The sequence below is a fragment of the Streptomyces sp. NPDC058741 genome (genome assembly GCF_042746715.1).
Lineage (GTDB): Bacteria > Actinomycetota > Actinomycetes > Streptomycetales > Streptomycetaceae > Streptomyces.
In genome coordinates, this window is sequence record NZ_JBHYQH010000038.1 from 1 (window position 1) to 54,641 (window position 54,641).

The 54,641-nt window shown below is 73.9% G+C and carries 52 protein-coding genes and 8 pseudogenes (1 of these 60 running past the window's edge); 28 read left to right on the top strand and 32 right to left on the bottom strand.

Going from position 1 to position 54,641, the window contains the following annotated elements; all coding sequences use genetic code 11:
* Positions 1–82: 82 nt before the first annotated feature.
* From hypF to paaI, 6 genes are all read right to left on the bottom strand, one after another.
* On the bottom strand, positions 83–2,401 hold the full coding sequence (hypF, locus tag ACFW6P_RS25100; protein ID WP_386353539.1) for a carbamoyltransferase HypF: 2,319 nt from the start codon (positions 2,399–2,401) through the stop codon (positions 83–85).
* Positions 2,398–3,135: a hydrogenase nickel incorporation protein HypB gene (hypB, locus tag ACFW6P_RS25105; RefSeq protein ID WP_386353538.1), complete on the bottom strand. Its 738-nt coding sequence runs from the start codon at positions 3,133–3,135 to the stop codon at positions 2,398–2,400. Before hypB ends, hypF begins: the two co-directional genes overlap by 4 nt.
* A gap of 38 nt (positions 3,136–3,173) precedes the next feature.
* Positions 3,174–3,761: a hydrogenase maturation protease gene (locus ACFW6P_RS25110; protein ID WP_386424867.1), complete on the bottom strand. Its 588-nt coding sequence runs from the start codon at positions 3,759–3,761 to the stop codon at positions 3,174–3,176.
* On the bottom strand, positions 3,758–5,503 hold the full coding sequence (locus ACFW6P_RS25115; protein ID WP_386353535.1) for a hydrogenase maturation protein: 1,746 nt from the start codon (positions 5,501–5,503) through the stop codon (positions 3,758–3,760). The genes ACFW6P_RS25110 and ACFW6P_RS25115 overlap by 4 nt, the downstream gene beginning before the upstream one ends.
* 123 nt (positions 5,504–5,626) lie before the next feature.
* The gene (gene paaK / locus ACFW6P_RS25120; RefSeq protein ID WP_386353533.1) at positions 5,627–6,982 is read right to left on the bottom strand and encodes a phenylacetate--CoA ligase PaaK; all 1,356 of its coding nucleotides are present in this window, start codon (positions 6,980–6,982) and stop codon (positions 5,627–5,629) included.
* On the bottom strand, positions 6,979–7,362 hold the full coding sequence (gene paaI / locus ACFW6P_RS25125; RefSeq protein ID WP_386353548.1) for a hydroxyphenylacetyl-CoA thioesterase PaaI: 384 nt from the start codon (positions 7,360–7,362) through the stop codon (positions 6,979–6,981). Before paaI ends, paaK begins: the two co-directional genes overlap by 4 nt.
* Before the next feature lie 211 nt (positions 7,363–7,573).
* Here paaI and paaA point away from each other — a divergent pair, with 211 nt between their 5' ends.
* From paaA to paaE, 5 genes are read left to right on the top strand one after another with little or no spacing between them, the layout of a single operon-like run.
* The gene (gene paaA / locus ACFW6P_RS25130; RefSeq protein ID WP_386353531.1) at positions 7,574–8,560 is read left to right on the top strand and encodes a 1,2-phenylacetyl-CoA epoxidase subunit PaaA; all 987 of its coding nucleotides are present in this window, start codon (positions 7,574–7,576) and stop codon (positions 8,558–8,560) included.
* Positions 8,557–8,850, top strand: coding sequence for a 1,2-phenylacetyl-CoA epoxidase subunit PaaB (paaB, locus tag ACFW6P_RS25135; RefSeq protein WP_386353529.1), 294 nt, complete (start codon positions 8,557–8,559; stop codon positions 8,848–8,850). Before paaA ends, paaB begins: the two co-directional genes overlap by 4 nt.
* 10 nt (positions 8,851–8,860) lie before the next feature.
* The gene (gene paaC / locus ACFW6P_RS25140; protein WP_386353527.1) at positions 8,861–9,688 is read left to right on the top strand and encodes a 1,2-phenylacetyl-CoA epoxidase subunit PaaC; all 828 of its coding nucleotides are present in this window, start codon (positions 8,861–8,863) and stop codon (positions 9,686–9,688) included.
* Positions 9,682–10,197, top strand: a complete 516-nt coding sequence (gene paaD, locus ACFW6P_RS25145) for a 1,2-phenylacetyl-CoA epoxidase subunit PaaD (protein ID WP_386353525.1) — start codon at positions 9,682–9,684, stop codon at positions 10,195–10,197. The genes paaC and paaD overlap by 7 nt, the downstream gene beginning before the upstream one ends.
* The gene (gene paaE, locus ACFW6P_RS25150) at positions 10,197–11,312 is read left to right on the top strand and encodes a 1,2-phenylacetyl-CoA epoxidase subunit PaaE (RefSeq protein ID WP_386353523.1); all 1,116 of its coding nucleotides are present in this window, start codon (positions 10,197–10,199) and stop codon (positions 11,310–11,312) included. Before paaD ends, paaE begins: the two co-directional genes overlap by 1 nt.
* 37 nt (positions 11,313–11,349) lie before the next feature.
* Here the strand turns inward: paaE and ACFW6P_RS25155 are convergent.
* A pseudogene (locus ACFW6P_RS25155) lies at positions 11,350–12,068 on the bottom strand (PucR family transcriptional regulator ligand-binding domain-containing protein); the annotation flags it as partial.
* A 77-nt stretch (positions 12,069–12,145) separates the two neighbouring features.
* Between ACFW6P_RS25155 and ACFW6P_RS25160 the strand changes: the two are divergent.
* The 3 genes and pseudogenes from ACFW6P_RS25160 to ACFW6P_RS25170 all read left to right on the top strand — a co-directional run.
* Positions 12,146–12,430 (top strand): annotated as a pseudogene (locus ACFW6P_RS25160) (aminotransferase class III-fold pyridoxal phosphate-dependent enzyme); the annotation flags it as partial.
* 145 nt (positions 12,431–12,575) lie between these two features.
* Entirely contained in the window at positions 12,576–14,540 is a 1,965-nt protein-coding gene (locus tag ACFW6P_RS25165; RefSeq protein WP_386353521.1) for a heavy metal translocating P-type ATPase, read from the top strand.
* A gap of 584 nt (positions 14,541–15,124) precedes the next feature.
* Complete coding sequence (locus ACFW6P_RS25170; protein ID WP_386353519.1) at positions 15,125–15,526, top strand: SseB family protein; 402 nt, start codon at positions 15,125–15,127, stop codon at positions 15,524–15,526.
* A 31-nt stretch (positions 15,527–15,557) separates the two neighbouring features.
* On the opposite strand, the gene ACFW6P_RS25175 is transcribed toward ACFW6P_RS25170, so the two are convergent.
* Positions 15,558–15,947 (bottom strand): MarR family winged helix-turn-helix transcriptional regulator, encoded by a 390-nt coding sequence (locus tag ACFW6P_RS25175; protein ID WP_386353517.1) that lies wholly within the window; start codon positions 15,945–15,947, stop codon positions 15,558–15,560.
* Between the two features lie 365 nt (positions 15,948–16,312).
* On the opposite strand from ACFW6P_RS25175, the pseudogene ACFW6P_RS25180 reads away from it, so the two are divergent.
* A pseudogene (locus tag ACFW6P_RS25180) lies at positions 16,313–16,873 on the top strand (tryptophan 7-halogenase); the annotation flags it as partial.
* Positions 16,874–16,933: 60 nt separating this feature from the next.
* Here the strand turns inward: ACFW6P_RS25180 and ACFW6P_RS25185 are convergent.
* From ACFW6P_RS25185 to ACFW6P_RS25195, 3 genes and pseudogenes are all read right to left on the bottom strand, one after another.
* On the bottom strand, positions 16,934–17,161 hold the full coding sequence (locus tag ACFW6P_RS25185) for an alanine racemase (protein WP_386353546.1): 228 nt from the start codon (positions 17,159–17,161) through the stop codon (positions 16,934–16,936).
* Positions 17,162–17,263: 102 nt separating this feature from the next.
* Positions 17,264–17,790: pseudogene (locus ACFW6P_RS25190) on the bottom strand (alanine racemase); the annotation flags it as partial.
* A 351-nt stretch (positions 17,791–18,141) separates the two neighbouring features.
* The gene (locus ACFW6P_RS25195) at positions 18,142–19,488 is read right to left on the bottom strand and encodes a cation:proton antiporter (protein ID WP_386353515.1); all 1,347 of its coding nucleotides are present in this window, start codon (positions 19,486–19,488) and stop codon (positions 18,142–18,144) included.
* A 951-nt stretch (positions 19,489–20,439) separates the two neighbouring features.
* Between ACFW6P_RS25195 and crcB (ACFW6P_RS25200) the strand changes: the two genes are divergently transcribed.
* The 8 genes and pseudogenes from crcB (ACFW6P_RS25200) (at position 20,440) to ACFW6P_RS25235 (ending at position 25,748) form a co-directional block, all read left to right on the top strand.
* A complete protein-coding gene (gene crcB, locus ACFW6P_RS25200) occupies positions 20,440–20,898 on the top strand; it encodes a fluoride efflux transporter CrcB (RefSeq protein ID WP_386353513.1) in 459 nt (152 codons plus the stop codon).
* A 31-nt stretch (positions 20,899–20,929) separates the two neighbouring features.
* The gene (locus tag ACFW6P_RS25205; RefSeq protein WP_386353512.1) at positions 20,930–21,310 is read left to right on the top strand and encodes a DUF190 domain-containing protein; all 381 of its coding nucleotides are present in this window, start codon (positions 20,930–20,932) and stop codon (positions 21,308–21,310) included.
* A complete protein-coding gene (gene crcB / locus ACFW6P_RS25210; protein WP_386353510.1) occupies positions 21,307–21,654 on the top strand; it encodes a fluoride efflux transporter CrcB in 348 nt (115 codons plus the stop codon). Before ACFW6P_RS25205 ends, crcB (ACFW6P_RS25210) begins: the two co-directional genes overlap by 4 nt.
* Before the next feature lie 317 nt (positions 21,655–21,971).
* The gene (locus ACFW6P_RS25215) at positions 21,972–22,661 is read left to right on the top strand and encodes a FadR/GntR family transcriptional regulator (protein ID WP_386424904.1); all 690 of its coding nucleotides are present in this window, start codon (positions 21,972–21,974) and stop codon (positions 22,659–22,661) included.
* Entirely contained in the window at positions 22,658–22,849 is a 192-nt protein-coding gene (locus tag ACFW6P_RS25220; RefSeq protein ID WP_386424875.1) for a hypothetical protein, read from the top strand. Before ACFW6P_RS25215 ends, ACFW6P_RS25220 begins: the two co-directional genes overlap by 4 nt.
* A 32-nt stretch (positions 22,850–22,881) precedes the next feature.
* A complete protein-coding gene (locus tag ACFW6P_RS25225; protein WP_386353544.1) occupies positions 22,882–23,898 on the top strand; it encodes an asparaginase in 1,017 nt (338 codons plus the stop codon).
* Positions 23,899–24,025: 127 nt separating this feature from the next.
* Positions 24,026–24,778: pseudogene (locus tag ACFW6P_RS25230) on the top strand (lyase family protein); the annotation flags it as partial.
* 46 nt (positions 24,779–24,824) lie between these two features.
* Complete coding sequence (locus ACFW6P_RS25235) at positions 24,825–25,748, top strand: glutaminase (RefSeq protein WP_386353506.1); 924 nt, start codon at positions 24,825–24,827, stop codon at positions 25,746–25,748.
* Positions 25,749–25,863: 115 nt separating this feature from the next.
* Here ACFW6P_RS25235 and ACFW6P_RS25240 read toward each other — a convergent pair whose 3' ends face one another.
* The 3 genes and pseudogenes from ACFW6P_RS25240 to ACFW6P_RS25250 form a co-directional block, all read right to left on the bottom strand.
* Positions 25,864–27,039: a D-alanyl-D-alanine carboxypeptidase family protein gene (locus tag ACFW6P_RS25240; RefSeq protein ID WP_386353504.1), complete on the bottom strand. Its 1,176-nt coding sequence runs from the start codon at positions 27,037–27,039 to the stop codon at positions 25,864–25,866.
* Between the two features lie 147 nt (positions 27,040–27,186).
* A pseudogene (locus ACFW6P_RS25245) lies at positions 27,187–27,408 on the bottom strand (transcription termination factor Rho); the annotation flags it as partial.
* Positions 27,409–27,606: 198 nt separating this feature from the next.
* Positions 27,607–28,005, bottom strand: coding sequence for a nuclear transport factor 2 family protein (locus ACFW6P_RS25250; protein WP_386353502.1), 399 nt, complete (start codon positions 28,003–28,005; stop codon positions 27,607–27,609).
* A gap of 76 nt (positions 28,006–28,081) precedes the next feature.
* Here ACFW6P_RS25250 and ACFW6P_RS25255 point away from each other — a divergent pair, with 76 nt between their 5' ends.
* Positions 28,082–28,645 (top strand): PadR family transcriptional regulator, encoded by a 564-nt coding sequence (locus tag ACFW6P_RS25255; protein ID WP_386424878.1) that lies wholly within the window; start codon positions 28,082–28,084, stop codon positions 28,643–28,645.
* Between the two features lie 4 nt (positions 28,646–28,649).
* Positions 28,650–29,375 carry a class I SAM-dependent methyltransferase gene (locus ACFW6P_RS25260; RefSeq protein ID WP_386353498.1) on the top strand — a complete coding sequence of 242 codons (726 nt, stop codon included), beginning with the start codon at positions 28,650–28,652 and terminating at the stop codon, positions 29,373–29,375.
* Between the two features lie 73 nt (positions 29,376–29,448).
* Here the strand turns inward: ACFW6P_RS25260 and ACFW6P_RS25265 are convergent, their stop codons facing one another.
* The 4 genes from ACFW6P_RS25265 to ACFW6P_RS25280 all read right to left on the bottom strand — a co-directional run bounded on the left by ACFW6P_RS25265 (position 29,449) and on the right by ACFW6P_RS25280 (position 32,389).
* A complete protein-coding gene (locus tag ACFW6P_RS25265; protein ID WP_386424880.1) occupies positions 29,449–30,270 on the bottom strand; it encodes an alpha/beta fold hydrolase in 822 nt (273 codons plus the stop codon).
* A 273-nt stretch (positions 30,271–30,543) separates the two neighbouring features.
* Positions 30,544–31,299, bottom strand: coding sequence for a ferredoxin reductase (locus tag ACFW6P_RS25270; RefSeq protein ID WP_386424883.1), 756 nt, complete (start codon positions 31,297–31,299; stop codon positions 30,544–30,546).
* A complete protein-coding gene (locus tag ACFW6P_RS25275; protein ID WP_386353492.1) occupies positions 31,292–31,897 on the bottom strand; it encodes a sulfite oxidase-like oxidoreductase in 606 nt (201 codons plus the stop codon). The genes ACFW6P_RS25270 and ACFW6P_RS25275 overlap by 8 nt, the downstream gene beginning before the upstream one ends.
* 66 nt (positions 31,898–31,963) lie before the next feature.
* Positions 31,964–32,389: a MarR family winged helix-turn-helix transcriptional regulator gene (locus ACFW6P_RS25280; protein ID WP_386353543.1), complete on the bottom strand. Its 426-nt coding sequence runs from the start codon at positions 32,387–32,389 to the stop codon at positions 31,964–31,966.
* 306 nt (positions 32,390–32,695) lie between these two features.
* Between ACFW6P_RS25280 and ACFW6P_RS25285 the strand changes: the two genes are divergently transcribed.
* Positions 32,696–33,490: a putative protein N(5)-glutamine methyltransferase gene (locus tag ACFW6P_RS25285; RefSeq protein ID WP_386353490.1), complete on the top strand. Its 795-nt coding sequence runs from the start codon at positions 32,696–32,698 to the stop codon at positions 33,488–33,490.
* A 36-nt stretch (positions 33,491–33,526) separates the two neighbouring features.
* Here the strand turns inward: ACFW6P_RS25285 and ACFW6P_RS25290 are convergent, their stop codons facing one another.
* Positions 33,527–35,605, bottom strand: coding sequence for a SpoIIE family protein phosphatase (locus tag ACFW6P_RS25290; protein ID WP_386353488.1), 2,079 nt, complete (start codon positions 35,603–35,605; stop codon positions 33,527–33,529).
* A gap of 250 nt (positions 35,606–35,855) precedes the next feature.
* Between ACFW6P_RS25290 and ACFW6P_RS25295 the strand changes: the two genes are divergently transcribed.
* From ACFW6P_RS25295 to ACFW6P_RS25305, 3 genes are all read left to right on the top strand, one after another.
* Complete coding sequence (locus ACFW6P_RS25295; protein WP_386353486.1) at positions 35,856–36,227, top strand: hypothetical protein; 372 nt, start codon at positions 35,856–35,858, stop codon at positions 36,225–36,227.
* Between the two features lie 290 nt (positions 36,228–36,517).
* The gene (locus tag ACFW6P_RS25300) at positions 36,518–38,533 is read left to right on the top strand and encodes an FAD-dependent oxidoreductase (protein WP_386424885.1); all 2,016 of its coding nucleotides are present in this window, start codon (positions 36,518–36,520) and stop codon (positions 38,531–38,533) included.
* 67 nt (positions 38,534–38,600) lie between these two features.
* The gene (locus ACFW6P_RS25305; protein WP_386353482.1) at positions 38,601–39,161 is read left to right on the top strand and encodes a PadR family transcriptional regulator; all 561 of its coding nucleotides are present in this window, start codon (positions 38,601–38,603) and stop codon (positions 39,159–39,161) included.
* 78 nt (positions 39,162–39,239) lie between these two features.
* Here the strand turns inward: ACFW6P_RS25305 and ACFW6P_RS25310 are convergent, their stop codons facing one another.
* A complete protein-coding gene (locus tag ACFW6P_RS25310) occupies positions 39,240–39,785 on the bottom strand; it encodes a hypothetical protein (protein WP_386353480.1) in 546 nt (181 codons plus the stop codon).
* Between the two features lie 171 nt (positions 39,786–39,956).
* Positions 39,957–40,199, bottom strand: a pseudogene (locus ACFW6P_RS25315) (hydrolase); the annotation flags it as partial.
* Between the two features lie 546 nt (positions 40,200–40,745).
* On the opposite strand from ACFW6P_RS25315, the gene ACFW6P_RS25320 reads away from it, so the two are divergent.
* On the top strand, positions 40,746–41,537 hold the full coding sequence (locus ACFW6P_RS25320; protein ID WP_386424888.1) for a glycoside hydrolase family 75 protein: 792 nt from the start codon (positions 40,746–40,748) through the stop codon (positions 41,535–41,537).
* A 101-nt stretch (positions 41,538–41,638) separates the two neighbouring features.
* On the opposite strand, the gene ACFW6P_RS25325 is transcribed toward ACFW6P_RS25320, so the two are convergent.
* From ACFW6P_RS25325 to ctaD, 10 genes are all read right to left on the bottom strand, one after another.
* On the bottom strand, positions 41,639–42,049 hold the full coding sequence (locus ACFW6P_RS25325; protein WP_386353478.1) for a PTS fructose transporter subunit IIA: 411 nt from the start codon (positions 42,047–42,049) through the stop codon (positions 41,639–41,641).
* The gene (gene dhaL, locus ACFW6P_RS25330; RefSeq protein ID WP_386353476.1) at positions 42,042–42,641 is read right to left on the bottom strand and encodes a dihydroxyacetone kinase subunit DhaL; all 600 of its coding nucleotides are present in this window, start codon (positions 42,639–42,641) and stop codon (positions 42,042–42,044) included. The genes ACFW6P_RS25325 and dhaL overlap by 8 nt, the downstream gene beginning before the upstream one ends.
* 52 nt (positions 42,642–42,693) lie before the next feature.
* The gene (gene dhaK, locus ACFW6P_RS25335; RefSeq protein WP_386353474.1) at positions 42,694–43,686 is read right to left on the bottom strand and encodes a dihydroxyacetone kinase subunit DhaK; all 993 of its coding nucleotides are present in this window, start codon (positions 43,684–43,686) and stop codon (positions 42,694–42,696) included.
* A 279-nt stretch (positions 43,687–43,965) separates the two neighbouring features.
* The gene (locus tag ACFW6P_RS25340) at positions 43,966–45,048 is read right to left on the bottom strand and encodes an ABC transporter ATP-binding protein (RefSeq protein ID WP_386353472.1); all 1,083 of its coding nucleotides are present in this window, start codon (positions 45,046–45,048) and stop codon (positions 43,966–43,968) included.
* A 70-nt stretch (positions 45,049–45,118) separates the two neighbouring features.
* Entirely contained in the window at positions 45,119–45,973 is an 855-nt protein-coding gene (gene modB / locus ACFW6P_RS25345) for a molybdate ABC transporter permease subunit (protein ID WP_386424890.1), read from the bottom strand.
* A complete protein-coding gene (modA, locus tag ACFW6P_RS25350; RefSeq protein ID WP_386353468.1) occupies positions 45,970–46,776 on the bottom strand; it encodes a molybdate ABC transporter substrate-binding protein in 807 nt (268 codons plus the stop codon). The genes modB and modA overlap by 4 nt, the downstream gene beginning before the upstream one ends.
* 207 nt (positions 46,777–46,983) lie before the next feature.
* Positions 46,984–47,379 (bottom strand): molybdopterin-binding protein, encoded by a 396-nt coding sequence (locus tag ACFW6P_RS25355; protein ID WP_386353466.1) that lies wholly within the window; start codon positions 47,377–47,379, stop codon positions 46,984–46,986.
* Between the two features lie 39 nt (positions 47,380–47,418).
* Complete coding sequence (locus ACFW6P_RS25360; protein WP_386353464.1) at positions 47,419–48,144, bottom strand: SDR family NAD(P)-dependent oxidoreductase; 726 nt, start codon at positions 48,142–48,144, stop codon at positions 47,419–47,421.
* A 108-nt stretch (positions 48,145–48,252) separates the two neighbouring features.
* Complete coding sequence (locus tag ACFW6P_RS25365) at positions 48,253–48,627, bottom strand: hypothetical protein (RefSeq protein ID WP_386353462.1); 375 nt, start codon at positions 48,625–48,627, stop codon at positions 48,253–48,255.
* Positions 48,624–50,336 (bottom strand): cytochrome c oxidase subunit I, encoded by a 1,713-nt coding sequence (gene ctaD, locus ACFW6P_RS25370; protein ID WP_386353460.1) that lies wholly within the window; start codon positions 50,334–50,336, stop codon positions 48,624–48,626. The genes ACFW6P_RS25365 and ctaD overlap by 4 nt, the downstream gene beginning before the upstream one ends.
* Before the next feature lie 251 nt (positions 50,337–50,587).
* On the opposite strand from ctaD, the gene ACFW6P_RS25375 reads away from it, so the two are divergent.
* The gene (locus tag ACFW6P_RS25375; protein WP_386353458.1) at positions 50,588–51,682 is read left to right on the top strand and encodes a glutamate--cysteine ligase; all 1,095 of its coding nucleotides are present in this window, start codon (positions 50,588–50,590) and stop codon (positions 51,680–51,682) included.
* A gap of 17 nt (positions 51,683–51,699) precedes the next feature.
* On the opposite strand, the gene ACFW6P_RS25380 is transcribed toward ACFW6P_RS25375, so the two are convergent.
* Positions 51,700–52,050 carry a hypothetical protein gene (locus tag ACFW6P_RS25380; protein ID WP_386353541.1) on the bottom strand — a complete coding sequence of 117 codons (351 nt, stop codon included), beginning with the start codon at positions 52,048–52,050 and terminating at the stop codon, positions 51,700–51,702.
* 205 nt (positions 52,051–52,255) lie between these two features.
* Here ACFW6P_RS25380 and ACFW6P_RS25385 point away from each other — a divergent pair, with 205 nt between their 5' ends.
* The 3 genes and pseudogenes from ACFW6P_RS25385 to ACFW6P_RS25395 form a co-directional block, all read left to right on the top strand.
* Complete coding sequence (locus tag ACFW6P_RS25385) at positions 52,256–53,506, top strand: PP2C family protein-serine/threonine phosphatase (protein WP_386353540.1); 1,251 nt, start codon at positions 52,256–52,258, stop codon at positions 53,504–53,506.
* A gap of 233 nt (positions 53,507–53,739) precedes the next feature.
* Positions 53,740–54,066 (top strand): annotated as a pseudogene (locus ACFW6P_RS25390) (DNA glycosylase AlkZ-like family protein); the annotation flags it as partial.
* A gap of 113 nt (positions 54,067–54,179) precedes the next feature.
* Positions 54,180–54,641, top strand: partial view of a hypothetical protein gene (locus ACFW6P_RS25395; protein ID WP_386424893.1) — the 5' portion only. It continues 117 nt past the right edge of the window; only the first 462 of its 579 coding nucleotides appear in the window; its start codon is at positions 54,180–54,182; its stop codon lies off the right edge, out of view.

A 54,641-nucleotide genomic window follows, 5' to 3' on the forward strand; every position in this document is an offset into this window, starting at 1 on the left:
GGGCGAGCGTTCTGTGGGCCCTCTTGCGCGACAACAGGGTGTTCACCCCCGAGCTGCCGGTCGCGCAGGCGGCTTGACTTCGTCATTGAGACTCCTCCTGTCGTAGGTGCGCCGCGACCACCAGCTGGCCGAGGGCCAGCCCGCCGTCGTTGGGCGGGACTTCGCCGTGGCGCAGCACCGCGAAGCCGTCCTCGGTCAGCAGCCGCGCGCACTCCTCCTCCAGCAGGGCGTTGGCGAACACCCCGCCGCTGAGCGCGACGGTGGCCAGTCCGGTCTCCTGACGTGCCCGCCGGCAGACCGAGGCGACGGCCCGCGCGACGCCGCGGTGGAAGCGGGCGGCCAGCACGGGTGCCGGGACGCCCCGTCGCAGATCGGCCACCAGCGCGCGCAGCACGGGTGCCGGGTCGAGGCCGGCGGCGAAGGCGTAGGCCGAGGGGTCGGCGTCCCAGGAGGCCGCGGCCGCGGCCTCCAGTTCCAGCGCGGCCTGGGCCTCGTATCCCGCCCGGTGGCAGACGCCCACGAGGGACGACACGGCGTCGAAGAGCCGCCCCATGCTGGAGGTCGCCACACAGGCCAGACCGCTCGACAGCTGCCGCCCCAGAACGGCCCGTTCGTCGGGCGCGCAGGCGCTCACGCAGGGCAGGTCCGGATCCCACGGCAGGCCCGCGGCCCACAGCCGGGCCAGGGCCAGCCGGCACGGGTTGGCCACGCCGGCGTCCCCGCCGGGCAGCGGGGCGGGGGAGAGGCGGGCGCAGCGCCGGAAGCCGGTGTAGTCGGTGAGGAGGATCTCGCCGCCCCAGACGGTGCCGTCGTCGCCGTAGCCCGTGCCGTCGAAGGCGACACCGATCACCGGCGTCCGGCCGTCGAGGCCGTGCTCGGCCATCGCGGAGGCGATGTGCGCGTGATGGTGCTGGACCCGCACCGGGGCGTGCCCGGCCAGCCGGGCGGCCCACCGCGCCGAGTGGTATCCGGGGTGCCGGTCGGCGGCCACGAGCCGGGGGCTCACGCCGGTCAGGCACCGCAGGTGCGCCTCCGCGCGGCGGGCCGACTCCAGGGTGGCCAGATCGCCCATGTCGCCGATGTGCGGGCCGAACCAGGCCTGGTCGCCCTCGCCGAGGCACAGGGCGTTCTTCAGGTCGCCGCCCACCGCCAGCGCGGGCCGCACCGGCACCGGCAGGCGCAGCGGCCGCGGCACGTACCCCCGGGAGCGGCGCAGCACCTGCTCGGTGCCGTCGGGCCGGACCCGCAGCAGGGAGTCGTCGCAGGGCGAGGCGATGGGTCGGTCGTGGGCGAGCCAGGCGTCGGCGAGTCCGGCCAGCCGGGTCAGTGCCTCGTCGTCGTCGGTGACGATGGGCTCGCCGGAGCGGTTGCCGCTGGTCATGACGAGCAGGCGGGGGCCGGGCGGGTCGCCGGGCAGGCCGAACAGCAGGGCGTGCACGGGCGTGTAGGGGAGCATGACGCCGAGGTGCGGGCTGCCGGGGCAGACGCCGGGCGCCAGGTGCGTCGCCCGCGTGCGGCGGCGCAGCAGGACGATGGGGCGCCGGGGGCCGGTGAGGGCGGCCTCCTCGGCGGCGGACGGCTCGGCGATCCGCCGTACGGCGTCGAGGTCCGCGGCCATCACCGCGAACGGTTTGCCGCCGCGGGCCTTGCGCCCGCGCAGGGTGTCGACGGCCCGCGCGTCGGTGGCGTCGCACGCCAGGTGGTAGCCGCCCAGGCCCTTGACGGCCACGATCCGCCCGCCGGCCAGCAGCTCCCGGGCCGCCGCCAGGGCCGCCTCGTCCCGCGCGGGCCGCACACCGCTGCCGGAGGCGGGCACCAGGCGCAGCCGGGGTCCGCAGCCGGGACAGGCGACGGGCTGGGCGTGGAAACGCCGGTCGAGGGGGTCGCCGTACTCCCCGGCGCAGTCGGCGCACATCGGGAAGCCGCTCATGGTCGTGACGGCCCGGTCGTAGGGCATGCCGGTGGCGATGGTGAAGCGGGGGCCGCAGTGCGTGCAGGTGACGAAGGGGTGCCGGTGCCGGCGGTCGGCCGGATCCGCGAGCTCCCGCAGGCAGTCGGCGCAGGTCGCCGTGTCGGGCGGGAGGTGGGTGCGGCCCGGGGAGCGGTCGGTGGAGCGGATCGCGAAGGCGCCGCCCGTACCGGTGGCGGGCAGGTCCTCGAAGCCGACGCCGGTGACGGCGGCCAGTGGCGGGGCCTGGGAGCTCACCTGGTCACAGAAGTCGGCGACGGCTTCCGGCGGTCCCTCGACCTCGATGAGGACACCGCTCGCCGTGTTGCTCACGAAGCCCGTGAGGGCGAGGCCGGTGGCCAGGCGGTGCACGAAGGGCCGGAAGCCCACGCCCTGCACGGTGCCGCGCACCAGGACGCGGCGGCGTACCGCCCGGGTGGCGGGCGCGGTCACGGGACGAGGCCGGCTGCGGCGCCCTCGTGGGTGTGCGTGTGCGGCCGGGGCGTCAGCGGCGGCCGGTGCGCCGGGGCCCCGTCCCGTACGGCGAGGACGCGCTCCAGCAGCGCGTCGACCCCGGCTCCGGTGCGGGCGCAGGACCGCACCACCTCCACCCCGGGGTTGACCCGCTGGACATGGGCCGTGAACGCGGTCTCGTCGAAGCCGGCCGGTCCGGCCAGGTCCGTCTTGGTGAGCACCACCAGATGGGCGGAGCCGAAGGCCGTGGGGTACTTCAGCGGCTTGTCCTCGCCCTCCGTCACCGCCATCAGCACGATCCGCAGGCTCTCGCCGAGGTCGTAGGACGCGGGGCAGACGAGGTTGCCGACGTTCTCCACGAACAACAGCGAGGTCCCGTCGGGCAGCCAGCTCTCCAGATGGCCGCGCAGCTGCCGGGCTTCCAGGTGGCACAGCCCGTCGGTCAGCAGCTGCTTCACCGGGGCCCCGGAACGGGCCAGCCGGTCGGCGTCGTTCTCGGTGGCCAGGTCGGCGGTGAGCGCGGCCACCGGAAGGCCCCGCTGCACCGCCCTGGCCAGCACCCGCCCGAGCAGTTCCGTCTTGCCGCTGCCGGGGCTGGACAGCAGGTTGATCACGCTCATCGAGCGACGGGCCAGCTCCTCGCGCAGGCCCGCGGCCAGATGGTCGTTCCTGGCCAGGACGGCCTGAGTGACCTCTTCCACGGAATCGCACATGGGCGCCGCTCCTCGCGGTGGGTGGGGAAACCGGTCCGTCAGCCATCCTCAGCGCCGCCGCCCGGCGTCCCCGGCAGCCCGGCCGGGGACAGGGCGGCGGATTCGTCCGGGCGGCTCAACGGGGGCGTGGCCGCGGGGTCGTCGAGCAGCACCGGCACGAGGGTGTGCAGCGCGGTGACCGCCCGCCCGACCGCCTCCCGTACGGTCGCGCTGACGCCCGGGGCGATGTCCTCGCCGGCGGGTGCCCGCAGCTCGGGCTCGCAGGCGAGGACCAGGACGCGGGGGAGCGGCTCGTCGCCCAGGTGGGCGGCCAGCGCGAGGACCTTGGCCGGGTCCATGCCGTGCGCCTCGGGGGGCGCGGCCGCGCCGGTGCCGCCGGGCAGTTCGGGCTCGATCAGCGACAGGGTGCCCGGCTCGTGCCCGCGTACGGCCGCGTCGACCAGGACGGCCGTGTCGTAGCCGTCCAGCAGCGCGTACGCCAGGTCCATGCCGCGGATGCCGAAGTCCCGTACGCGCACCCCGGGCGGCAGGGGGCGCCGCTCCAGGGCGCGGATCACCTCGGGGCCGAAGGCGTCGTCCGCGAGGAAGATGTTGCCGACGCCCGCCACCAGCAGCCGCGCGCTCACCGCGCGTCTCCGGTGGTCAGCGGCCGGGCGGAGCCGTGCGGGAGCTTGCGGACGAAGGCCGACCGCAGGGCGTGGTACGACGCCTGGGGGTCGAAGAACACCGCGCGCATCCGGGCGAGTTCCTCCCGCCGGTACTCGGCGAGGGGCCGCCGCTCCTCGTCCGAGCGCCGCGCCCCGGCCTTGGTGTTGATCCGGCGGGGCAGGTCCGGGTCGCCGGCGAGCGCGGCGGCCAGTTCCTCCGTCTCGGCGGTGAACCGCCCGGCCGGGACCGGCACCACGTGGTCCACCAGGCCGATGCGCGCGGCGGACGCGGCGCTGACCGGCAGTGCCCGGGACGTCAGCCGTTCGGCCGTCTCGGCCCCGACGCGGCGCGGCAGCGTGTACGTCCAGTACTCCGACCCGTACAGGCCCATGTTCCGGTAGTGAGGGTTGAGGACGGCGCCCGCCCGGCACCAGATCTCGTCGGCGGCCAGGGCGAGCATCACGCCGCCGGCCGCCGCGTTGCCGCCCAGGGCCGCCACCACGAGCCGGTCCGTGGTGCGCAGGACCGCCTCCACCAGGTCGTTCATGGCGTTGAGGTTGGCCCAGGACTCCTCGGCAGGGTCGGCCGCCGCCTCGATGACGTTGAGGTGGATGCCGTTGGAGAAGAAGTCGCGGCAGCCGCCGAGCACCAGGACGGAGGTGGGACGGGTGAGCGCGTACCGGTAGGCGGCGAGCAGCCTGCGGCAGTGGGTGGTGCTCATCGCCCCGCCGGGGAACGAGAACGCCAGGAAGCCGAGGGAGCCGCGCTGCCGGTAGCGGATGTCGGTCCAGGTGGTGCGGTCCGGGGGCAGTTCCAGGGGGGCGGCGATCTCCGGGAGCCAGTGCGGGCGCTCACTCGAACTCGGCATGCCCGGGCCGGAGTCGGGCGGCACCGGGAAACCCGCGAGGACCGAGGCCGCCGGGCGGCGGAACGGGGCCGGGTCGCCGGAGCTCCTGCGGGGGCGCAGTTCAGGGATCCACACCGCGCCGTCCCGCGTGGCCCGGCACAGCGCGCCGGACCGGGTGGCGAGCAGTTCCCCGGGCTCTCCGCGCAGGCGGTCCTCGCGGTGCCCGCCGTGCAGGAACACCTCCCGGCCGCAGAGCTCGTCCAGGACCCCGGGCTGCGAGTCGGCCCCGCGCAGCTTGCCCAGCACCGTGTCCGTGTCGTCGTGCTCCCAGTCGATCCGCCGCTGCTCCTGCCGGAGGAGGTCGCGCCACACCACGCGGATCCCGGGGTCGCTCTGCGGCCGCGGTTTGAAGGATCCCTCGGCGTAGCGCCGAACCGCCTGCAGCACGGCGGCCGCGGCGGCGTCGGACAGCTCGTTGCGGTACACGTCGCTCTTGCCGGCCGCGGGCACCGGGAAGGAGCCGTCGGCCCACACGTCGCCCGCGTCCATCGCCGCCTCGGCCTGCAGCACCGTCACGCCCCACTCGGACGCCTCCTCGGCGATCGCCCAGTCCAGCGAGGACGGGCCGCGGTCGCCGGGTGGCCCCGGGTGCACGATCAGGCAGGTGTGCTCCTGCCAGACGTCCTGCGGCAGGGCCGACTTCAGCATCGGGGCGACGATCAGCTCCGGACGCACCTCGTGGACGGCGGCCCGGACCGCGTCGGTGCCGTGCGAGGCGAGGACGACGTCGACGCGGTGGCCCTCGTCGGACAGTTCGGCGTAGACACGCTGGGACAGGCTGTTGAACGCGCTGGCGACGAGCAAGATGTCCATGACACGGCATGGTCGCCCGTCGGGGGGAGGCCGCGAAGGACATCACGGCGTTTCGCCGCCCGCTTCCGCTTGCTGGCCTACTGCTGCCGGGCGGCCGCCCCGCGGGCACGGGGGCCGAGCGGATCACGCCTCGCGCAGGTCCTTCACCCGGCGCAGCTTGCCGAGGGAGCGCTCCAGGGTCTCCGGCGCGACGACGGTGACGTCGGCGGAGACGCCGATGCCGTCCTTGATGCCCTTCACGATCGCCCCGGCGGCGGTGTCCCGCTGCTCCGGTCCGGTGCCGGGGCGGCTCTCGACGCGCACGGTCATGTGGTCCAGCCGGCCGCGCCGGGTGAGCTGGATCTGGAAGTGGGGGGCGACACCGGGCGTGCGCAGCACGATCTCCTCGACCTGGCTGGGGAAGACGTTCACCCCGCGCAGGATGATCATGTCGTCGCAGCGGCCGGTGATCTTCCGGATGCGGCGGAACGCGGGCCGGGCCGTGCCGGGCAGCAGCCGGGTCAGGTCGCGGGTGCGGTAGCGGACGATCGGCAGCGCCTCCTTGGTGAGGGACGTGAAGACCAGCTCGCCCTCCTCTCCCTCGGGCAGCACCTCGCCCGTGATCGGGTCGACGACCTCGGGGCAGAAGTGGTCCTCCCACACGTGCAGCCCGTCCTTGGTCTCCACGCACTCCTGGGCCACCCCCGGGCCGATCACCTCGGACAGGCCGTATAGGTCGACGGCGTGGATGCCCGTCCGCTCCTCGATCTCGCGGCGCATCTCCTCCGTCCAGGGCTCGGCGCCGAAGATGCCCACCCGCAGACCGCTGCCGCGCGGGTCGACGCCCTGCCGCTGGAACTCGTCGAGCAGGGTGAGCATGTAGGACGGGGTGATCATGATGATCTCGGGCCGGAAGTCCTGGATGATCTGCACCTGGCGGGCCGTCATGCCCCCGGAGGCCGGGATCACCAGACAGCCGGCCCGCTCGGCGCCGTAGTGCGCGCCGAGGCCGCCGGTGAACAGGCCGTAGCCGTAGGAGACGTGCACCTTGTGTCCCGGGCGCCCGCCGGCCGCGCGGATGGAGCGGGCGACCAGGTCGGACCACATCGACAGGTCGTTCTCCGTGTAGCCGACGACCGTGGGGCGGCCGGTGGTGCCGCTGGAGGCGTGGACGCGGCGCACCCGGTCCATGGGGACGGCGAACATGCCGAAGGGGTAGTGGTCCCTGAGGTCGGCCTTGGTGGTGAAGGGGAAGCGGGCCAGGTCCTCCAGGGAGCGGCAGTCCTCGGGCGTCACCCCCGCCGCGTCGAACTTCTCGCGGTAGGCCGCCACGTTCTCGTAGGCGTGGCGCAGGCTCGCGCGCAGGCGGTCGAGCTGCAGTGCGCGCAACTGATCGCGGGTCAGGCGCTCCGCGTCGTCCAGCAGCGCCTCGGGGAGGGGCTCGCCCCGCCGCTGTCCGGCCGCGCCCGTGCCCCGGGGGGCCGTCGTCCCGCTCGTCATCCCGTCTCCTCGGACGTCGTGCTCCTGATGCTGTCGCTGAGGCCCCGGAACTCGGCTATCACCTCGTCGCCGCGCCGGACGCTCACGTCGTAGAGGCCGCTGCGGCCGAACCGGGTGCGCTCCTCGGCGCGCGCCTCGAGGACGTCGCCCTCGCGCGCCGGGGCCACGAACGTGATGGCGGCGCCGGCCGCGACGGTCACCGGGCCGCGGCTGTCGCAGGTGAAGGCGCTGTCGGCCAGCAGGAACACGTAGCCGCCGTGGGCGATCCCGTGCCCGTTCACCATCGACCGGGTCACGGTCATCCGGAGCACGGCCGTCCCCCCGCCCTGCTCCAGCAGCTCGATCCCGAGCCCCCGGGAGGCCTCGTCCGCGGCGAACATCGCCTCGGCGGCCGTCGTCGCGTCAGCGGCATGGGTCACTGCTCCCACCACCTCGTAGCCCGACCGAACATTCGGTTAGCTTCGGTTCCGCCAAGTAATCAAGCCGCTCCGGCGCCTGTCAAGGGCCGGGGAGTGGCCGAAGGGGCTTACCAAGGCGCGCCGGCTTGTCCTACCATGTACCGAACGAATGGTCGGTTGGGAAGTGGGACGGATGGACACGACACACTCCAGCCCCCCGGGGGCGGACGGCACCGAGCCGGTTCTCCAGCAGCACTTCGACGCGACGATCGCGCGCGACCAGCGCATCGAGCCGCGGGACTGGATGCCGGAGGGCTACCGGAAGACACTGATCCGGCAGATCGCGCAGCACGCGCACTCGGAGATCATCGGCATGCAGCCGGAGGGCGAGTGGATCACCCGCGCCCCGTCGCTGCGCCGCAAGGCCATCCTCTTCGCGAAGGTCCAGGACGAGGCCGGACACGGGCTGTACCTGTACTCGGCGGCGGAGACCCTGGGCGCCGACCGCGCCGACCTGACCGAGCGGCTGATCGAGGGCCGCCAGAAGTACTCGTCGATCTTCAACTACCCGACACTGAGCTTCGCCGACGTCGGCGTGATCGGCTGGTTCGTGGACGGCGCCGCGATCTGCAACCAGGTGCCGCTGTGCCGGTCCTCCTACGGCCCCTACGCGCGCGCGATGGTGCGGATCTGCAAGGAGGAGTCCTTCCACCAGCGGCAGGGCTACGAGCTGCTGATGACGATGATGCGCGGCACCCCGGAGCAGCGCGAGATGGTGCGGGACGCCGTGAACCGCTGGTGGTGGCCGTCGCTGATGATGTTCGGCCCGCCCGACGACGCCTCGCCCAACTCCGCGCGGTCCATGGCGTGGAAGATCAAGCGGCACAGCAACGACGAACTGCGTCAGCGCTTCGTCGACATGACCGTCCCGCAGGCCGAGAAGCTCGGCGTGACGCTCCCCGACCCGGAGCTGCGCTGGAACGAGGAGCGGGGCCACCACGACTTCGGCACCCCCGACTGGGACGAGCTGATGCGGGTCATCAAGGGCGACGGCCCGTGCAACGAGCAGCGGACGGCACGGCGCCGTACGGCCCACGAGGAGGGCGCCTGGGTGCGTGAGGCGGCCACCGCCCACGCGGCCAAGCAGGCCGCCCGCACGCGGAAGGGAGCGGTGGCATGACCGCCGAGAAGCAGGACTGGCCGCTGTACGAGGTGTTCGTACGGGGCAAGCGCGGCCTGAACCACGTCCACGTGGGCTCGCTGCACGCCGCCGACGACCGCATGGCGCTCACCCACGCCCGCGACCTGTACACCCGGCGCAACGAGGGCGTGAGCATCTGGGTGGTCCGCTCCGAGCACATCGCCGCCTCCACCCGCGACGAGAAGGACCCGTTCTTCGCGCCCAGCGCCGACAAGGTCTACCGGCACCCGACCTTCTACGACATCCCCGCCGACGTCCCGCACATCTGAAGGAGAGGGCATGAGTGACGACCACGTCTACCTGACCCTCGCCGAGGGCCACGAGGACGACACCCGCTGGGCCTACGGCACCGGCTTCGAGGACCCCCTGCACGGTGTCGACACCACCGTGCCGGACGACGTCGACGCCGGTGAACTGACGGACCTCTGCGTCACCCTGGCCGACGACGCCCTGGTCTCCTCCCAGCGGCTCGCCGAGTGGACCACCCGCGCCCCCGAGCTGGAGGAGGAGGTGGCGCTGGCCAACATCGGGCTCGACCTGCTCGGCCAGGCCCGCCTGCTGTACTCCCGCGCGGGCCAGGCCGACGGCACCGGCCGCGACGAGGACGCCTTCGCCTACTTCCGCGACCCCGGCGACTTCCGCAACGTCCGCCTGGCTGAACTCCCCAACGGCGACTTCGCGTTCTCGATCGTGCGGCTGCTGGTGTTCTCCACCTGGCGCCTGGCGCACTTCGAGCGGCTCACCGCCCACCGCGACCCGGTCCTCTCCGCCGTCGCCGCCAAGGGCGTCAAGGAACTGGCCTACCACCGTCAGTACGCCGCCGAGTGGGCCGTGCGCCTCGGCGACGGCACCGAGGAGTCGCACCGCCGGACGCGCCGGGCGCTGGAGCAGGCCGGCCCCTACCTTGGCGAGCTGTTCACGGCCTGCGACGTCCGCGACGAGGTCGTCGCCGTGCTGCGCCAGGTCACCGAGGCGGCCGGGCTGCCGATGCCGGTCTACCGGCCGCTGCCCGGCTCGGGCCGCTCCGGCGAGCACACCGGGCATCTCGCCCCGCTGCTGGCCGAGTTGCAGAGCGTGGCCCGCGCGCACCCGGAGGCGACATGGTGACGACGCTCCTGGACGCCCGGCGGGCCCGGCGGATCGCCGGGCAGGTGCCCGACCCCGAACTGCCCATGCTCACCCTGGCCGACCTCGGCGTGCTGCGCGAGGTGTCCCTGGAGCCGGACGGCACGGTGGTCGCGAGCCTCACCCCGACCTACTCGGGCTGCCCCGCCATGGCCGAGATGCGCGCCGGTGTGGCCGCCCGGCTGCGCGACGCCGGGTACGGGCGCGTGGAGATCCGCACCGTGCTCGACCCGCCGTGGAGCAGCGACTGGATCACGGCGGACGGCCGCCGCAAGCTCGCCGAGCACGGCATCGCCCCGCCGGGCGCCGCACCCGCGCGCTCCGCGGGCCCCGTCCCGCTGGTGCTGTCGCCGACCCGCCGCTCGGTGGCGTGCCCCCGCTGCGGCAGCGCCGACACCGAGGAGACCTCCCGCTTCGCCGCCACGGCCTGCAAGGCCCTGTGGCGCTGCCGCGCCTGCCGCGAGCCGTTCGAGTACGTCAAGGAGATCTGATGGAGGACCTGATCGAGCCGGCCCCCGCCCCGGCGGCCCGCGCCCGTGCCCGCCGACGCCCGGTCTTCCACGCCCTGCGGGTCGCCGCCGTGCAGCCGCTGTGCGAGGACGCGGCGGCCGTCGGCTTCCACGTCCCGGACGGGCTCGCCGAGGAGTTCGCCTTCGCCCCCGGCCAGTCCCTCACGCTCCGGCGCGAGATCGACGGCCGCGACGAGCGCCGCTCCTACTCGATCTGCGCCCCCGCCGGCGCGGCGCCCCGCATCGGCGTCCGCGTCGTACCGGGCGGCCTGTTCTCCTCCTGGCTGGTGCACGAGCTGCGCCCCGGCGACACCGTCGAGGTGATGGCCCCGACCGGCGCCTTCACCCCCGACCTCAGCACCCCCGGCCACCACGTGCTGATCGCGGCCGGTTCCGGCATCACGCCCATGGTGTCCATCGCCGAGTCCGTCCTGGCCGCCGACCCCCGCTCGCGCGTCACCCTCCTCTACGGCAACCGCCGTACCGGCACCGTGATGTTCGCCGACGAGCTGGCCGACCTGAAGGACCTCCACCCGACGCGCTTCCAGCTCGCCCACGTCCTCTCCCGGGAGCCCCGCGAGGCCGAGGTGCTCTCCGGCCGCCTCGACGCCGAGCGGCTCTCCGCGCTCGTCGACGCGCTGGTCGACGTGGAGTCCGCCGACCACTGGTGGCTCTGCGGCCCGCACGGCATGGTCCGCGCCGCCCAGCAGGTCCTCACCGGCCTCGGCGTCCCCGCCGACCGCGTCCACCAGGAGCTGTTCTACGCCGACGACGAACCCGTCCGCGAGGTCCGCCACACCGAGACCGGCCCGTCCGGCCCGGTCAGCCAGGTCACCGTCACCCTCGACGGCCGCTCCACCACGTCCGCCCTGCCCCGCGACCGCAGCATCCTCGAGGGCGCCCAGCAGACCCGCCCCGACCTGCCCTTCGCCTGCAAGGGCGGCGTCTGCGGCACCTGCCGCGCCCTGGTCACCGACGGCAAGGCCGACATGCGCCGCAACTTCGCCCTCGAACCGGCGGAGGTGGACGCGGGCTACGTCCTCACCTGCCAGTCGTTCCCGGTGTCGGAGACGCTGACGGTGGACTTCGACACCTGACGGCCCCGGCGGGCCGGCCCCCGGGGTCCGCCGCGCCCTCCGGTCCGGCCGCCCCCGGGTGGTCCGCGGGCCCGGCGGCCAGGGACCGCCGCTCCCAGTCGCCCAGCGCCTCCTCGACCGTGCCGCCCGACGGCTCGCAGATCAGCGCCTGGTGCGCCAGGTCTCCAGCACGACCGTGCGCCCCCTCATCCCCGCCGCGGCGCGCACCACCTCCTCCGCTCCCGCGCCCCGCAGCGTCAGCGCCGTGAACGCCTCGTGGATCCGCTGGGTCCGGCGTATCGCCTCCGCCTGGTGGCCGAGGATCAGGGCGTGGGCGACCTGGGTGACCTCCAGGAAGTTGACGTCCCGCGCGAGCGTGACCAGGGGGAGGTCCCGTGCGCGGCAGGCCTGCACCAAGGCGTCGGGCGGGCGGTGGTAGCGCCGTACCAGCTCGATGACCAGGGCGGCGGCCCCCACCTCCTCCGTGAGCTCCTCGACGTACCGGCGGACACCGGCGGCGTCCTCCGGCAGGGGCATGCCCGTGGTCAGGACGAGCTCGCCGCCCTTCAGGAAGGACGCCGGGTCCGTCAGCTCGGTGACGTGCACCCAGCGCACCGGCCGCTCCAGCCGGGCCGGACCCGTGGCGACCTGCGGCCGGCCGGCGGCCAGGACGGGCAGGGCGAGGACGTCGGCGACGGTGGGTGCGCGACCGGCCCGGGCGGAGTCCCGGCCTCCCGGCGGGGTGTGTGCGTCCCCGGTGTCTGCCCGCCCGCTCACCCCGGCAAGGCGGCGTCCGCCCTCGCGATAGCCGCCGCGCACGGGCGGACGGGGCGTGAGGGGGACCGCGGTTGACACTGATGAGCAGGGCCTGGCCAGGCTCGCAGGGCGGCACCTACGGCGCCGGCGCCGTCGCCTGCGCCGCCACCTGCGCGACGCTGGACGTCATCCGCGCGGAGAGGCTCGTCGAGAACGCCGAGGCCATGGGCGAGCGGCTGCGCCAGGGCCTGCAGGCGGTGGCCGACCGCACCCCGGGCATCGGCGACGTCCGCGGCCTCGGCCTGATGCTCGCCAGCGAGTTCGTCCACGAGGACGGCAGCCCCGACCCCGAGACGGCCGCGCGCGTCCAGCGCGCCGCCGTCGCGGGATCGACGAGTTCCTGGAGTACCAGTACCTCGCGGTGCCCGTGCGGTGAGACGGTTCCCACCACACATGAAGGAATGAATGAGTCTTCATGTGTTCCTGTATGGTGGGGGCGCCCCCGCGCCCTCACCAGAAGGACCCCCGATGACCTCCACCCTCACGCCGCGGCAGGTCGACCGGGCCCGGCCCTCCCGCACCGGGCCTGCGCCCCGGCGGCGCACCCGGGTCCTCGCCCTGCCCGAGGCACGCTGGGCCGCCGCTGCCACCGCCTTCTTCCTGCTCGCGCTGCCCCTCCAGCTCACCGGCGCCCCCGCCTGGGCCTGGGGCCCGCTGTACGCCCTGTCGTACGCCACGGGAGGCTGGGAGCCGGGCTGGGAGGGGCTGAAGGCGCTGAAGGAGCGCACCCTCGACGTCGACCTGCTGATGGTCGTCGCCGCCCTGGGCGCGGCGGCCATCGGGCAGGTGATGGACGGCGCGCTGCTCATCGTCATCTTCGCCACCTCCGGCGCGCTGGAGGCACTGGCCACGGCCCGTACCGCCGACTCCGTGCGCGGCCTGCTCGACCTCGCTCCCGCCACCGCCACCCGGCTCGCCCCGGACGGCGGCGAACGGACCGTGCCCGTCGAGGCCCTGACGGTCGGCGACACCGTCCTGGTGCGCCCCGGGGAACGCGTCGGAGCCGACGGCCACGTGCTGGACGGGTCGAGCGAGGTGGACCAGGCGACGATCACCGGTGAACCGCTGCCCGTGCCGAAGCAGCGGGGCGACGAGGTCTTCGCGGGCACCCTCAACGGCACCGGTGCCCTGCGCGTCCGGGTCGCACGCGACGCGTCGGACTCGGTGATCGCCCGGATCGTCCGCATGGTGCGGGAGGCGTCCGAGACCAAGGCGCCCACCCAGCTGTTCATCGAGAAGGTCGAGCAGCGCTACTCCCTGGGCATGGTGGCGGCGACCCTGGCCGTCTTCCTTGTGCCCCTCGCCTTCGGTGAGCAGCTCAACGAGGCGCTGCTGCGGGCCATGACGTTCATGATCGTGGCCTCACCGTGCGCGGTCGTGCTGGCCACCATGCCGCCCCTGCTGTCGGCCATCGCCAACGCCGGACGGCACGGCGTGCTGGTGAAGTCGGCCGTGGTGATGGAGCGGCTCGGCCAGGTGGACGCGGTCGCGCTCGACAAGACCGGCACCCTCACCGAGGGCAGCCCGCGCGTCACCGACGTCCGGCCGCTGCCCGGATCCGGCCTGGACGAAGGGGAGTTGCTGACCCTGGCGGCGGCGGCCGAGCGGCCCAGCGAGCACCCCCTGGCCCGGGCCGTCGTGGACGCCGCCGGCGAGCGCGGTCTCGACCTGCCCGACGCGGGCCGCTTCACCTCCGCGCCCGGAGTGGGGGTGGAAGCCGTCGTCGCGGGCCGCACGGTGGCGGTGGGCGACCCGGCCCGGCTCACGGACGACGCCCTCGGCACCGTCGCGGAGCTCCAGGAGTCCGGCCGTACCGCCGTCCTCGTCGTCGTCGACGGCGTCCCCGCCGGGCTGCTCGGAATCGCCGACCGGCTGCGCCCCGACGCGGCCGCCACCGTCACCGCGCTCACCGCCCTCACCGGCTCCGCCCCGGTGCTCCTCACCGGCGACAGCCATCGGGCCGCCGCCCGCCTCGCCGCCGAGGCCGGCATCGGCGACGTGCGCGCCGGGCTGCTGCCGCAGGACAAGCTGAAGGCCGTGCGCGAGTGGGAGAGCGCCGGCCGCAGGGTGCTGGTCGTCGGGGACGGCGTCAACGACGCGCCCGCCCTGGCCGCCGCCCACACCGGGGTCGCCATGGGCCGGGCGGGCTCCGACCTCGCGCTGGAGACGGCCGACGCGGTGATCGTCCGCGACCAACTCGCCGCCGTCCCCGCCACCGTCGCCCTCTCCCGCCGCGCCCGCCGGCTCGTCGTGCAGAACCTCGTCGTCGCCGGTGTCTTCATCGCGGGCCTCGTCGTCTGGGACCTCGCGGGCGATCTCCCGCTGCCGCTGGGCGTCGCGGGCCACGAGGGCTCCACGGTCCTCGTCGGGCTGAACGGGCTGCGGCTGCTGCGGGAGACGGCGTGGCGGCGGGCCGTCGCAGCCAGCGGCTGAGGCCGGCGCACCGCAAACGCGCACCGGTGGCGACCGGGGCCCGGAGGCGGCCACCGTCCGGCGCGCTGCATCCGCGGCAGACCGGCCGGTGGCGGAACCGCTGCCGGTCTGCCGCGGATGCAGACGGCCATGGCCGGCTCCCGGCCGGTCCGCGGGTGGAGGCCGAAGCCGATCCCGAGCCGCCCGCCGATGGGTCGCCCCGGTCCAGAACGGGAGACCACGAAGCGGGCGCGGGTACCCGGGGCACGGCCAGGAACGGCGCGACCTGTGCCGGTACTCCGGGACCAGCGCCCCGGTCCAGAACGGGAGACCACGAAGCGGGCGCGGGTACCCGGGGCACGGCCAGGAACGGCGCGACCTGTGCCGGTACTCCGGGACCAGGCACTCCGGGACCCAGGTGCTTCCCCATTCCGTGACTGTGCTCCTCGTGGGTCCTCCCCGGCCGGGGAGGACCATGCTGATCCCGCAACCGGCAAGATCCACCAGGATTGTGCCGTGCCCGATCGGGTACGCGAGCAGGACCGTGCCCGGGGCGACCCATGTGCCGGGCCGGCCGCAAGACCGCCGCTACCAGGGAATCTGCCATGGAGACACCCGCAAACGAACCCACCCCCACGCCCGCCCAGCGGGCTCTGGACGTCCTCGTCGAGAACACCGAGGACGCGGCGGCTCTGGACGCGCTCGCCGACAGCGACGTGCTCATCCCCGTGCCCGACGACGCGAACGACGCCGACGCCGCCAACCCCTCGGCGGTGGCGCTGCCCGTGCTGGAACAGCCGGGCGGCGAGCCGGTCGTGCCCGTGTTCACCTCCGAGGTGGAGATGGCCGGGCTGCTTCCGTTCGTGTCGCGCTACCGTCTGGTGCCGCTCGGCGCCCTGGCCGCACAGTGGCCGGCCGACGACCTGTCGCTCACCATCGACGGCAGCTCGGAACATCGTCTGACGCTCACCTCGGAGGGAGTCCGCACCCTGCTGGCGCGCCCGTAGGGCGATCGACCAGAACCGGGCCCGGGCCGCCTCAAGCGCCCAGGGTCCGGGCCAGTGCGGCCCGCTGCAGCGGCAGCACCTCGGCGTGCAGGTCACGGCCCTTGGCGCTCAGCCCGACCCACACTCCGCGCCGGTCCTCCTCGCACACCGCGCGCGTCACCAGCCCGTCCTTCTCCAGCCGGGCGATCAGCCGCGACAGCGCGCTCTGGCTCAGGTGCACCCGGCCGACCAGGTTCTGCACCCGGCACTGCTCCCCCTCCTCCGGCGCGGCGGTCGCGAGCAGGTCCAGGACCTCGAAGTCGGACGCGCCGAGACCGTGCGGATGCAGCGCCCGGTCGATCTCGCACATCGTGCGCGCGTGCGCTGACAGGATGTCCCGCCACCGCTCCTCGAGCCGCTCACCAGCCGTTCTCGCCGCCATAGGGGAACGGTAACACCGGAGCCGGGTTCGATGACCGTGCATGGAGCGACGAACACCGCGTCCACGTTCGGCACCGAGCTGCTCACCGGGAACGCGCCGCGGGCGGTCTGGCTGTCCCGGCCGGGGCCGGGCCTCCGGTACCGCGGCCAGCCCGACGACGGCACCCGCCCCAGGGGGACGGCAGACACCATGCGCGTCGCCTACGACCGCCTCGCCGAGGGTTTCAGGCCCGGCTTCGACGGTCCCCTCCTGAGGACCGTCGACCTTCGGGAGACCACCGAGCGGAACAGAGGTACGTGGAGGCGTCCGTACCGTGCACGGGCAGCACGTATGCGGTCTGCGAGTCGTACGCCGTGGCATCGCCGATGTCGAGCAGCTCGCTCCAGGGGCTCGTGAGGGCGTCGGCGGACGTCCTGCCCACCGACCGCGCGGTGGCACTGAGGGTGCCGGCCGACCTGGAACGGGACGGCATGGCGCCGTACACCACGGCCACCGCGCGAGACGCGGGGTGGATCTGGACCATTCCCCTGTTCGGGCGCGTCGGCACCGGCTACGTCTACGCGTCGGAGTTCTGCACACCGGAGGAGGCGGAAGCGGACCTCCGGGCGTTCGTCGGCCCGCGGGCGGCGGACGCCGAGGCGAACCACATCCGGATGCGCATCGGCCGCAACCGCCGTTCCTGGGTGCGCAACTGCGTCGCGATCGGCCTGTCCAGCGGGTTCGTCGAGCCGCTGGAGTCGACCGGCATCTTCTTCATCCAGCACGGCATCGAGCAACTGGTCAGGCATTGGCCCGACCGAGCCGGCGACGCGGCGTCCTCGCGAGGCTACAACGAGAGCGTCGCCCGCTGCCTGGACGGCGTCCGCGAGTTCCTGGCGCTGCACCACAAGGCGGCCACCCGCAGCGACACACCGTACTGGAAGGCCACCGAGGAACGCCCGCTGCCCGACGGCATGGCCGACAGGATGCGGCTGTGGGAGTCGCGGCTACCCTCCGACGGCAGTGTCTATGCACACCCGCCCGGCGATGCGGTGCCGGGTGCCCGACACCCACACCGGCACGGTGTCGCCCGCCGCCCGGGGGACTCCGTCGGCGTAGCCCAGCGGCACCACCGCCAGACGACCGCCTCGCGCCGTCCGGTAGGTGTGGCCGTAGGAGACGCCCTGCCCGGGGGGCACCCGTTTCACCTGGGCCAGCCGGGCCCGCAGGGTCATCGCCGGACGCAGGTCGTCGGCGGTCAGCGGCTCGTCCGGCCAGAGCCCGTAGAGGGCGATGCCCGGACCCACCAGATCGAACCGGGCGTCCGGCAGCGCCAGCGTGGCCGCGGAGTTGGCCGCGTGACGTACGGCGTCGCGGACCCCGGCCCGTTCGGCGAACCGCACGGCGTCCCGGAACAGCGTGAGCTGGGCGACGCCGTGCGGTTCACGGGGGTGGTCCGACGCCCCCAGGTGGGTCCACAGTCCGACCACGCGGAGCGTGCCGTCCGCCTCGCCCCTGAGCGCCGCGTCGACCAGCTCGGGCCACTCGGAGAGCGGGCATCCGCCGCGCCCCAGGCCGGTGTCCGCCTTGAGGTGGACACGGGCGGGCGCGCCGCGGCCCGCCGCAGCTCCGCCAGGAGGCCCGTGTCGCCCGCCGACAGGTCGACTCCACCGGCGATGGCGGGCTCCCACGCGGCGCCGGGACCGTTGAGCCAGGAGAGTACGGGCGCCTCGATCCCGGCCGCGCGCAGCCGCAGCGCCTCTTCGATGGTGGCCGTGCCCAGCCAGGTGGCTCCCGCGGCGAGGGCGGCCCTGGCGACCGGCACGGCCCCGTGACCGTAGCCGTCGGCCTTGACCACGGCCATCACCTCGGCGTGGCCCGCCCGGCGGCGCAGCCGCGCCGTGTTGTGGCGGACGGCGTCGAGGCCGACGCGGGCGCACGCAGCTGGTTCGTCGCTCACGCGCGGCACCCTAGGACGCGCCGTCCGGCGCCGGCAGACCGGTCCGGGCGGTCGCTCGCCCTGCCCGATCGGGCGGCCGGCCTGACGCGACGCCGGGAGCCGGGCGGGCGGCACGGCCGTCGGCGTCGGCGCGCCCTCGCGCACGGCAGGGGGACCTTTCCCAGACGCCCGGTGCCACGCGACGAGCGCGCACCGGACCGCGGGCGCCGACTGCCACGAGGCCCGCTCGGCTGCCCGGAGCGCCGGACCGCCTGCTCAGGCACGGCCGTGGGTGCTGGTGTCCGTGTCGGACCGGAGGGAGAGGTCGCGCCGTTCGTGCGCCGTCTCCTCCTCCGTCTGCTCGACCCGCTTCATGGCGGCTTTCAGGATGAGCGGTGCCATGGCGGGAGTGATGACGGCGATCAGCACGACGATGCTGTACATGGCCGGGTTGAGCAGCCCGAGGCGCATGCCGATGACCGCGATCACGATCTGCACGACTCCCCGGGCGTTGATGCCGGCGCCGACCGCCACGGCCTCCGGAAGGCTGAGCGTTCCCCACACGTTGCCGACGAGAGCGCCGAGGAACTTGCCGATCACGGCGGTCCCGAGGGCGATCAGGGCCCACTGCGCTGTCGTGGGGTGGGCCAGCGCCCCGAGGTCGATCCGCAGTCCCGCCAGCGCGAAGAACAGCGGGGACAGGAAGGACAGCACCGTGGTGTCGAGCGGTTTCAGGAGCCGGACCTGGTCGGCGGGAGAGGAACCGATGAGGATGCCGCACAGGAAGGCCCCGAGCAGTGCCTCGAACCCGAGGGCCTGGGTGCCCGCGCCGGCCAGCACCAGAAGCACCACGGCCGCCGTGACGGGAGCGCCGGAAGAGGCGGAACGACCCGCACGGCGCATGATCCACCGGACGGCCCAGCGGCCGACGGTGAGGGTGACCAGGAGGACCACGCACAGGTGCCAGACCGAGGTGGCGACGTCCTGCGCAACGACGCCGGTCGTGGCGAACGCCGTGACGATGGAGACGAGCAGCCACCCCACCGTGTCGTCGACGGTGGCGACCACGAGGATCAGCTGGCCGACCGTGCGATGCGTCAGGTTCATGTCACTCAGGATCCGGCCGACGACGGGGATCGAGCTGACGCACAGGGTGACGCCCACGAATAGGGCGAAGGCCTCGCCGCTGACGGCCGTGGGCTTGAGCCGGTCGGGCAGGGCCGGCCCCAGACCCAGACCGAGGGCCAGGGGAATCAGCAGCGCGCCGGCGCTGATGCCGGCCGCCGTCCTGCCGTGCCGGCGCACCAGCCCGGGATCGACGTGCATGCCGGTGAACCCGACCAGGAGGAGCACGCCGAGCTGGCCCACGGCGTCCAGCAGGTGCATCTGCGCGGCGTCCCGGGGCAGCAGCCAGGCGGACACCCCGGGAGCCAGAAGCCCCAGGAGGGAGGGCCCGAGGACGACGCCGGCCGCCAGTTCACCCACGATGCCCGGCAGCCCCGTCCGCCGGGCCAGACCGCCCAGCACGAGCGCGAGCAGGACCCCCGTCTGCAGCAGGAACAGCAGCAGTGTCCTTGCGGGCAACGGCGCCACCGCGTCGATGGCCGAGGTCACGAGGACCATGAACGAGTTCCTCACTTGAGGCGGGGACGACGTCGGCCCGCCGGTATCCGGGCGCTCAGGGACGGCACCGACGACCCCGCCCCAGGGTGGGCGTCACGACGAGGGGGCGGAAGGCCCGACCGGGGCACCGGAACGGGGACTCGGCTTCCACGGCCGTGCACCTGCACCGCCCGACCGCACGAACGGCACGGTGTGCGCGTGGGGACGTCCTCCGCGCCGCGGGGCGGTGCGGTATCGGTCACAGATGCCGGGTGGCGGGACACGGCCGCACGCGGTGCGGGACAGCGGGAGGACGCGGCGAAGAGGACGGCGCCGCGGGGCAGGGGCACGACATGCTGAGGACACCCACGGACCAGACGCGGCTGCGCATCCTGGCCTGGCTGAGGGAACCCGGCCCCGACGGCGTCACGGCGGAGGCCGTCGTCGCGCGGTTCTCCGTCCCCCGCCCGGTCGCCGAGACCCACCTCCGGCTGCTCGAGGCCACCGGCATGTGGCGCACCAGCCGGTCCGGGGGCCGGGTGCGCTACCACCGCGACGACGTACGGATCGTCGAGATCGCGCGGATGTTCGAGAAGGGCTGGCAGGTGGCCCGGTGCGCACACTCGCCGCCCGGTCTTCGACGACGACGGCCGGGTGGTCCACCACCCCGCCCGCCCCCACTCGGTCTGCCGCATGGTCACCGGCGTGTGCGAGGCGGACTGAGGAAATGGTGCTTTGCCGCCTCCGGGAGCGGGAGCCGGACGGGAGACGAGCCGCCCGCCCCGCGATGGCCACGGCGCGTGCACTCGCCCCCACGGGTTAGCCTGAAGCCCGGCCGCGGGCGACGGCCCCGCGGCGCGGCGGTGGGGCCCGCCGCACCCGAACCGCGGCACCGGTGCCGCCGACGGTCCCTCCTTGCGACGGCACACGCCCGCACGACGCCGGGCCCCGGCGAGTAGGAGTGGTACCACCATGGCAGCCCCCGACGATCTCCGCGTGCGGGCCCCTGCACCGCGCCGGGCCTCCTGGCGCGGGCAGGCGCCCGTGGTCGCCGTGGTGTCGCTCGGCGGGGGAGCGGGGGCCACGGCCCGCTACGCGGCGTCCCTGGGGTGGCCCACGGCCGCGGGCGGTTTCCCCTGGGCGACCTTCCTGGTGAACGTCGTGGGCTGTGCGGTCATCGGTGTGTTCCTGGTGGTCGTCACCGAGGTCCGGACCGCCCACCCGCTCGTCCGCCCCTTCTTCGGCACCGGCGTGCTCGGCGGGTTCACCACCTTCTCGACGTACGCGGTCGACACCCGGAACCTGCTCGACCACGGTCACACCGGCGCCGGACTGGCCTGCCTCGCGGTGACCCCGCTCGCGGCCCTCGCGTCCGTGTGGCTCGCGGCCGTGGCGACCCGCCGCGTCCTCCTGAGGAGGAGGCGGCCATGACCGGGACGAGGAACAGCCCACGGAGGCAGCGATGACGAGGCTGACCGGCAGGGCGCTGCGCCTGACCGTCTACGTCGGCGAGAGCGACACCTGGCACCACAGGCCCCTGTACTCCGAGATCGTCCACCGCGCGCACGCGGCGGGCCTCGCGGGAGCCAGCGTCTTCCGCGGCATCGAGGGCTTCGGGGCGTCCTCCCTGATCCACACCGCGCGGCTGCTGTCCCTCAGCGAGGACCTCCCGGTCGCCGTGGTCGTCGTCGACACCGAGCCCCGCGTCCGCGCCTTCCTGCCGCAACTCGACGAACTCGTCACCGAGGGACTGGTGACGCTCGACGACTGCGAGGTCATCCGGTACTCCGGCCGCGGCGAAGCCCCCGGTGGAACGGACGGGAAGGGCAAGAGGTCGTGGTGAACTGGCTGCTGGTCATCGGCGGAGCGATGGTCGGCGCCCCGCTCCGCTACCTCACCGACCGCGCGGTCCAGACCCGGCACGACTCGGTCTTCCCCTGGGGCACCCTCACGGTGAACGTCACCGGCTGTCTGATCCTCGGCCTGCTCACCGGCGCCACCACCCACCTGCAGCTCCTGCTCGGCACCGGCCTGTGCGGGGCCCTGACGACGTACTCGACGTTCTCCTACGAGACGCTGCGACTGGCGGAGACCGGGGCCCGTCTCCACGCCGCCGTCAACGTGCTGGCGAGCGTGGTGGCCGGACTGACGGCGGCCGTCGCGGGGGCGGCGCTCGCGGGCCTGTGAGGAGTGCGGGAAGGCCGCTTCGGTGGGAAACGCACTCGCCCGCGGGCCGTAGGACCGTGCCGTCCGCTCCCGGCCCCGAGCGGAACCGGGTCCCGCGAGCGTCGTCAGCGTCGGTCAGGCCGCCGTCCTCGGATGCCGGGTGCTGCACAGCTGTCCGGCACCGCCGCCCGGGGAGCCGGCAGGCCGGCCGCGCGCCTCCGGCTTGCCCTGCGTCCGCCGTCCGCCCTTGACAGCCACCTCTCCCGCCCCGCACGATCACCCTCGTGAACCTGTCAGACAGCCGGACAGCCGGACAGCCCGTGCGACGCGTCAGCGCCATGGAAGCGGTGCTGGCGCATCTGCGCGGCGCCATCGAACGCGGCGAGTACGCCATCGGCGACAAGCTCCCCTCCGAGGCGGAGCTGTGCCGCACCCTGGAGGTCTCCCGCCCCGTGCTGCGCGAGGCGCTGCGGGCGCTGCAGACCATGGGCCTGACCGTGTCCCGGACGGGCAAGGGCACCTTCGTCGTCGCCGGCGCCGTCGAGGACCCCACCTTCGGCGACTACTCGGCCAGCGACCTGCTGGAGGTGCGCCGCCACGTCGAGATCCCGGTCGCCGGCTACGCGGCCCTGCGCCGCACCCCGGAGAACCTCGACCACCTGGCCCACCTGCTGGACCGGATGGAGCGGGAGACGGACACGACCGTCTGGGTCGCGATGGACACGCTGTTCCACCTCGGCGTGGCCGAGGCCGCCCAGAACCCGGTGTTCCGGCGGGTCATCGAGGAGATCCGGGACGCACTGGCCCGCCAGTCCGCCTTCCTCAACGAGCTGGGCGGACGCCGCGAGCAGTCCAACCGCGAGCACCGGGCGATCGTCGAGGCGCTGACCGACGGTTCCGAGAACGACGCGGTGGAGGCCATGGCCCATCACCTCGACCGGGTCGAGACGACCCTCACCGACATCGTGCGTTCCGCGCGCACGGACGCCCCCACGGAAACCCCCACGGAAGGCGGTCCCGAGGCGTGAGCGAGCAGTCCGTGCACGCGGGAGCGAAGAAACGTTCCGTCCGTGCCGGCGCCGCGGACTACAGCAGGTCCCTGAAGTCCCGGCGCGTCGACGTGATCGCCGTCGTCGGGGCCATCGGCACCGGAGCGGGACGGTTCGCCGTCCGCGGCCGTGTCGCCCACCAGTCCACCACCGGTGCCGGCGCGTGACCGACGCGCCGCTCCACGAGAAGCAGGCAGTGATGTACAGCAGTTCACCCGCGGACCCACCCCTTGTCCGTGAACCCGTCCACGCCCCCGTCGCCCACCTCGTCCGCGGCGGAATCGTCGAAGGCACCCACTACGGCTCCGTCGTCGTCCTCGACGCCGGCGGAGAGGTCCGGCTCCGGATCGGGGACACCGAGGCCGCCTTCTACCCGCGCTCCGCGCTCAAGCCCGTCCAGGCCGTGGCCATGGTGCGGGCCGGGCTGCCCCTCGACGGCGAGCTGCTGTCGCTGACCGCGGCCAGCCACTCCGGCGAGGAACGCCACCTCGCCGGAGCCCGGCGCATCCTCGAACGCGCCGGACTCACCGAGGCGCATCTGCGCAACGTCCCGGACCTGCCGTACGACCCGGTCGTGCGGGACACCTGGGTACGCGAGGGCCGGCCGCCCTCCCGGCTCGCGCAGAACTGCTCCGGCAAGCACGCCGCCATGCTCTACACCTGCGCCCTGAACGGCTGGCCGCTGGACAGCTACCTCGACCCGGGACACCCACTCCAGCAGGCCATCGCCGAGATCGTCGAGGACCTCACCGGGCAGCGCGTCGCCCGCGTCACGGTGGACGGCTGCGGCGCGCCCCTGTTCGCGGTCTCGCTGCACGGCCTGGCCCGCGCCACCGCCCGGATCACCACCGAGGCCCCGGGCACCCCCGAGGTCCGGGTCGCCGACGCGGTGCGCGAGCACGCCGAGATGGCCTCCGGCTCCGGCCGGGACGTCGCGGCGCTCATGCGGGCCGTGCCGGGCCTGCTCACCAAGGACGGCTTCGAGGGCGTGCAGGTCGCCGCGCTGCCCGACGGGCGGGCCGTGGCGGTGAAGATCGCCGACGGGGCGAACCGGGCGCGGGTGCCGGTGGCCGCCGCCGCACTCGCCCGCGCGGGTGTCGACCCGGAGCTGCTCACGCAGTTCGCGGGCGAGCCGCTGCTCGGGGGCGGCCGGGAGGTCGGGAGGGTGCGGCCCGCTCACTCGCTGGAACCCCTCGCCGGTGCCGCCCGCGCCTGAGCACGTGCCGGATCCTCCACGGCCGCCCCGGGTCTTCCGTGGCCGATCGCGCCGTTCCCCGCGCCCCTGACGGGGCGCTCGTCCACCCTCACTCCTCGGAAAAGGGAACCCTCCCCTCATGACCGCCGCCGTCCAGTTGATCCATGAGATCAACCTGGGCGCCACGGCCATCGGCACCGGCCTCGACGCCCCCGCCGGCTACGCCGAGTTGGCCCGCCGCCACCTCGCGGCCCTCACCGGCCTGCCCCTGGTCACGGCGGCCGACCTGGTCGAGGCGACCCAGGACTGCGGCGCCTTCGTGCAGATGTCCGGCGTGCTCAAGCGCATCGCCGTCAAGCTCTCCAAGAGCTGCAACGACCTGCGCCTGCTGTCCTCCGGCCCACGCGCCGGCCTCGGCGAGATCAACCTGCCGCCCGTCCAGGCCGGTTCGTCGATCATGCCCGGCAAGGTCAACCCGGTCATCCCCGAGGTCGTCAACCAGGTCGCCTTCGAGGTCATCGGCAACGACGTCCCCATCACCATGGCCGCCGAGGCGGGGCAGCTCCAGCTCAACGCCTTCGAGCCGATCATCCTGCACTCCCTGTCCGAGTCCGTCACGCACCTGCGGAACGCCTGCGTGACGCTGGCCGAGCGCTGCGTCGCGGGCAGCACCGCCACCACCGAGGCGCTGCGCGCGGCCGTCGAGAACTCCATCGGCCTGGTCACCGCCCTCAACCCGCACCTCGGCCGCACCCCAGCCGCCGACATCGCCAAGGAGGGGCTCGCCACCGGCCGCGGCGTGGCCGAATTCGTCCTGGAGAAGGGCCTGCTCCCCGCCGAGACCCTCGCCGGCCTGCTCCGCCCCGAGGTCCTGGCCGGCAGCGGCCCGGCCCGGGCCTGAACCACCGTGGACGCACCGGGACCGGCAGCGAGGGAGAATAGTGATCATGGCATCGTCGACGACCTTCGAGCCGGTCCTGGAGCGCATCGCCGAGGAGATCGAGCGGACACCCGGCCGCGGCCGGCCCGCGGACTACATCCCGGCGCTCGCCGCCTGCGACCCCCGCCGGTTCGGCATGGCCGTCGCCGAACCGGACGGCACGGTGTACGGAGTGGGGGACTGGCGGCAGCCGTTCTCCATCCAGTCGATCACCAAGGTCTTCACCCTCGCCCTGGACCTCGCCCGCGAGGGCGACGCCCTGTGGGAGCACGTGGGCCGCGAGCCCTCCGGCAACCCCTTCAACTCCCTGGTGCAGCTGGAGTACGAGAACGGCATCCCGCGCAACCCGTTCATCAACGCCGGCGCCCTCGTCGTCACGGACCGGCTGCACACCCGCACCGGCGACGCCTCGGGGGAACTGCTGGCGTTCCTGCGGGCGGAGAGCGGCAGCACGGACCTGACCTTCGACGAGGAGATCGCCGCCTCCGAGTCGGCCCACGGAAACCGCAATGCCGCCCTGGCGCACTTCATGGCCTCGTACGGCAACATCGACAACCCGGTCCCGACCCTCCTCGAGCAGTACTTCCGGCAGTGCTCGATCAGCGCCTCCTGCGCCGATCTCGCCCTGGCCACCACCTTCCTGGCCCGCCACGGCATCCGCGCCGACGGCAGCCGCCTGCTCACGCGCAGCCAGGCCAAGCAGATCAACGCGATCATGCTCACCTGCGGCACGTACGACGCGGCCGGCGACTTCGCCTACCGCGTGGGACTTCCCGGCAAGAGCGGCGTGGGCGGCGGCATCATCGCGGTCGTCCCGGGCCGCTGCACGCTGTGCGTGTGGAGCCCCGGCCTGGACGAACGGGGCAACTCGGTGGCGGGCGTGGCGGCACTCGACCGGTTCACGACCCTCACCGGCCTCTCCGTCTTCTGAGGCGTCGCGTGCGCTTCTGAGGCGCCGCGTGCGCGGGCGCGGGCAGCGCCGCCGGCCGGGCGCCGGGGGGATCAGGTCCCGCGTCGGTGCGGCGGCCGCCCGCCGGCCGGTCCGGTCAGCTCTGTCCGGGCCCGCGCACCGGGATCCGCAGCACCAGCACCACGACGACGCCGCCCAGCCCGGCGGCCCCCGCGATCAGCGCGGCGTCCGTCCAGACGGACCCGGGATGCTTCGACACGGCCGCGGCGACGGCGGGCGGGGGCGTCGTCTCGGGACGGCCGCCGGGCCGCGACGGGCCGAGCGAGCCCACCGCTTCGACCGTCCCGGCCGACCGGAAGCCCCAGTCCAGCAGGGAGCGGGCCTCCTCGTAGACGACCGAGCCGCCGCCCTCCTGCGGGTTCATCACCGTCACCACGAGGGTGCGCCCGTCCCGGCGCGCCGCGGCGACGAGCGTGTTGCCGGCCTTGCTGGTGTAGCCGTTCTTGATGCCGATCAACCCCGGGTAGGGCTCCACCCCTCGGGCTCCGCTCAGCAGCCGGTTGGTGTTGCGGATGGGGTACGACGTACCGCCGCCGGCCGGGAACTGCGCCTCGACGGTGGCGCAGTACCGCGCGAAGTCCGGGTTGCGCAGGCCCACCCGGCCGAAGACGGCCAGGTCGTACGCCGAGGAGACCTGGCCCGGCGCGTCGTAGCCGTCCGGGGAGACCACGCGCGTGTCGAGGGCGCCCAGCGCACGGGCCCTGGCCTGCATCCGCTCCGCCGTCGCCCGCCAGCCGCCGTTGAGTTCGGCCAGGACGTGCACGGCGTCGTTGCCGGAGTTGAGGAAGACGCCGCGCCACAGGTCGGCGACCTGGTACGTACGGCCCTCGGCGACCCCGACCAGACTGCTGCCGTCCCCGATGCCGCGCAGCTCCCGTGGGTGGACCGTGTGCTGGATGCCCGCGGGCAGGGACGGCAGCACGGTGATCGCGAACAGCGTCTTGAGGGTGCTGGCCGGCGGCAGCCTGCGGTGCGCGTTGTGGGCGGCGAGGACTTCGCCGGTGCGGGCGTCGGCCACCAGCCAGGACAGGGCGGAGACCTTCGGGACACGGGGTGTCCCGGCCCCCGGGCGGACGTGGACGCCGGGCCGGTACAGCAGCGACGGATGCGGGGCGGCGGCCCCCGGCACGGCCGGCACGGTGGGCTCCACCCTGCCGGAGCCGGCCGCCGCGGCGGGCATCACGGACAGGAGTCCCGCCGCGCAGAGCGCACCGGCCGACACGGCCACCCGGGAAGAGAATCCGAGGATCATATGATCAACGTAGGAATGCTTCCGCTGCGCAGGGTGTCGGCGGGGCCGTCGCCCGCGGGCGAGCACCCGGATGCCGCACGGGCGGAGCGCCGGACGGCCGACCGGACGGGCGCCTAGGGGGCCCACGCCACCCCCGTCCGTACCGCGTCAGTCCGTGGGAAGCGTCGGATGGATGCGCCCCAGGAACGTCGCGTTGTCCGGCGTCTGGCGCATCCGCTCCAGCAGCGTCTCCAGGGCGCCCTGCCCGTCGCGGTTCTGCAGCACGCGGCGCAGACCGTGAAGGGCCGTCAGCTCGGCCGCGGGCACCAGGAGTTCTTCGCGGCGGGTGCCGGAGGGGACGATGTCGACGGCCGGGAACACGCTGCGGGCGAACCAGCGCTCGGGATCGAGGTCCTGGTCGAGGCCGTAGAAGCGGCCGGCGAGGTGGACGGGACGTGCGGGCGTGCCGGCTCGCCCGGCCGGCGCGCATCAGCCGGTCGTCCTCGGCGGACGGCATGCGGACATCCCGCCGCGAACGGGGCGCTGGCAGCGGGAGGACCGCGGAAAGGGGAGTGCCGGGCGTGCCGCTCAGAGCGTGCGGGCGCGCGCCTCCTCGGCGATCCGCTCGAACCGCTCGCCCATGGCGGCCGCGAGCGCCTGGGCCCCGGACAGCGGGCGCACCATCACCGTGAACTCGTCGATGAGCCCGTCGTCGCCGACGTGGACGAAGTCGCAGCCGTTGACCTCCCGCTCACCCACGCGGGCGGTGAAGACCAGGGCGTGGTCGCGCCCGTTCGCGTCGTTGATCTCGCGCACGTAGCGGAAGTCCTGGAAGACGTCCGCGACGGCGCGCAGGATCGCCGCCGTGATCGGCTTCCCGGTGTACGGCTTGAACACGACCGGGCTGGTGAAGACGACGTCCGGCGCCAGCAGCGCCTCGGCGGCGTCGAGGTCCTGCGCCTCGACCGCCTCACGGAATGCACGCATCGGAACCGCCTCACTACATGGTCAACTAATTGATTAGGTGCGCATCACATTAGTCAACGGTTGGTACGGTGTCCACATGTCGCTGAAGTACGCCGTGCTGGCCGCTCTCCTGGAGGGGGAGGCCTCGGGTTACGAGCTGTCCAAGGTCTTCGACGTGTCCCTGGCCAACTTCTGGGCCTCGACCCCGCAGCAGCTCTACCGGGAGTTGGAGCGCCTCGAGCGGGACGGCCTGGTCGAGTCCCGGGTCGTGCGTCAGGAGCGGCGGCCCGACAAGCGGATGTTCATGCTGACCGTCAAGGGCCGGGAGGACCTGTGTGCCTTCGCCGCCACACCGCCCCGGCGCCCCACCGCCATCCGCGACGAACTCCTCATCAAGATCCAGGCCATGGACGCCGCGGACCCCGAGGCGGTCAGCGCGCTCATCGAGGAGCGCGCGGCCTGGTCCCGCGGCAAACTCGCCCGCTACCAGCGCGTCCGCGACCGTCTGCTGGCCGGCCGTGACGAGGAGGAGTACCTCCGGGAGGCCGACCGCGTCGGCCCCTACCTCACGCTGATGGGCGGCATCGCCTTCGAGGAGGAGAACCTCCGCTGGTGCGAACGCGTACGCGACGTGGTGCGACAGCGTGCTCCTCTAGGCTGAGCCGATGTTCAGCCCCGAAGGCCCCACCCTGCGCGAGCTCGCCGTCCAGGCGCTGTCGTCCGTCGAGCGCGGCTACGACCTCCTCGCGCCGAAGTTCGACCACACCCCCTTCCGGACGTCCGACGCGGTCCTCGACGCCGTCGGTTCGGCCCTGCGGGGGATGGGGCCCTTCGGTACCGGCCTCGACCTGTGCTGCGGCACCGGCGCGGGGGCCGGCGTGCTGGCGCGGGTGTGCCGCGAGCGCGTCACGGGCGTCGACTTCAGCGCGGGCATGCTCGACGTCGCCCGGGAGCGGGTCCGGCCCGCGGGGCCGCCCGTCTGCTGGGTGCGGGCGGACGCCCGCGCCCTGCCCTTCGGACCCGCCTTCGACCTGGTGGTGAGCTTCGGCGCCTTCGGGCACTTCCTGCCGCGCGAGCTGCCCCGGCTGTTCACACAGGTCCGTTCCGTGCTGCGCCCGGGCGGCCGCTTCGCGTTTCCGCTGATGGCGCCGGCCCACCCGGGCTCGCCCGGCTATTGGACGCGGCTCGGCTTCGACACGGTCATGCGGGTCCGCAACGCGCTGTGGCGGCCCCCGTTCGTCATGTACTACCGAGCGTTCCGCCTCGGGGACGTGCGCCGCGAGCTCACGGTAGCGGCCTTCCGGGTGGAACTGCACGCCCTGGAGGAGTTCGGGCGGCGGACGGACGGCAGTCCGCGGGTGCGGCTCGTGGTCGCCCGGCTGCCGGGCTGAGGGCTGTCGTCGCACTCCCGTCTGCCCCGTGACGCCTGGCACGCCCTCCCGGGAGTGTGACGACAGCCCCTGGTCACCCCCGCAGGAAGTTCAGCAGGTCGTCGTTGAACGCCTGCTCGAAGTCCCCGACCAGGCCGTGCGGGGCGCCCTCGTACACCTTGAGCGTCGCGTTCCCGACGAGTTGCGCGGTCCGGTGCGCCGCCGCCGTGATCGGCACGATCTGGTCGTCGTCGCCGTGCGCGACGAGCGTCGGCACGTCGATGCGCCGCAGGTCCTCGGTGAAGTCCGTCTCCGAGAACTGCTCGACGCAGTCGTAGGCGCCCTTCAGCCCGGCCTGCATGCTCCACATCCAGAACGCGCGCCGCATGCCCTCCGAGACGGCGGCCCCGGGCCGGTTGAAGCCGTAGAAGCTCTCGCTGAGCTCCCAGTAGAACTGCGAGCGGTCGGTCGCCACGGCGGCGCGGATCCGGTCGAAGACGTCCTTCGGGGTTCCCTCCGGGTTGGCGTCCGTGCGCAGCATCAGCGGCGGTACCGCGCCCAGCAGCACGGCCTTGGCGACCCGGCCGGTGCCGTGCCGGCCCATGTAGCGCACGACCTCACCACCGCCGGTCGAGTGACCCACCAGGACGGCGTCGCGCAGGTCCAGGGCCTCGATCAGCTCGGCCAGGTCGTCGGCGTACCGGTCCATGTGGTTCCCCCGCCACGGCTGTCCGGAGCGGCCGTGGCCGCGCCGGTCGTGGGTGATCGCGCGGAAGCCGTGCTCGGCGGCCAGGCGGGCCTGGCCGTCCCACGCGTCCGCGTTGAGGGGCCACCCGTGGCTGAACACCACGGGCTGGCCCTCGCCCCAGTCCTTGTAGTAGATCCCGGTGCCGTCGGAGGTCGTGAACGTGCTCATGGGGGTCCCTTCGGTGCGAGGCGGCACTGCCGTCCCTCGATGATCGCCGTGATCGCGGCATCGCGCCGACCGGACATCCGGCCCCGGCCCGGCCAAGCCCCCGCACGGCAGGGTGAACACCAGCGCTTCCTGTTGCCCGTCCACCACCAGGTCGGTGATCTCCAGCGGGTGGGCGTACCCCGGCGAAACACCGGGCCGGCCCGGGTGCGCCGTTCCCCGCCGCCGGAGGGCGCCGCAGCGCGACAGCACCGGCTGAGGGGACACCCGGCGAGGTCAGCCGAAGCGTTCGATCCGGATGCGGTCCACGGGCTGACCGGCCGTCATCAGCAGCCGGGAGGCGTGCTCGGCGAAGGAGTTGGAGCCGCACACATAGGCCTCCCACCCACCGGGAGGCTGCTCCGCCAGGAGCGGTGCCACATGTGCGGCGGCCATACGTCCCACCGCGACGCCCTCCGGCGCGCTCCGGGTGAAGACGGACGTCGTCTCGGGGCCCAACTCCCGCGCGTAGATGAGGTCCTCGGGGCTGCGCGCGGACACCAGCAGCCGCACCGGCATCTCCAGGTCGCGCGCCCGGTGGTGCCGGACCATCGACATCAGCGGCACGACGCCGGAGCCGGCGCCGATCAGCAGCGCGGGCCGGTCGCCGGGCCAGGCGAAGAAGCCGCTCACCGGCCCTCGCATCTCGACCCGGTCGCCGGGCCGGGCCACGGTGTGGAACCAGCCCGACACCTCGCCGCCGTCGACGTGATCCAGGGTCAGTTCGACGTGCCCTGCATCGTCGGGCGCGGACGCGATCGAGTAGTGGCGCTGGGCCGTGTAGCCGTCCTCGGCGGTCAGCCGCACCATCAGGTGCTGCCCGGGCAGATGACCCGGCCAGCCGGGCACGGCGAACCGGAACGTCGACACCCGCGGGGTCTCGCGGCGGATCCCGGTGAGCGTGGCGGTCTGCCACACGGACGCGGCCTGCTCGCCGACGGCGATGCGCCCGGGCACGGCGAACCGGGTGGGGGGCACGAAGGTCTCAGTCACCGGAGTACCTCTGTTCCTCCCAGGGGTTGCCCCGCTCGTGGTAGCCGTTGCGCTCCCAGAAGCCCGGCTCGTCGTGGTCGAGGATCCGCAGGCCCGCGATCCACTTGGTGCTCTTCCAGAAGTACAGGTGCGGCACCAGCAGCCGCGCGGGGCCGCCGTGCTCCGGGGCGAGCGGCTCCCCGTCGCTCTCCCACGCGATCCAGGCGCGCCCTCCGGTCAGGTCGGCGAGCGGGAGGTTCGCGGTGTAGCCGGTGTGCGCGTAGGACACGGCGTGGGTCGCCGATGCCCGGGGCCGCACCGCGTCGAGGAACGCGTCCAGGGACACGCCCGAGAACCGCGTCCCGAACCTCGACCAGCCCGTCACACAGTGGATGGCGCCCTCGTACGCCGACGGCGGCAGCCGGTGCGCCTCCTCCCAGCCCCAGGTGCGCGGTTCCTCGACCAGTCCGTCGACACGGAACGTCCAGTCGGCCGGCGCGAGGTCGGGGGTGACCTCGGCGGACAGGACGGGCCAGTCGTCGCGGGCGTCGTACTGGCCGGGCGGCAGACCGGGGTCGGCGACGCGCGGCCGCCCCGTGAAGCCTCGGGTGATGTGCATGGCTGTGGTGCCTCCGGACCGGACCGACGGTGCCCCGCCGGGCGGCTGTGCTCGGTGATTGCGTACTCAACCGTACGTGCGGTGGTCCTGCCCCCGCGGGCCGGGCCCCGCGCCGGATCCCGCGTCGTAGCGCACCAGGTAGTCGGCGAACCGCGACAGGTCCTCCGCCGGCCAGTGCGCCAGCCGCTCCCGGAACGCCGCCCGCCGCCGCTCGGTGACCCGGGCCAGGACGCGCCGCCCGTCCCGCGTCAGGTGCACCACCTGGACGCGGTGGTCCCGCGCGTCGGACCGGCGCTCGACGAGCCCGGCGCGCTCCAGGGCGCTGACCTGGCGGCTGACGGTGGACTTGTCCAGGGCGTAGTGGGCGGCCAGGTCGGTGGCGCTGCACTCGCCGCTCTCCTCCAGGTGCCCCAGCAGCGCGTACGACACCAGCGACAGCTCGGGGTGCATGCGTCCGGCCAGGGCACGGGCACGGCGGGCGAAGACCGTCATCTCCCGCTGGATGGTCTCCACGGCGTCGGCGGGTGCACGGGACCTCCCTCGCTGCCTGCTCCCTCCATGGTTGCATGACCCAACCACGCGCCCGCGGGCACGGACCGCCGCCGGGGCCGTGCCGGGCACCGGGGCCGTCGGGTAGGGTTGCCGCCGGCTGTGGACGGACCCGGCCGCCACGACGCCGGGAGGTGAGACCCATTACCGCTGTGTCAGCTCGGGTGCTCACCGTCCGATGTCGCGCGGATCGCCGGCCCTAGGCGACCGCCGGAGCGCCCTTCGGTTCTCGAAAGGCTCTGGGCTTCCATGCCGTCTGTCTCCTCCGTCCCGCCCTCGTCCCGTGACTCCGTCGCCGCCGCCCTGCGCGCGGCGGGCTGCGTCTTCGCCGAGGACGAGGCCGACCTGATCCTCACCACCGCGCGCACCCCGGCCGAGACGGCCGCCATGGTGGCGCGCCGCGTCAGCGGAACGCCGCTCGAACTCGTCGTCGGCTGGGCCGAGTTCAGGGGCCTGCGCATCACCGTCGCGCCCGGCGTCTTCGTGCCGCGCCGCAGAACCGAGTTCCTGGTGGAGCAGGCCCTGGCGCAGGCTCCCGGGGCCACCGTCGTGGTGGACCTGTGCTGCGGCTCGGGTGCCGTGGGCGCCGCCCTGGCCGCCAGGCTCGGCCGCGTCGAACTGCACGCCGCCGACATCGACCCGGCCGCCGTGGACTGCGCCCGCGGCAACGTCGCCGCCTTCGGGGGCCGCGTCCACCAGGGCGACCTGTTCGAGGCGCTGCCCGTCGAGCTGCGCGGCCGGATCGGCATTCTCGCGGCCAACGTGCCGTACGTTCCCAGCGACGAGATCGGGCTGCTGCCGCAGGAGGCCCGCGACCACGAACCGCTGGTCGCCCTCGACGGCGGTACGGACGGCCTCGACGTCCTGCGGCGCGTCGCGGCCGGGGCGCGCCACTGGCTCGCGCCGGGAGGCTGCGTCCTGGTGGAGACGAGCCGCCACCAGGCCCCGACGGCGGTGGACGCCTTCGCGCGCGGCGGTCTGACGGCGCGTCCGGCCGTCTCGGAGGAGCGGTACGCCCACGTGGTGATCGGTGTGGCCCCGTAGGCCGTCGGCGTCCCGGAGGGACAGGGGCGTGCCGTGTCAGCCTGGCGTCGTGGCCCGCGCGATCAGCAGCGCCACGTCGTCGAAGTTGTCCGGCTCGTGGAGCGTACGCAGCAGCTCGTCGCAGACCTCCTCCAGCGGGCGGTCCGGCCCGCCGAGCAGGGACAGCAGCGTGTCGAGCCGCTCGTCCAGCGGATCGCGCCGGGTCTCGACCAGGCCGTCGGTGTAGAACACCAGCCGGTCGCCGGGGTCCAGGTCGACGGTGGTCGTGGAGAAGGAGACCCCGCCCACGCCGAGCGGCACCCCGGTCGGCAGTTCGAGCAGCTCCGGGCGCCGCCCGGCCCGCAGGCGCACCGGCGGCAGATGCCCGGCGTTGGCGATCCGGCACTCCCGCCGATGCGGGTCGTGGACGGCGTAGACGCAGGTCGCGATGGCCTGCTCCAGGCCCGCGGTGATCCGGTCGAGGTGCTCCAGGAGCACGTCCGGGTCGAGACCCAGGGGGGCCAGTGTGTTGGTCGCCGTACGCAGCCGCCCCATGGCCGCCGCCGCGGGGATGCCGCTGCCCATCACGTCCCCCACGACGAGCGCGGTCCTGCTGCCCTCCAGCGGGATCACGTCGAACCAGTCACCGCCGACCTCGCTCGTGGCCCCGGCCGGCTGGTAGCGGGAGGCGACCTCCAGGCCGCCCGTCACCGGCGGATGACTGGGCAGCAGGCTGCGCTGCAGGGTGAGCGCGGTATCCCGGGCGCTCTGGTACCAGCGGGCGTTGTCGATCTGCACGGCGGCCCGGGCCGCCAGCTCGCGCGCCAGCAGCAGGTCGTCCTCGGTGAACGGCAGCGGATTGCGGGTGCGCTTGAGGTCGAGGGCGCCCAGCACCTCGCCCCGCGCGATCAGCGGCACCGCCAGATAGGAGTGCACCCCGGCCCGGCCCAGCAGCCGGGCGGCCTCGGGTGAACGGGCGATGCGCGCCAGGTCCTCGTCCTGGACCTCCGGCAGCATCACCGGCCGTGCCGTGCGCACGCACTGGGTGACGAGCCGGTCCGGAGCGTACCGGGCCACCCGCCCGGGAGGGTCGGCCGCCTCCAGTGCCTCGGCCGATTCGTACCCCTGGACCGCCAGGGCCCGGATCACCGCCGACTCCGCCGGCCCGAGACTGGCCTGCCGGCCCTGCACCACGGCGTCCAGGAGACCGACGGCGGCGATGTCGGCGAGTTCCGGCACGGCCACCCCGGCGAGCTCGCGGGCCGTGTGGTCCAGGTCCAGGGTGGTGCCGATCCGTCCCGAGGCGTCCGCGATGAGCGCCAGCCGCCGCCGCGCCGCCTCGGCCTCGATGCCCGCCCGGTACTGCTCGGTGACGTCGACGACCGCGAAGGCCACGCCCAGCACCGTCCCGAAGGCGTTCTCCAGCCGGTACAGCGAAACCGACCAGGCGTGGTCCTGCTGCGGGTCGGCCGGGGTGCGGCCGATGGTGGACTGGTCGACGACCGGCCGGCCGGTCTCCAGGACCCCGCGCGCCGCGGCCTCCAGGGCCTCGACGTCCATCCGCGGCAGCACCTCGCGGACCGTGCGGCCCAGGTGCTCCTCGGCCGGGATGCCGTTGATGACCTCCAGCGCGGGGTTGACCGAGACGTACCGGAGGCCGGTGTCCAGCACCGCCAGCCCGATGGGCGACTGGGCGATCATTCTCGTCGACAGCGCGACCTCCCGCTCCAGCCGGTGCACGGTCGACTGGTCGGCGCACAGCCCGAGCGCGTAGACGTCGCCCTGGTCGTCCAGCAACCGCATGGTGCGGAACTCCACGAACCGGGTGCTGCCGTCCTTGCCGCGGACGGGGAACGCCCCGGCCCAGCTCTGCCCCGTGCCCATGACGTCGGCGAACAGCTTCACCACGAGGTCGACGTGCTGCTCGTGGACCATGATCCGGGCGGCGTACTGGCCGAGCGCCTCCTGCGCCTCGTACCCGAACAGCTCCTCGGCCTGCGGGCTCCACAGCACGATGCGGCCCGCGGAGTCGAGGACCACCGAGGCCACGCGCAGGACGTCGAGCAGCCCGCTCGGGCGCGCCGACCCGCCGTCCGGCCGGTCGCCCTCGGCTCCGGGAGACCTGGTCGCACTCATCCCACGCCCCGCCTTCGCCGTTCCTCGCGGCACGCCGCCACGGTGCCTACACCCCAGTTCTACCGCGCGGAGCCGTTCCTCCGAGGCTCCTTCCGTCACCTTCCAGAATCCCCCACCCCGGTACGCGCCGCCCCGCAGCGTCGCCCTCATGGCGGCGTCACCGCCGGTAGTGCTCCCCGGAAGGTGGTGCTTTGCTGGGTAGGGGCGGGTACGGCGGCGTGGCGCCACGAGAGGAGCGGTCACGATGGTCATGAACCAGGAGCGAGCGCACCCCCACTCCGTCTCGGTCGAGATCAGCGGGTGCAGCAGGCAGGACGCCCGGGTCGTGTTCGACACGCTGTGCGCGTGCTTCGAGTCCGACCGGTGCGCCGACGACGTCCCCGAGGAACGCGACGAGACCCGTCCGACCGTGTGGCTCGGCACCTTCGACGTCGCCGACGCGCACGAGGGCGCACGCCCCGGCGCCCGGCTGTCCTCCTCGGTCGACGCCGACCTGTACGGCGGGTACTGGGCCGTCGAACGGCTGCGGACCACCCTGGACTCGCTGTTCGACGTGCACGACCTGAGCACGGCCTCCGGGGACCAGGAGGAGGAACTGCACGCACGCCTGCGGAGCCGGTGAGCGCGACGGGCCGGCCGTACCCGGCCCGTAGGCGCGGGTCCGCCCGCTGCTCGTCCTTCATCCACCCGGTACGGCGCCGCTCCGCCACCTGAGTGACCTCGGCCCACTGCCCCGTCCGGCAGCCGTAGTGCCCGGAGGCGCGCGCCCCGTGAGCCCTCCGGCCGGTCGAGTGAAACGCCTCCACGGTGGAGGCCCTGCTGTGCCCTCCCTCACCCCCTTGTGCAACTAGTTGCACAAACCTGCGGTAGTCCTCTACAACTACAGGCACGACACCGCGCACGGAGGGCCCGATGAGCCGTTACCCGCACCTGCTGAGCCCCCTCGACCTGGGCTTCACCACCCTGCCCAACCGGGTCCTCATGGGCTCGATGCACGTAGGCCTGGAGGAGGCCGAGGGCGGGTTCGCGCGCATGGCCGCCTTCTACGCCGCCCGCGCCCGCGGCGGAGTGGGCCTCATCGTCACCGGCGGCATCGCCCCCAACGACGAGGGGCGGCCCTACGAGGCCGGCGCCAAGCTCACCACCGAGGCGGAGGCCGGGCAGCACCGCGTCATCACCGACGCCGTCCACCGCGCCGGCGGGCGCATCGCGATGCAGATCCTGCACTTCGGCCGCTACGCCTACCACAAGGACCTGGTCGCCCCCAGCCCCCTCCAGGCGCCCATCAGCCCCTTCCCGCCCCGCGAGCTCACCGACGCCGACGTCGAGCGCACGATCGAGGACTACGTCCGGGCCGCCCGCCTCGCCCGGCAGGCCGGCTACGACGGCGTCGAGATCATGGGCTCCGAGGGCTACCTCATCAACGAGTTCATCGCCCTGCAGACCAACCAGCGCACCGACCGCTGGGGCGGCTCGTACGAGAACCGCACGCGCTTCCCGCTGGAGATCGTGCGCCGGGTGCGCGAGGCGGTCGGCGAGGACTTCATCGTCATCTACCGGCTGTCCATGCTCGACCTGGTCCCCGGCGGCTCGACCCTGGACGAGGTGATCACGCTGGCCAAGGCGGTCGAGTCCGCCGGGGCGACGATCATCAACACCGGCATCGGCTGGCACGAGGCCCGCATCCCCACCATCGCGACCTCCGTGCCGCGCGGCGCCTACACCTGGGTCACCAAGCGGCTCATGGGCGAGGTGTCCGTCCCCCTGGTCACCACCAACCGCATCAACACCCCCGAGCTCGCCGAGGAACTGCTCGCCGAGGGCGCGGCCGACATGGTGTCCATGGCCCGCCAGATGCTCGCCGATCCCGACTTCGTCACCAAGGCCGAGGCCGGCCGCCCCGAGGCGATCAACACCTGCATCGGCTGCAACCAGGCCTGCCTCGACCACACCTTCAGCGGCCTGATCACGTCCTGCCTGGTCAACCCGCGCGCCTGCCACGAGACCGAGCTGGTGCTGTCCCCGACCCGGCTGCGCAAGCGCGTCGCGGTCGTCGGCGCCGGACCGGCCGGACTGGCCTGCGCGGTCTCCGCCGCAGAGCGCGGGCACGAGGTGACGCTGTTCGACGCCGCGAGCGAGATCGGCGGCCAGCTCAACGTCGCCCGCAAGGTGCCCGGCAAGCAGGAGTTCGACGAGACGCTGCGCTACTTCCGCACGCAGCTCGACTGGCACGGCGTCGACGTCCGGCTGAACAGGCACGTCACGGCCACCGGCCTCGACGGCTTCGACGAGGTCGTCGTCGCCACCGGCGTCACCCCCCGGATCCCCGGGATCCCGGGCGTGGACCACCCGAGCGTCCTCGGCTACCTCGACGTGCTCCGCGACGGCGCCCCCGTCGGCGACCGGGTCGCCATCCTCGGCGCGGGCGGTATCGGCTTCGACGTCGCCGAGTTCCTCACCGACGGGGGCGACAAGGCCCACGAGGACCCGCGGACGTACTTCCGCCAGTGGGGCGTCGACATGGACTACCGCGGCCCCGGCGGCCTCGCCGCACCCGAGCGGCCCGCCCCGCCGCGCACCGTCCACCTGCTCCAGCGCAAGACGTCCAAGGTCGGCGCCGGCCTCGGCAAGACCACCGGCTGGATCCACCGCACCGAACTCAAGCACCGCGGCGTCACCATGGTCCCGGGAGTGCGCTACGACCGCATCGACGACGCCGGACTGCACCTCACCGTCGGCGAGGAGAGCACGGTCCTCGAGGTCGACACGATCGTGCTCTGCACCGGCCAGGATCCCCGCCGCGGCCTCTACGACGAGCTGCTCGCCGCCGGGCGCAGCGCCCACCTCATCGGCGGCGCCGACGTGGCTGCGGAACTGGACGCCAAGCGCGCCATCAAGCAGGGCACGGAGCTTGCCGCGGCCCTCTAGTTCCAGCGACGACGGGAGTCTGGCGACAGCCCCTCGAGGCACCGCGGCCCGTCCCTAGGATGGCTCCATGTCACTCCCGCACGCGATCCTCACCGCCCTGCTCGAGAAGCCGTCGTCAGGCCTGGAGCTGACCCGCCGGTTCGACCGGTCGATCGGCTACTTCTGGTCCGCGACGCACCAGCAGATCTATCGCGAGCTGGGAAGACTGGAGTCCGACGGGCTGATCAGGGCCCTGCCGTCCGAGCAGCCGGCCCGCGGGCAGAAGAAGAGCTACGAGGTCCTGCCCGCGGGCCGCGCCGAACTGGCCCGCTGGACCGCCGCCTCCCAGGACCCCAGGCCGCACCGCGACCCGCTGCTGCTGCGGCTGCGGGCCGCGGCCGTGGTCGGCACCGCCGGTCTGGAGGCCGACCTGCGCCGCCACCTGGAGCTGCACGAGCGGCAGCTGGCGGAGTACCAGGCGATCGAGAGGCGCGACTTCCCGCCCGGCCGGGACGGCACCGAGGACCGGCTGCGGCATCTGGTCCTCCAGGCCGGCATCGACCTGGAGACGTTCTGGACCCAGTGGCTCAGGCGCGCCCTGGCGGACTTCGCCGGCCTTCCCGAGGTCCGGCCGGCCGGACCCGCCTGACCCTCTGTCCGGCCGCGGACATGGCGGCGGCCCGACCGGCCGGAGCGCTTCGACCGGGCGGGCCGCCGTCCGTACCGGTCAGAGCCGGTACGGCTTGTTGCGCCGGCGCAGGTACCAGGCCGTCGCGATGACACCCGACCCGGCCAGCGCGCCGCCCGCGACCAGCGTGACGGTGCCGTAGTCCGTCGCGCTGCCGCCGACGCCGCCCATGACGCCCCGCGACGGCGTGGCCGACGGGGTGGCGGACCGCGATGGGGTCGGGGAGGGTGCCGTGGACACCACGACGGACTGCGTGCCCGCGGTCGTGCCGTCCGAGCAGATGACGATCACGGTGTACGTGCCCGGGGAGACGTTCGACCAGGCTGCGGACTGGTTCGTGGCCGTCCCCGACAGGGTCACCTGCCGCCCTTGGGCGAAGCTGCCCTGGCTGCTGGTCAGCAGCGAGGCGGTGCCCCAGGAGCCGTTGATCTGCGTGCACGTGGTGGTCGTGACCGACACCGTGGAACCCGTGGTGCGCACGGAGATGCCCGGGCCCGCGGCAGCGGGCACCGCCGCCAGAGCAAGGGGCAGCGCGGCGGCGGCCACGGTCAGGCCGGAGCGGAGAACTGACGACGAGTTGCGCATGTGGACTGCCCTCCGGCGGCACGGTCGGCGGTGCATCCCTGGCGCCGCCGAGGATCGGGGACGCCCGTGCTGCCTCAGGTTCAGCCAAGGCGCCCCGCGTCCGCGCCGCACCCCGGGTGCCGCCGTGCAGGTGACGGCGGGGGCCGGGCGGGTGCCCGAGGGGGAGGCGCCTCAGCGCCCTCCGCCCGTCGGCACCGTCCGCTCCTCCGAGAAGCCTCCCCAGGTACCGTCCGGCAGCATCGCGCGGACGCGGACACGGTGGGTGAGGCCGGGTTCCCGCCCCACGTAGAAGCGGTACGTGGTCCGGTCGCGCGGGGGGTCGCCGCCGAACACGAGGGACGTGGCGGCCCGGCCGTCCAGCCGCACCTCGTACTCGGTGATCACGCCGTCCACCCGGTGCGGCACCCAGCTCAGAAGGCGCGCCGGGCGGTGCGCCGCCGTCCGGGCGGCCGGTTCCGGCCCAGCCGCAGGCTACGAGCGCGAGCGCCGCACAGAGCGTGGCGCAACGGCACAGTGCGATGAGACGGCGCACGACACTGCCTCCCCGGGCGGCAGGCGAAATGGTCCGGACCAATATGGCCCGACGGGCGCGAACGCATCAAGGGGGCGGTGCGGGCCTGCCGGTGAGCGGGCGTCACCGCCGTGCGCGACCACTCGCGGCAGTTACGTATGCTGATGTTCCCTTCGGCCGAACTTCCGACGGGTGTCGAGGAGTTCGGGCTGTCGCGCGGACCGCTGTCGTCGCAGACGCCGCGCCGGCGCGGGTGGCCGGGCGCCCCGGTTCTCACTCGGACTCAGGCGCCCGGGCCCCGTCGGGGATTGCCGGCGCGCACCGTCCGGTGGCCCTCGTCGGGGATTTCCGGCGTGCGCCGTCCGGCCCACTACCGGTGGACGGGTGACCGCACCGGGTCCAGATTGGGCTGAGTGCCCGTCAGGACCCCGACGAGAGGCTCCCGTATCGTGCGTGTCCAGTCGCTCACCCTGGCCGCGGCCAGCGTCGCCCTGCTCGCCCCGACGACGGCCCCCGCCCCGCCTCAGGCCCACCCGGGGTCGCCGGGCGGGCGCGCGGGCACCGTCCTCGCTGCCGACCTGCTGGCCAAGGTGCGGGACGCGACGACGGCCCCCGCCCCGCCTCAGGCCCACCCGGGGTCGCCGGGCGGGCGCGCGGGCACCGTCCTCGCCGCCGACCTGCTGGCCAAGGTGCGGGACTGCGTTCCCGTCTCCCGCGGCCGGTACCGCAGCGACGAGGGCGCCCCCGCGAACATCCCGGTCTGCGGCACGTCCGGCGCCGTGTTCTGGAAAGCTGACCTGGACATCGACTGCGACGGCAGGCCGGGGCCCCGCTGCAACCGCCGGACCGACCCCTACTTCGCCGCCTCCACGGCCTTCGCCCGGTCCGACGGGCGACCCCTGAGCGCCGAGGCCCTCCCCTTCGTCGTCCTGCCCGCACCCAGCCGGATCTGGGACTTCCGGGACCACGGCATCACCGGCGGTTCCGTCGTGGCCGTCATCCACCGGGACCGGGTGCAGTACGCCGTCGTCGGCGACACAGGCCCGCAGGGCATCATCGGGGAGGCCTCCTACGCGTCCGCCGACGCCCTCGGGATCCGGGCCGACCCGCACGGCGGCGGGGCACGCTCCGGCGTCACCTACATCGTGTTCGAGAACAGCCGCGTGTCCCCCATCGAGGACCGTGCGGAAGCCGTGGCGACGGGGGAGCGGCTGGCACGGCGGTTCATCGCCGGGGACTGAGGACCGCCGCACCCCGAACGGCTCACGCTCCGTCATGAGCACGCCGAGAGGCCGGGCCCGCCGTCGTCGCGACGCGCCCGGCCTCCCAGGATCCGGCCCGCTCACACCTTCCGGTAGGTGTACGCCTCCGCGGCCGCGGCCTCCACCGCCGCCAGGTCGGCCCCGGTGGCCGCCGTGACCACGGCGGCCACGGCTCCCTCCAGGAACGGGGCGTCCACCAGCCGCGTCCGCTCGGGCAGTTCGTCGCCCTCCGCGAGCAGCGCCTTCACGGTGAGCACCGCGCTGCCCAGATCGGTCAGGACCGCGACACCGGCACCGCGGTCCACGGACGCCGCCGCGGCGGCGATCAGCTCGGAGCTCGTCCCGAGACCGCCGCCCTCGGTGCCGCCCGCCGGGGCCACCGGCACCGCCGGGCCGCCGCCCGCGAGCCCCTTGGCCAGCGCGGCGACCGAAGCGGCGACCTCCGCGCTGTGCGACACCAGGACGATCCCCACCAGCCGCTCGTCACTCACCGGAGGCCTCCACGAGTGCCGCGACGATCAGCGCCGACGACGTGGCACCCGGATCCTGGTGCCCGATGCTGCGCTCGCCGAGGTAACTCGCCCGGCCTTTGCGCGCCAGCATGGGCGTCGTCGCCACGGCACCCTCCTCCGCCGCGGTCCGGGCCGCCGCGAACGAGTCGCCGAGCGCGTCCACCGCGGGCACCAGCGCGTCGATCATGGTCTTGTCGCCCGGCGCGGCGCCACCGAGTGTCATGACCGCGTCCACCCCGGTCCGCAGTGCCGAGGCGAGATCCCCGGCACCGACCTCGGTGGCGTCCCCGAGGGCCTTGCCGGTCCGGCGCAGCAGCGTCCCGTACAGCGGCCCCGAGGCACCGCCGACCGTCGAGATCAGCTGCCGCCCGGCCAGTGTCAGGATCCCGCCGGGCGTCCCGGGGGCCTCCTTCTCCAGGGCGGCCACCACGGCCCGGAAGCCGCGCTGGAGGTTGGCGCCGTGGTCGGCGTCCCCGATGGGGGAGTCGAGGGCGGTGAGCCGCTCCGCCTCGCGTTCCACGGACGCTGCGGCCGCCGTCATCCAGCGGCGGAAGAAGTCGGCGTCGAGCACTGGGTCTCCTTGCCTTGGTAGGTACGTGTGGATCCTCTACCCCGTGTGCGTGTCACACGCCCCAGCGCAGGCCAGGCGTCTTCACCGGCGCGTCCCACAGCCGCAGCAGCTCCTCGTCGGCCTGGCACAGGGTGAGCGAGGCGCCCGCCATGTCCAGGGAGGTGACGTAGTTGCCCACGAGGACCCGGGCGACGGGGACACCCCGCGCGGCGAGCACCCGGTGCACCTCGGCGTTGAACCCGTACAGCTCCAGCAGCGGCGTCGCGCCCATGCCGTTGACCAGGACCATCACCGGATTGCGCGGCCGGAGGTCCTCCACCACGGCCTCGACGGCGGCCTCGGCGATCTCGCCCGAGGTCATCATCGCCCGCCGCTCCCGGCCGGGCTCGCCGTGGATGCCGATGCCCAACTCCAGCTCACCGGGCGGCAGATCGAAGGTCGGGCTGCCCTTGGCGGGCGTGCTGCAGGCGCTCAGCGCGACACCGAAACTGCGGGAGTTCTCGTTCACCTGCCGGGCGATCGCCTCCACGCGCTCCAGCGGCATGCCCTCCTCGGCGGCGGCACCCGCGATCTTCTCCACGAACAGGGTGGCACCCGTACCGCGCCGCCCCGCCGTGTACAGGCTGTCCGTGACCGCCACGTCATCGTTGACCAGCACCTTCGCGATCTGGATGCCCTCGTCCTCGGCCAGCTCGGCGGCCATGTCGAAGTTGAGCACGTCACCCGTGTAGTTCTTCACGATGAACAGCACCCCGGCCCCGCTGTCGACGGCGGCGGCCGCGCGCAGCATCTGGTCGGGCACGGGTGAGGTGAACACCTCGCCCGGACAGGCCGCCGACAACATGCCGGGACCCACGAAACCGCCGTGCAACGGCTCGTGCCCCGAGCCTCCGCCCGAGACCAGCCCCACCTTCCCGGCCGCGGGAGCGTCCCGCCGCACGATCACACGGTTCTCCACGTCCACGGTCAGCTCCGGGTGGGCAGCCGCCATACCGCGCAGCGCGTCCGCGACGACGGTCTCCGGAACGTTGATCAGCATCTTCACGGGTACCTCCTGGTGAGAGGAGCGGATAGGCCCTGACCATCATCTTCGCAAGCCGGGGTGGGTTAGGCCAGTTGTCGATCTTGCCTGTCCCCGCCGACCGGGGTGACGGGCCATCAGCTCCTTCGGGGGGTCGGACACGGGCTGCCGACTCGGTGCTGTGGGAGCGTATCGACCCGGCGACGCCGAGGTCACGCCTCGCGAGCACCTCCGGCGTGTGGCGGTGCGTCAGAAACGCTGGCACCGCCGATGGAAGACGCCCCTGGGAACACCGGCGGTCCCTCACACCGGGTAGGCGTGCGTCTGGGTCGCCTTGACCGTCGCCCACACCTCCGTGCCCGGGTGCAGGTCGAGTTCGGCGACCGCGACGGTCGTCAGGTCCGCTGCGAGGGGGAGTTCGCCGGTGAGATCGGCCCGGATCTGGTCGCCGTGGGTCTCCAGGCCGGCGACCCGGCAGTGCCAGAGGTTGCGGGCACTGGAGCCGGTGGGCCGGTCGCGGTGCAGGGTCACCGCGCCGGGCGGGAACGCCACGAAGACCGGGCCGGACAGCAGCTCCGACGTGGTGAGGGACGGACCGTCGGCGAGGCGGACGGTGTGCCCGTCGGCCTCCCCCCGGTACAGGTTCAGGCCCACCAACTGCGCGATGTAGTCCGTACGGGGATGGCGGGCGATTCCGGAGGGGGTGCCCTCCTGGACGACCCGGCCGTGTTCCACGACCACCAGTCGGTCGGCCAGGACCATGGCGTCCAGCGGGTCGTGGGTGACCAGGACGGCGACCGCCTCGAAGTCTGCCAGATGGCGCCGGAGTCGGGCGCGCACCTCCAGACGGGTACGGGCGTCCAGGGCCGCCAGGGGCTCGTCGAGGAGCAGCAGGCGGGGGCGGGTGGCCAGGGCTCGGGCGAGGGCGACGCGCTGCGCCTGGCCGCCGGAGAGCCGGCGCGGTGTGACGCCGGCGTGGTCGGCGAGGCCCAGCCGGTCGAGCCACTCGGCTGCCCGCGCGCGGGCCTCCGCCTTGCGCGCGCCCTGGCAGCGGGGCCCGAACGCCACGTTGTCGAGAGCCGTGAGGTGCGGGAAGAGGAGGTAGTCCTGGAAGACCACACCAACCGGACGTGACTCCGGCGGTGTGCGGTCCAACTCCCTTCCGTCCAGGCGCAGATGGCCTCCGCTGAGCGGGGTGAGGCCGGCCAGGGCGCGCAGGGCGGTGGTCTTGCCCGCCCCGTTCGGGCCGAGCAGGGCGACGACCTCGCCGGGCGCGACGGTCAGGGTCACCTCGAGACGGAAGCCGCCCCGGTCCACCACCACATGGGCGTCGAGACCGTCCGCCGCGCCGCCGCTGCGGACACCGTGGCCGTGGGTCTCGGTCATCTCCGGCACCCTTCCTCCATCCGTCGCGTACGGCGGGCCGCCACGCGGGCCGAACCGCCGGCGAGCGCGCTCATCCGGCCCTCATCCACCGGTCCCGCAACCCCGCCAGCACCGCGATCGACACCGCCAGCAGCACCAGGCTGAGGGCGATCGCCGCCTCCGGGTCGCTCTGCAGGGCCAGGTAGACGGCCAGCGGCATGGTCTGGGTGCGGCCGGGGAAGTTCCCGGCGAACGTGATCGTCGCGCCGAACTCGCCCAGCGCCCGCGCCCAGGCCAGGACCGCGCCCGCCGCGATGCCCGGGGCGATCAACGGCAGGGTGACCCGGCGGAACGCGGTGAAGCGGGAGGCGCCCAGGGTGGTGGCGGCCTCCTCGTAGCGCGGGTCGGCGGCCCGCAGGGTGCCCTCGACGCTGATGACCAGGAACGGCATCGCCACGAACGCCTCCGCGACCACGACCCCGGCCGTGGTGAAGGGCAGCGTGATCCCGAACCACGTGTCCAGCCACCGCCCGGCGATCCCGTTCCGGCCGAGGGCCGTCAGCAGGGCCACACCCCCGACGACCGGCGGCAGGACGAGGGGCAGGGTGACCAGGGCCCGGACCAGACCCCGGCCGGGGAACTCGACCCGGGCCAGCAACCAGGCCAGGGGCACCCCGACGACCAGGCTCACCGCGGTCGCCGCCGTGGCACAGATCAGGGACAGCTTCAGCGCCTGCCACACCTCGGCACTGCTCAACTGCTCGGGCAGGCTCTGCCACGGGGTGCGCAGGAGCAGGGCGATCAGCGGCAGGACGAGGAACGCCACGCCGATCAGCGCCGGGAGCAGCAACGCAAGCGGGGCGCCGGTCCGCACGCTCCGGCGCCGCGGACCGCCCCGGGGCGTGTCGGTCACGGCGCCGGACGTGCCGGGCGTCGGGGGAGTCACGGCTTGAGGAACCCTGCCTCGGCCAGCACCTCTTGGCCCTCTTCGGACCGCACCAGTGCCATGAACGCCTTGCCGGCCCCGGCGTTCCGGGCGTTCTCGAGCAGGGCGATCGGGTAGTCGTTGACGGCGTCGGCGGCCTCGGGGAACGTCACGCCCTCCACCGTGTCACCCGCGGCGCGCACGTCCGAAGCGTAGACGAGCGCCGCGTCGGCCTCCTTCAGCTCGACCTTCGTCAGGGCGGCCTTGACGTCCTGTTCGTAGGAGACGGGGGTGAGCTTCAGCCTGCCCGCGTCCAGTGCCTTCTGCGCGGCGGCGCCGCAGGGCACCTCCCGGTCGCAGAGCACGACCTTGAGGCCCGGCCGGGTGAGGTCCTCCAGGCCGGTGATCCGGTCCGGGTTGCCCGGCAGGGTGGCGATCCGCAGCGCGTTGCGGACGAAGGTCGCGGGCGGGCCGGAGGTGCCGCCCGCATCCGTGACGATCCTCATCGTCCCGGGGCTGGCGGAGGCGAACACGTCCGCCGGAGCGCCGCCGGTGATGGAGGCGGCCAGGGAGTCGCTCCCGCCGAAGCTGAAGGTGACCTTCGTGCCCGGGTGCGCCTTCTCGAAGCGCTCGCCCAGGGTCGTGAAGCTCTCCTTGAGGGAGGCCGCGGCGAAGACGGTCACCTCGCCGGACACCCGGCCCGGGGCGGACGGCGTGGACGCGCCCGAGCCGGACGGCGAGCAGGCGCTCAGGGCCAGCAGGACGGCGGCGCCCAGGGCGGCCGCGCGCACGGGGCGGCGGGTCCGGCGCGCGGTACGGCTCATCACGGGTGGAACTCCCTCTGCGGACTCTCGACGACGCCCCCGTCGGGCGGCTCGATCACGCGTACGTGCCGATGATACTGCCGCAGATGCGAGGCGGAAGGCCTCTGTCGGATCGCATGAGCCGTACGGCCGGTTCGCGAGGCTGGCATGTGCGCTCGTACGGGAAACGGCCGGGTGGCGCGAGCCGTGACGCGCGGGTGGCCCTGGTCACGCCCGATCGATGTGCACGTTCGTCGACTTCACCCGGGCGGTGGCCTCCACCCCGACCTCCAGCCCCAGCTCCTCCACCGCCTCCCGCGTCAGCAGCGACACCAGCCGGTGCGGCCCGGCCTGGATCTCCACCTGGGCGGCGACGTCGCCGAGCTTCACGGCGGTCACGATGCCGGGGAACGCGTTGCGGACGGAGGTGTACGGCACGTCCTCCTCGCCGTCCCCGCTCCTGGCCAGCTCCACGGAGAAGGCGGCCAGGTCCCTGCCGTCGATCAGCCGCCGCCCGCCCTCGTCCCGATGGGTCGCCACCCGGCCGGCGTCCGCCCAGCGCCGCGCGGTGTCGGGGCTCACGCCGAGAAGCCGTGCGGCCTGGCCGATCGTGTAGGACTGCATAGGCGCCAAGATAAGCGATCAGGACCGGGCCCGGTCGTCTCAGAGCGCGCTGCCGGTCTCCCCGGCCAGCGTCCGCACCAGGAGGTCCTGGAAGTCCTCGTCGTGGACCGCCTCATGAGGCTGCCGCCGCCGGCCGTGGTACCAGTAGCCGCCGCTGGTCAGCGCCTCCGGCTCGTCGCTCGTCACCAGCCACTCCTGCGTGCGGTGGCCGAGTTCGAGGCTGTCGGGCGCGTTCGGCCCGCCCATCCTCGTCGGCACCCAGCCGGGATCCACGGCGTTGCTCAGCACCCCGGGGCGCAGCCGGGCCACGGCCGCGGCGAGGGCCGTGACGAAGAGCTTGCTGTCCGCGTACGAGCCGGCGCCACCGCCCCGCCAGTCGACCCCCTCCAGCGACGGGCGCCCGCCGTAGTGCGAGCCGCTGCTCAGGTACACCAGCCGCCGAGGGCCGCGCAGCAGGGACGTCAGCAGGTACGGGGCGACGACGTTCACCGGCATGACCGCCGCCCCGCTCCACACGCCGGCGTTGTGGATGACCGCGTCGAGCGGCTCGGCGGCGTTCAGCTCCTCCGCCACGCGCCGTACGGCGTCCCGGTCGGTGAAGTCGCCGACCACGAGCCCCGCCCAGCGGCCGGCCGGCGCGTCGAGCTGCGCGGCCCGCTGCCGGTTGCGGGCGTGTACCACCACCTCGTGCCCCTGGGACAGCAGCTCCTCTGCCGCGTACCGTCCGAGCCCGTCCGCGGACCCGGTCACCAGGATCCGGCTCACGATCGCACCACCCCTCACCCCTTGCGTCGTCGCACCGAGCCTGTCACGTCTGGAGAATCTGCGCCGCGTTACCCGCGGGCCGGCCGAGCAGCGGCGCGGGCCTGCCGGTCAGCGCAGGAGCGGGCAGGCCAGTGCGCTCAGCGCGGCGGCGGCCCCGAGGACCGCGCACGCCCCGGCCGCGTGGCGGCGCAACAGGGTGGCGCGGAGTTCGGCGTAGCGGCCCTCGTACTCCCGGCGCAGCTCCTCGGCCCGCTGGACCGTGCCCAGGAGCAGCCGGCGGGAGACGTCGAGCCGCAGGCGGACGTAGTGGGCCGTGAGTTCCCCGGCCTGGGCCGAGGTCAGCCACGGGAGCCGCGCGCACAGGTCCTCCGCCTCACTCCGGATCTGGTCGTGATGGGACCGGGCGAGCAGGAAACCCTCGACCTCCTCGGCCAGAGCGCTCCGCCGGGCGGACGCCGGCGTCTCGTGCGGGCCGCGTCTCACGGCCGTTCGCCCTTGTGGCCCCCGGCGTCCACGGCGTCGCGCCTGCGGGTGTTCTCCGCCTCGTCCAGGACGGCCACGTCCGGGTGGCGCAGGTCGAAGGCCGGGGACTCGGAGCGGACCTTCGGCAGGGTGAGGAAGTTGTGGCGGGGCGGCGGGCAGGAGGTGGCCCACTCCAGGGAACGGCCGAAGCCCCAGGGGTCGTCGACCCGGATCCGCTCGCCCTTCTGGGCCGTCCGGTACACGTTGTAGAGGAACGGCAGGGTGGACAGGCCGAGGAGGAAGGCGCCGATCGAGGAGACGGTGTTCAGGGCGGTGAAGCCGTCGGCGGCCAGGTAGTCGGCGTACCGGCGCGGCATGCCCTCCGCGCCCAGCCAGTGCTGCACCAGGAACGTGGTGTGGAAGCCGGCGAACAGCGTCCAGAAGTGGATCTTCTCCAGCCGGGGATCGAGCATGGTGCCGGTCATCTTCGGCCACCAGAAGCTGAATCCGCCGAACATCGCGAACACGATGGTGCCGAACAGCACGTAGTGGAAGTGGGCGACCACGAAGTAGCTGTCGGTGACGTGCCAGTCCAGCGGCGGGGAGCCCAGGATGACGCCGGTGAGCCCGCCGAAGAGGAAGGTGACCAGGAAGCCGGCCGCCCACAGCATGGGAGGCTCGAACGACAGCGAGCCCTTCCACATCGTGCCGATCCAGTTGAAGAACTTCACGCCCGTCGGCACGGCGATGAGATACGTCATGAACGAGAAGAACGGCAGCAGCACCGCCTGTGTGGCGAACATGTGGTGCGCCCACACCGCCACCGACAGCCCGGCGATGGCGATGGTGGCGCCGATCAGCCCGGTGTAACCGAAGATCGGCTTGCGGGCGAAGACGGGGATGATCTCGGAGATCACCCCGAAGAACGGCAGCGCCAGGATGTAGACCTCGGGGTGGCCGAAGAACCAGAACAGGTGCTGCCACAGGATCGCGCCGCCGTTCTCGGGGTTGAACACCTGCGCCCCGAACCGCCGGTCCGCCTCCAGCACCAGCAGCGCGGCGGCCAGCACCGGGAAGGCCAGCAGTACGAGCACCGACGTGAGCAGCACGTTCCACGTGAAGATCGGCATCCGGAACATGGTCATGCCGGGGCCACGCATGCAGATGATGGTGGTGATGAAGTTGACCGAGCCCAGGATGGTGCCGAACCCGGACAGGGCCAGACCCATGATCCACAGGTCCCCGCCGAGATGGGTGGTGCGCTCACCGCCGCTGAGCGGGGTGTAGGCGGTCCAGCCGAAGTCGGCGGCGCCCTGCGGGGTGAGGAAACTGGCCATCACGATCAGTCCGCCGAAGAGGAACAGCCAGTACGACAGCATGTTCAGCCGGGGGAAGGCCACATCGGGCGAGCCGATCTGCAGCGGCATGACCGCGTTGGCGAAGCCGGCGAAGGTGGGCGTCGCGAACAGCAGCAGCATGATCGTGCCGTGCATGGTGAAGGCCTGGTTGTACTGCTCGTTGGACATGATCTGCAGCCCGGGCCGGGCGAGCTCCGCGCGGATCGCCATGGCCAGGGCCCCGGCGATCAGGAAGAAGGCGAAGGAGGTGATCAGGTACAGATGCCCGATCCTCTTGTGATCGGTGGTCGTCACCCAGGAGACGATCACCTTCCCTCTGGGGCGGGGCCCCGCCGTGGGTACGGGCGCGACCGGTTCTGTGTATGTCGCCATGCGGTCCTCGTTCGGCAGCAGCGGTGCCCGGCAAGCCGGGGCGGGGGAGGGGCAGCCTGCTGGAACCTAGTCCGCTGCCCCGGACGCGATCACCCCGCGTCGCCCTCCGTTGGGCCGAACGGCCCCACGAAGCCACTTCTTCGGTGGGTGCCCGGTTCCCCCAGGTTTGCCGCGGTGGTGAGCGCGGCACTCGGATCCCCCACGGGCGTGGCCCGACCCGGCCCGGTCACGGGCGGAACAGAGGGTGGTCGATGACGACGATCGGCGTGGAAGAGGAGTACCTGCTGGTCGACCCGGTCACGGGCCTGCCGGTGCCGCAGGCGGACAAGGTGCGCCTGGCGGCGGGGCTCGGGCGTCTCGTGGCCGACCAGGAGGTGCAGTACGAACTGCTGCAGGCGCAGGTGGAGGTCGCCACCCCCGTGTCCGGCACGCTGGAGGAGGTCGGGGGGCACCTGCTGCGTCTGCGGCACGCGGTCGGCGTGGCCGCCGAGGAGCACGGCTGCCGGATCGCGGCCTGCGGCACACCCCCGGTGCGTCACGGCCGTCCCGTGGCCGTCACCGACCAGGCGCGCTACCGGGCCATGGTCACGCAGGCACCGCAGCTGGTGGCGGAACAACTGGTGAACGGCACCCATGTGCACGTCGCCGTACCCGACCGCGAGGCGGGCGTGCAGGTGATCAACCGGCTGCGGGCCTGGCTGCCGACGCTGACGGCCATGTCGGCGAACTCCCCGCTGTGGGACGGCCACGACACCGGCTTCGCCAGCTGGCGCACGGTGATCTTCGGCCGCTGGCCGGTCAGCGGCCTGCCCCCCCGCTTCCGCGACGCCGCAGACTACGACCGGCGCGTGGCGCGGCTGGTGGACGCCGGGCTGATCTCCGACAGCGGCCAGCTCTACTGGCAGGCCCGGCTGTCGTCCACCTACCCGACCATCGAGGTGCGGTGCCTGGACGTGCAGCTGCGGGCGGACGAGGCGGTGATGCTCGCCGCCGTGGTCCGGGCACTCGTCGAGACGGCACTGGCGCAAGCGGCCTCCGGCGTGCCGGTGCCCGAGTTCGAACCGGAGCTGCTCCAGGCCGCCATGTGGCACGCCGCGCGGCACGGGCTGGACGACACCCTGATCGACCTCCACGGCGTACCGCAGCGGGCCGGCGACGTGCTCTACCAGCTCCTGCGGCACGTCGCTCCGGCGCTCGACGCGTCCGGCGACACCCGGCAGGTCGCCTCCCTGGTGCACCGGCTGCTGCAGAACGGCACCGGCGCCGACCGGCAGCGCGCCGCCCTCGCCCAGGGCGGCCTCAGGGCGGTGACCGATCTGGTCAGCGCCCAGAGCACGATGCCGTGACCTGCGGGGACCGCCCCTCAGGCCGCTGCGGCGTACGCGGCGGCGACCGCGGTGTCCGGACGGGCGTGCACCACCAAACGGGTACCGGCCGTGTCGGCGTTGTCCTCGAGCGCGCGGCGGGTCGGCGCGCTGCCGGAGGCCACCGACATCAGGACTCCCAGCTGACTGCAGAGCCGGTGCACGCGCAGCACGACGCTGACCGCCGCGGCCGCCGAGGCCGGCTCGTCCAGGACGACGACCACGGGCGCCGGCCGGTAGGCGCGGACCAGATCGGTGATCTTCGTGAGGAGCGCGGCGCGCCCGCCGATGCCGGGGTCGCTGTGGACCGTGACGACGAGTATTCCGTGATCGAGCGTATGGGACAGCAGCACGGTCTCCGCGCCTCCGTTTTCTCCCTCAGAGAGTCGTTCCACCACGGAAGTACCCGGCGCGAGCGTGGTGAAGCGTCGTTTCCACGCCGCTTCGCCGCGTGTTCCGGACCACGGCCCGTGAGACGCCGGTTCGCGGGTAGGCGGGCAGTGCGGTGAAAGGAGGCGGACCGTGACGGAGCACGACGGCGAGGGCGGGCGGCGGATGCTCGCCGACCTGCTGCGGGCCAGCCATCTCATGCCGGTGGAGATGCTTCCGGCCAAGGCGACCGAGTGCGCCCGTGCCGCCGGCTTCCACGACGTGCTCATCTACATCGCCGACCTGCGCCGCCACACCCTGTGCCTGCTGGCCGGAGAGGAGGCGGCCGGTGAGGGGCACGCGAAGGAGCTGCCCGTCGAGGGGACGGTCGCCGGGCGTGCCTTCCAGTACGGCGACGTCCTGCCCGCCGCGCGGCCCGGGGGCGACGAGTTCGAGTGGTGGGTGCCGCTGCTGGACGGGACCGAGCGCATCGGGCTGCTGCGGGTGAGCGCCGAGCGGAACGACGCCGCGGCGCGGGCGGACATGGAGGCCCTCGCGGCGGTCGTCGCGCTGATCGTCGTGAGCAAGCGCGCCACCAGCGACACCCTGGCCAAGCTGGTGCGCGCACGGCCGATGAGCCTGGCCGCCGAGATGCAGTGGAACCTGCTGCCGCCGCGCACCTACGCGGACGGCAGGGTGACGATCTCCGCCGCCATGGAACCGGCCTACGACATCAGCGGCGACGTCTTCGAGTACGCCGTCGACGGGCCCCTGGTGCACCTGACGATCTTCGACGCGATGGGCCACGACACGGCAGCCGGCCTGTCCGCGGCCCTCGCGCTGGGAGCCTGCCGAAACTCCCGGCGCCAGGGCGCGGGCCTGCTCGGCAAGGGCGACGCCGTCGAGGCCGCCCTCATCGAGCAGTACGACCACCAGCGCTACGTCACCGGCGTCCTGGCCGCCCTCGACACACGCACCGGCACCCTGCAGTGGGTCAACCGCGGCCACCATCCGCCCGTCCTCATCCGTGGCAACCGCTGGAGCAGCCACCTCACCTGCCCGCCGTCCCACCCCATGGGCACCGAACTCGGCCTGCAGGGCCGCATCTGCGAGGAGCACCTCCAGCCGGGCGACCGCATCGTGCTGTACACCGACGGCATCACCGAGGCGCGGCGCGCCGGCGGCCGGGAGTTCGGCCTTGAGCGCTTCACCGACTTCCTGATCCGCCACCACGCCGACGGGCTGCCCGTCCCCGAGACCCTGCGCCGCCTCATCCAGGCCGTCCTCGACCACCACGACGGCGAACTCCAGGACGATGCCACCGTCCTGATGTGCGAATGGATCGGTCCCCACCTCGAACCGGCCGACAAGGCCGCCGGTCTGGCGGGCGTGTCGCCGCACGGCCCGGCCGACGGCCCGCCCGACGGCTCCGGCTGATCCGCGGCACAGACGGCTGACTCAAGCGGCGGGCCCGGACGGCTGACTCCGACAGCTGACCCGCGCGTGCCTCACGACCGTCCGCTCGGCCGAGCCGGCCCGGCACGGCTTCGCGTCGGTACGGCATCGCGCCGGCGGGACTTGCGGTCACGACCTGAGCGCGACTCCTGGGACGGTGTCCCGGCCGGTCCGCCCGCCCCCGGGCCGGCCCACGACTCCCAGGCCGAGCCGCGCTGACCGTTCACGACGCCCGTGCGCTCAACCGGGCCGCACCCGCCCGCCAGTCGCTGCTCGACCGCGCCGACCTGCCGGTGCTCGACGCCGTCGCCTGTTCGTGGGGGCTGCAGGCACAGGAGCCGTTCACCGGGCTCTGGATCCCCGCTGCGGGCGTTCGACCCGTCGGAGCTGTCGGAGCTGCTCACCGGGCGGCGCGTGGTGCGCGCTCCCCTCATGCGTCGCACCGTCCACCTCGTGACCGCCGACGACCTGCTCGCCTGGCGGGCCCGGCACGACGCCATGCTCCGCCGGCGGTCCTCGGTGTCCACCGGCGCCAACTCCAGGACGCCGGTGGGCCATGTGACCGCTGCTCCCCGCCTCCCGGCCGGGCCGCCCTGCGGTGCCGGGAGCACACTGGAAGAGGGTGCTGCCGGTGTTCGTGAGGGGGTGTCGCCCGATGAGGACCTCGCAGCGCACGACCGTGCGGTGGTGGCGGTGGCGCAGCAACCCGCTCAGACGCCGGGTCGACGTCGTCGAGGCCTGGGTGGTGCTCGCGGGCTGGATGCTCGCCGTGCTCGGCGGGGTGGTCGCGGGGCTGGCGGCCGCGGGCGCGGTCGGCCAGGCCGTCGTCCGGCAGCGCGCCGACAGCCACCGGGTCCCGGCGGTCCTCGTCCAGGACGCGCCCGGCCCGTCCTCGGACCGTGCGGCGAGCGACCGACGGGTGTGGGGCATGCGCTGGACCGCGCCCGACGGCACGGCCCACCGGCAGCGGGCGCGGGTCCCGCCCCGGGCGCCCGCCGGGAGCACGATCCCGGTCTGGACGCACCGTGACGGGGACCTCACCAGTCCGCCGGTGTCCGACGGAGAGGCCCGGCTGCACACGGGCATGGGCGGCGCGCTGGCCGGAACCTTCGCGGGC

Bases quoted from the DNA above. Each gene is read 5' to 3' on its own strand.
- ACFW6P_RS25290 (WP_386353488.1), bottom strand. From the start codon at position 35,605: ATGAGTGCGACCAGGTCTCCCGGAGCCGAGGGCGACCGGCCGGACGGC.
- paaA (WP_386353531.1), top strand. From the start codon at position 7,574: ATGGACACGACACACTCCAGCCCCCCGGGGGCGGACGGCACCGAGCCG.
- ACFW6P_RS25300 (WP_386424885.1), top strand. From the start codon at position 36,518: ATGAGCCGTTACCCGCACCTGCTGAGCCCCCTCGACCTGGGCTTCACC.
- ACFW6P_RS25305 (WP_386353482.1), top strand. From the start codon at position 38,601: ATGTCACTCCCGCACGCGATCCTCACCGCCCTGCTCGAGAAGCCGTCG.
- paaB (WP_386353529.1), top strand. From the start codon at position 8,557: ATGACCGCCGAGAAGCAGGACTGGCCGCTGTACGAGGTGTTCGTACGG.
- hypB (WP_386353538.1), bottom strand. From the start codon at position 3,135: ATGTGCGATTCCGTGGAAGAGGTCACTCAGGCCGTCCTGGCCAGGAAC.
- ACFW6P_RS25175 (WP_386353517.1), bottom strand. From the start codon at position 15,947: ATGGCGGCGAGAACGGCTGGTGAGCGGCTCGAGGAGCGGTGGCGGGAC.
- ACFW6P_RS25185 (WP_386353546.1), bottom strand. From the start codon at position 17,161: ATGACCCTGCGGGCCCGGCTGGCCCAGGTGAAACGGGTGCCCCCCGGG.
- ACFW6P_RS25295 (WP_386353486.1), top strand. From the start codon at position 35,856: ATGAACCAGGAGCGAGCGCACCCCCACTCCGTCTCGGTCGAGATCAGC.
- ACFW6P_RS25165 (WP_386353521.1), top strand. From the start codon at position 12,576: ATGACCTCCACCCTCACGCCGCGGCAGGTCGACCGGGCCCGGCCCTCC.
- ACFW6P_RS25250 (WP_386353502.1), bottom strand. From the start codon at position 28,005: ATGCGTGCATTCCGTGAGGCGGTCGAGGCGCAGGACCTCGACGCCGCC.
- ACFW6P_RS25275 (WP_386353492.1), bottom strand. From the start codon at position 31,897: ATGCACATCACCCGAGGCTTCACGGGGCGGCCGCGCGTCGCCGACCCC.
- ACFW6P_RS25240 (WP_386353504.1), bottom strand. From the start codon at position 27,039: ATGATCCTCGGATTCTCTTCCCGGGTGGCCGTGTCGGCCGGTGCGCTC.
- ACFW6P_RS25340 (WP_386353472.1), bottom strand. From the start codon at position 45,048: ATGACCGAGACCCACGGCCACGGTGTCCGCAGCGGCGGCGCGGCGGAC.
- modA (WP_386353468.1), bottom strand. From the start codon at position 46,776: ATGAGCCGTACCGCGCGCCGGACCCGCCGCCCCGTGCGCGCGGCCGCC.
- ACFW6P_RS25375 (WP_386353458.1), top strand. From the start codon at position 50,588: ATGACGACGATCGGCGTGGAAGAGGAGTACCTGCTGGTCGACCCGGTC.
- paaC (WP_386353527.1), top strand. From the start codon at position 8,861: ATGAGTGACGACCACGTCTACCTGACCCTCGCCGAGGGCCACGAGGAC.
- crcB (WP_386353513.1), top strand. From the start codon at position 20,440: ATGGCAGCCCCCGACGATCTCCGCGTGCGGGCCCCTGCACCGCGCCGG.
- ACFW6P_RS25310 (WP_386353480.1), bottom strand. From the start codon at position 39,785: ATGCGCAACTCGTCGTCAGTTCTCCGCTCCGGCCTGACCGTGGCCGCC.
- ACFW6P_RS25195 (WP_386353515.1), bottom strand. From the start codon at position 19,488: ATGGTCCTCGTGACCTCGGCCATCGACGCGGTGGCGCCGTTGCCCGCA.
- ACFW6P_RS25235 (WP_386353506.1), top strand. From the start codon at position 24,825: ATGGCATCGTCGACGACCTTCGAGCCGGTCCTGGAGCGCATCGCCGAG.
- paaI (WP_386353548.1), bottom strand. From the start codon at position 7,362: ATGTTCGCCGCGGACGAGGCCTCCCGGGGGCTCGGGATCGAGCTGCTG.
- ACFW6P_RS25265 (WP_386424880.1), bottom strand. From the start codon at position 30,270: ATGAGCACGTTCACGACCTCCGACGGCACCGGGATCTACTACAAGGAC.
- paaE (WP_386353523.1), top strand. From the start codon at position 10,197: ATGGAGGACCTGATCGAGCCGGCCCCCGCCCCGGCGGCCCGCGCCCGT.
- ACFW6P_RS25285 (WP_386353490.1), top strand. From the start codon at position 32,696: ATGCCGTCTGTCTCCTCCGTCCCGCCCTCGTCCCGTGACTCCGTCGCC.
- ctaD (WP_386353460.1), bottom strand. From the start codon at position 50,336: ATGGCGACATACACAGAACCGGTCGCGCCCGTACCCACGGCGGGGCCC.
- paaK (WP_386353533.1), bottom strand. From the start codon at position 6,982: ATGACGAGCGGGACGACGGCCCCCCGGGGCACGGGCGCGGCCGGACAG.
- ACFW6P_RS25170 (WP_386353519.1), top strand. From the start codon at position 15,125: ATGGAGACACCCGCAAACGAACCCACCCCCACGCCCGCCCAGCGGGCT.
- paaD (WP_386353525.1), top strand. From the start codon at position 9,682: ATGGTGACGACGCTCCTGGACGCCCGGCGGGCCCGGCGGATCGCCGGG.
- ACFW6P_RS25280 (WP_386353543.1), bottom strand. From the start codon at position 32,389: ATGACGGTCTTCGCCCGCCGTGCCCGTGCCCTGGCCGGACGCATGCAC.
- ACFW6P_RS25385 (WP_386353540.1), top strand. From the start codon at position 52,256: ATGCTCGCCGACCTGCTGCGGGCCAGCCATCTCATGCCGGTGGAGATG.
- ACFW6P_RS25115 (WP_386353535.1), bottom strand. From the start codon at position 5,503: ATGGACATCTTGCTCGTCGCCAGCGCGTTCAACAGCCTGTCCCAGCGT.
- ACFW6P_RS25255 (WP_386424878.1), top strand. From the start codon at position 28,082: ATGTCGCTGAAGTACGCCGTGCTGGCCGCTCTCCTGGAGGGGGAGGCC.
- ACFW6P_RS25225 (WP_386353544.1), top strand. From the start codon at position 22,882: ATGTACAGCAGTTCACCCGCGGACCCACCCCTTGTCCGTGAACCCGTC.
- ACFW6P_RS25215 (WP_386424904.1), top strand. From the start codon at position 21,972: ATGGAAGCGGTGCTGGCGCATCTGCGCGGCGCCATCGAACGCGGCGAG.
- ACFW6P_RS25260 (WP_386353498.1), top strand. From the start codon at position 28,650: ATGTTCAGCCCCGAAGGCCCCACCCTGCGCGAGCTCGCCGTCCAGGCG.
- ACFW6P_RS25355 (WP_386353466.1), bottom strand. From the start codon at position 47,379: ATGCAGTCCTACACGATCGGCCAGGCCGCACGGCTTCTCGGCGTGAGC.
- ACFW6P_RS25205 (WP_386353512.1), top strand. From the start codon at position 20,930: ATGACGAGGCTGACCGGCAGGGCGCTGCGCCTGACCGTCTACGTCGGC.